50 protein-coding genes (1 of these 50 running past the window's edge) are annotated in these 57,671 nt (G+C 60.1%); 25 read left to right on the top strand and 25 right to left on the bottom strand.

All coding sequences use genetic code 11. The features are described from left to right. The 4 genes from pip to mdoH form a co-directional block, all read left to right on the top strand. A protein-coding gene (gene pip / locus ACWKV4_RS18645; protein WP_483833593.1) for a prolyl aminopeptidase crosses the window boundary here: on the top strand, positions 1-866 show its 3' portion. It extends 106 nt beyond the left edge of the window; 866 of the gene's 972 nt are visible here — the last part of the coding sequence; its start codon lies beyond the left edge, outside the window; the stop codon is at positions 864-866. Next, entirely contained in the window at positions 863-1,300 is a 438-nt protein-coding gene (gene dtd, locus ACWKV4_RS18640; RefSeq protein WP_483833592.1) for a D-aminoacyl-tRNA deacylase, read from the top strand. The genes pip and dtd overlap by 4 nt, the downstream gene beginning before the upstream one ends. Before the next feature lie 273 nt (positions 1,301-1,573). Continuing rightward, positions 1,574-3,313 (top strand): glucan biosynthesis protein G, encoded by a 1,740-nt coding sequence (locus ACWKV4_RS18635; protein WP_483833591.1) that lies wholly within the window; start codon positions 1,574-1,576, stop codon positions 3,311-3,313. Further along, the gene (gene mdoH / locus ACWKV4_RS18630) at positions 3,306-5,870 is read left to right on the top strand and encodes a glucans biosynthesis glucosyltransferase MdoH (RefSeq protein ID WP_483833590.1); all 2,565 of its coding nucleotides are present in this window, start codon (positions 3,306-3,308) and stop codon (positions 5,868-5,870) included. The genes ACWKV4_RS18635 and mdoH overlap by 8 nt, the downstream gene beginning before the upstream one ends. A gap of 88 nt (positions 5,871-5,958) precedes the next feature. On the opposite strand, the gene ACWKV4_RS18625 is transcribed toward mdoH, so the two are convergent. From ACWKV4_RS18625 to ubiE, 9 genes are read right to left on the bottom strand one after another with little or no spacing between them, the layout of a single operon-like run. Continuing rightward, positions 5,959-6,666, bottom strand: coding sequence for a 16S rRNA (uracil(1498)-N(3))-methyltransferase (locus ACWKV4_RS18625; protein ID WP_483833589.1), 708 nt, complete (start codon positions 6,664-6,666; stop codon positions 5,959-5,961). Continuing rightward, complete coding sequence (gene tatC / locus ACWKV4_RS18620) at positions 6,663-7,451, bottom strand: twin-arginine translocase subunit TatC (RefSeq protein ID WP_483833588.1); 789 nt, start codon at positions 7,449-7,451, stop codon at positions 6,663-6,665. Before tatC ends, ACWKV4_RS18625 begins: the two co-directional genes overlap by 4 nt. Then, complete coding sequence (gene tatB / locus ACWKV4_RS18615; protein ID WP_483833587.1) at positions 7,448-7,921, bottom strand: Sec-independent protein translocase protein TatB; 474 nt, start codon at positions 7,919-7,921, stop codon at positions 7,448-7,450. The genes tatC and tatB overlap by 4 nt, the downstream gene beginning before the upstream one ends. A 3-nt stretch (positions 7,922-7,924) precedes the next feature. Continuing rightward, the gene (locus ACWKV4_RS18610; protein WP_483833586.1) at positions 7,925-8,209 is read right to left on the bottom strand and encodes a twin-arginine translocase TatA/TatE family subunit; all 285 of its coding nucleotides are present in this window, start codon (positions 8,207-8,209) and stop codon (positions 7,925-7,927) included. Between the two features lie 25 nt (positions 8,210-8,234). Next, on the bottom strand, positions 8,235-8,570 hold the full coding sequence (locus ACWKV4_RS18605; RefSeq protein WP_483833585.1) for a phosphoribosyl-ATP diphosphatase: 336 nt from the start codon (positions 8,568-8,570) through the stop codon (positions 8,235-8,237). Next, complete coding sequence (gene hisI / locus ACWKV4_RS18600; RefSeq protein ID WP_483833584.1) at positions 8,563-8,961, bottom strand: phosphoribosyl-AMP cyclohydrolase; 399 nt, start codon at positions 8,959-8,961, stop codon at positions 8,563-8,565. Before hisI ends, ACWKV4_RS18605 begins: the two co-directional genes overlap by 8 nt. A 51-nt stretch (positions 8,962-9,012) precedes the next feature. After that, on the bottom strand, positions 9,013-10,623 hold the full coding sequence (gene ubiB / locus ACWKV4_RS18595; protein ID WP_483833583.1) for a ubiquinone biosynthesis regulatory protein kinase UbiB: 1,611 nt from the start codon (positions 10,621-10,623) through the stop codon (positions 9,013-9,015). Next, positions 10,620-11,243 carry a ubiquinone biosynthesis accessory factor UbiJ gene (locus tag ACWKV4_RS18590; RefSeq protein WP_483833582.1) on the bottom strand — a complete coding sequence of 208 codons (624 nt, stop codon included), beginning with the start codon at positions 11,241-11,243 and terminating at the stop codon, positions 10,620-10,622. The genes ubiB and ACWKV4_RS18590 overlap by 4 nt, the downstream gene beginning before the upstream one ends. After that, positions 11,243-12,013: a bifunctional demethylmenaquinone methyltransferase/2-methoxy-6-polyprenyl-1,4-benzoquinol methylase UbiE gene (gene ubiE / locus ACWKV4_RS18585; RefSeq protein WP_483833581.1), complete on the bottom strand. Its 771-nt coding sequence runs from the start codon at positions 12,011-12,013 to the stop codon at positions 11,243-11,245. Before ubiE ends, ACWKV4_RS18590 begins: the two co-directional genes overlap by 1 nt. Positions 12,014-12,133: 120 nt before the next feature. On the opposite strand from ubiE, the gene ACWKV4_RS18580 reads away from it, so the two are divergent. Continuing rightward, a complete protein-coding gene (locus ACWKV4_RS18580; RefSeq protein ID WP_483833580.1) occupies positions 12,134-12,409 on the top strand; it encodes a polyhydroxyalkanoic acid system family protein in 276 nt (91 codons plus the stop codon). 102 nt (positions 12,410-12,511) lie between these two features. Beyond that, positions 12,512-13,117, top strand: a complete 606-nt coding sequence (locus tag ACWKV4_RS18575; protein ID WP_483833579.1) for a phasin family protein — start codon at positions 12,512-12,514, stop codon at positions 13,115-13,117. A 78-nt stretch (positions 13,118-13,195) separates the two neighbouring features. Here ACWKV4_RS18575 and ACWKV4_RS18570 read toward each other — a convergent pair whose 3' ends face one another. From ACWKV4_RS18570 to ACWKV4_RS18545, 6 genes are all read right to left on the bottom strand, one after another. After that, on the bottom strand, positions 13,196-13,573 hold the full coding sequence (locus ACWKV4_RS18570; RefSeq protein ID WP_483833578.1) for a gamma-butyrobetaine hydroxylase family protein: 378 nt from the start codon (positions 13,571-13,573) through the stop codon (positions 13,196-13,198). A gap of 51 nt (positions 13,574-13,624) precedes the next feature. Beyond that, the gene (hslU, locus tag ACWKV4_RS18565) at positions 13,625-14,962 is read right to left on the bottom strand and encodes an ATP-dependent protease ATPase subunit HslU (protein WP_483833603.1); all 1,338 of its coding nucleotides are present in this window, start codon (positions 14,960-14,962) and stop codon (positions 13,625-13,627) included. A gap of 22 nt (positions 14,963-14,984) precedes the next feature. After that, a complete protein-coding gene (gene hslV / locus ACWKV4_RS18560) occupies positions 14,985-15,515 on the bottom strand; it encodes an ATP-dependent protease subunit HslV (RefSeq protein WP_483833577.1) in 531 nt (176 codons plus the stop codon). Between the two features lie 139 nt (positions 15,516-15,654). Then, positions 15,655-16,332, bottom strand: a complete 678-nt coding sequence (locus ACWKV4_RS18555; protein ID WP_483833576.1) for an SPOR domain-containing protein — start codon at positions 16,330-16,332, stop codon at positions 15,655-15,657. A gap of 1 nt (position 16,333) precedes the next feature. After that, complete coding sequence (gene argS, locus ACWKV4_RS18550) at positions 16,334-18,070, bottom strand: arginine--tRNA ligase (protein ID WP_483833575.1); 1,737 nt, start codon at positions 18,068-18,070, stop codon at positions 16,334-16,336. Between the two features lie 99 nt (positions 18,071-18,169). Continuing rightward, positions 18,170-20,389 (bottom strand): primosomal protein N', encoded by a 2,220-nt coding sequence (locus ACWKV4_RS18545; RefSeq protein WP_483833574.1) that lies wholly within the window; start codon positions 20,387-20,389, stop codon positions 18,170-18,172. 178 nt (positions 20,390-20,567) lie between these two features. On the opposite strand from ACWKV4_RS18545, the gene rpmE reads away from it, so the two are divergent. From rpmE to ACWKV4_RS18530, 3 genes are all read left to right on the top strand, one after another. Beyond that, entirely contained in the window at positions 20,568-20,789 is a 222-nt protein-coding gene (gene rpmE, locus ACWKV4_RS18540) for a 50S ribosomal protein L31 (RefSeq protein WP_483833573.1), read from the top strand. Positions 20,790-20,817: 28 nt separating this feature from the next. Beyond that, positions 20,818-21,642: a thermonuclease family protein gene (locus ACWKV4_RS18535; RefSeq protein WP_483833572.1), complete on the top strand. Its 825-nt coding sequence runs from the start codon at positions 20,818-20,820 to the stop codon at positions 21,640-21,642. A gap of 88 nt (positions 21,643-21,730) precedes the next feature. Continuing rightward, the gene (locus ACWKV4_RS18530) at positions 21,731-22,999 is read left to right on the top strand and encodes a malic enzyme-like NAD(P)-binding protein (RefSeq protein WP_483833571.1); all 1,269 of its coding nucleotides are present in this window, start codon (positions 21,731-21,733) and stop codon (positions 22,997-22,999) included. 172 nt (positions 23,000-23,171) lie between these two features. On the opposite strand, the gene ACWKV4_RS18525 is transcribed toward ACWKV4_RS18530, so the two are convergent. After that, entirely contained in the window at positions 23,172-25,610 is a 2,439-nt protein-coding gene (locus tag ACWKV4_RS18525) for a penicillin-binding protein 1A (RefSeq protein ID WP_483833602.1), read from the bottom strand. Positions 25,611-25,792: 182 nt separating this feature from the next. Between ACWKV4_RS18525 and ACWKV4_RS18520 the strand changes: the two genes are divergently transcribed. From ACWKV4_RS18520 to ACWKV4_RS18465, 12 genes are all read left to right on the top strand, one after another. Continuing rightward, on the top strand, positions 25,793-26,857 hold the full coding sequence (locus ACWKV4_RS18520; protein WP_483833570.1) for a pilus assembly protein PilM: 1,065 nt from the start codon (positions 25,793-25,795) through the stop codon (positions 26,855-26,857). Further along, positions 26,857-27,423, top strand: a complete 567-nt coding sequence (locus ACWKV4_RS18515) for a PilN domain-containing protein (protein WP_483833569.1) — start codon at positions 26,857-26,859, stop codon at positions 27,421-27,423. The genes ACWKV4_RS18520 and ACWKV4_RS18515 overlap by 1 nt, the downstream gene beginning before the upstream one ends. Beyond that, complete coding sequence (gene pilO / locus ACWKV4_RS18510) at positions 27,420-28,043, top strand: type 4a pilus biogenesis protein PilO (RefSeq protein ID WP_483833568.1); 624 nt, start codon at positions 27,420-27,422, stop codon at positions 28,041-28,043. Before ACWKV4_RS18515 ends, pilO begins: the two co-directional genes overlap by 4 nt. Beyond that, the gene (locus tag ACWKV4_RS18505; protein WP_483833567.1) at positions 28,040-28,567 is read left to right on the top strand and encodes a pilus assembly protein PilP; all 528 of its coding nucleotides are present in this window, start codon (positions 28,040-28,042) and stop codon (positions 28,565-28,567) included. The genes pilO and ACWKV4_RS18505 overlap by 4 nt, the downstream gene beginning before the upstream one ends. A gap of 34 nt (positions 28,568-28,601) precedes the next feature. Further along, positions 28,602-30,698, top strand: a complete 2,097-nt coding sequence (locus tag ACWKV4_RS18500; RefSeq protein WP_483833566.1) for a type IV pilus secretin PilQ — start codon at positions 28,602-28,604, stop codon at positions 30,696-30,698. 4 nt (positions 30,699-30,702) lie between these two features. Continuing rightward, on the top strand, positions 30,703-31,221 hold the full coding sequence (gene aroK / locus ACWKV4_RS18495) for a shikimate kinase AroK (protein WP_483833565.1): 519 nt from the start codon (positions 30,703-30,705) through the stop codon (positions 31,219-31,221). Positions 31,222-31,267: 46 nt separating this feature from the next. Beyond that, positions 31,268-32,371, top strand: coding sequence for a 3-dehydroquinate synthase (gene aroB / locus ACWKV4_RS18490; RefSeq protein WP_483833564.1), 1,104 nt, complete (start codon positions 31,268-31,270; stop codon positions 32,369-32,371). Between the two features lie 10 nt (positions 32,372-32,381). After that, entirely contained in the window at positions 32,382-33,980 is a 1,599-nt protein-coding gene (locus ACWKV4_RS18485; RefSeq protein WP_483833563.1) for an AAA family ATPase, read from the top strand. Positions 33,981-34,347: 367 nt separating this feature from the next. Next, positions 34,348-38,796 carry a glutamate synthase large subunit gene (gene gltB, locus ACWKV4_RS18480; protein ID WP_483833562.1) on the top strand — a complete coding sequence of 1,483 codons (4,449 nt, stop codon included), beginning with the start codon at positions 34,348-34,350 and terminating at the stop codon, positions 38,794-38,796. Positions 38,797-38,904: 108 nt separating this feature from the next. Beyond that, positions 38,905-40,326, top strand: coding sequence for an FAD-dependent oxidoreductase (locus ACWKV4_RS18475; RefSeq protein WP_483833561.1), 1,422 nt, complete (start codon positions 38,905-38,907; stop codon positions 40,324-40,326). Positions 40,327-40,437: 111 nt separating this feature from the next. Continuing rightward, entirely contained in the window at positions 40,438-41,508 is a 1,071-nt protein-coding gene (gene hemE / locus ACWKV4_RS18470; RefSeq protein WP_483833560.1) for a uroporphyrinogen decarboxylase, read from the top strand. A 62-nt stretch (positions 41,509-41,570) separates the two neighbouring features. Continuing rightward, on the top strand, positions 41,571-41,939 hold the full coding sequence (locus ACWKV4_RS18465; RefSeq protein WP_483833559.1) for a YgiW/YdeI family stress tolerance OB fold protein: 369 nt from the start codon (positions 41,571-41,573) through the stop codon (positions 41,937-41,939). A 115-nt stretch (positions 41,940-42,054) separates the two neighbouring features. Here ACWKV4_RS18465 and ACWKV4_RS18460 read toward each other — a convergent pair whose 3' ends face one another. Next, a complete protein-coding gene (locus ACWKV4_RS18460) occupies positions 42,055-43,323 on the bottom strand; it encodes an MFS transporter (RefSeq protein WP_483833558.1) in 1,269 nt (422 codons plus the stop codon). Between the two features lie 100 nt (positions 43,324-43,423). On the opposite strand from ACWKV4_RS18460, the gene ACWKV4_RS18455 reads away from it, so the two are divergent. Continuing rightward, a complete protein-coding gene (locus ACWKV4_RS18455) occupies positions 43,424-44,311 on the top strand; it encodes a LysR family transcriptional regulator (RefSeq protein WP_483833557.1) in 888 nt (295 codons plus the stop codon). Positions 44,312-44,534: 223 nt separating this feature from the next. Continuing rightward, the gene (locus ACWKV4_RS18450; protein WP_483833556.1) at positions 44,535-45,224 is read left to right on the top strand and encodes an NYN domain-containing protein; all 690 of its coding nucleotides are present in this window, start codon (positions 44,535-44,537) and stop codon (positions 45,222-45,224) included. A 41-nt stretch (positions 45,225-45,265) separates the two neighbouring features. On the opposite strand, the gene ACWKV4_RS18445 is transcribed toward ACWKV4_RS18450, so the two are convergent. From ACWKV4_RS18445 to ACWKV4_RS18410, 8 genes are all read right to left on the bottom strand, one after another. Next, positions 45,266-46,441, bottom strand: coding sequence for a BaiN/RdsA family NAD(P)/FAD-dependent oxidoreductase (locus ACWKV4_RS18445; protein WP_483833555.1), 1,176 nt, complete (start codon positions 46,439-46,441; stop codon positions 45,266-45,268). Continuing rightward, positions 46,438-47,817: an ATP-dependent RNA helicase DbpA gene (dbpA, locus tag ACWKV4_RS18440; RefSeq protein ID WP_483833554.1), complete on the bottom strand. Its 1,380-nt coding sequence runs from the start codon at positions 47,815-47,817 to the stop codon at positions 46,438-46,440. Before dbpA ends, ACWKV4_RS18445 begins: the two co-directional genes overlap by 4 nt. 56 nt (positions 47,818-47,873) lie before the next feature. Beyond that, complete coding sequence (gene mdtD, locus ACWKV4_RS18435) at positions 47,874-49,301, bottom strand: multidrug transporter subunit MdtD (RefSeq protein ID WP_483833553.1); 1,428 nt, start codon at positions 49,299-49,301, stop codon at positions 47,874-47,876. A 107-nt stretch (positions 49,302-49,408) separates the two neighbouring features. Next, positions 49,409-50,104: an RraA family protein gene (locus ACWKV4_RS18430; RefSeq protein WP_483833552.1), complete on the bottom strand. Its 696-nt coding sequence runs from the start codon at positions 50,102-50,104 to the stop codon at positions 49,409-49,411. A gap of 260 nt (positions 50,105-50,364) precedes the next feature. After that, a complete protein-coding gene (locus ACWKV4_RS18425) occupies positions 50,365-52,110 on the bottom strand; it encodes a molecular chaperone (protein WP_483833551.1) in 1,746 nt (581 codons plus the stop codon). A gap of 124 nt (positions 52,111-52,234) precedes the next feature. Continuing rightward, positions 52,235-53,101 carry an archaetidylserine decarboxylase gene (gene asd, locus ACWKV4_RS18420; protein ID WP_483833550.1) on the bottom strand — a complete coding sequence of 289 codons (867 nt, stop codon included), beginning with the start codon at positions 53,099-53,101 and terminating at the stop codon, positions 52,235-52,237. Positions 53,102-53,111: 10 nt separating this feature from the next. Beyond that, positions 53,112-53,927, bottom strand: coding sequence for a rhodanese-like domain-containing protein (locus tag ACWKV4_RS18415; RefSeq protein WP_483833549.1), 816 nt, complete (start codon positions 53,925-53,927; stop codon positions 53,112-53,114). A 45-nt stretch (positions 53,928-53,972) separates the two neighbouring features. Then, on the bottom strand, positions 53,973-55,493 hold the full coding sequence (locus tag ACWKV4_RS18410) for an HDOD domain-containing protein (RefSeq protein ID WP_483833548.1): 1,521 nt from the start codon (positions 55,491-55,493) through the stop codon (positions 53,973-53,975). Between the two features lie 132 nt (positions 55,494-55,625). Between ACWKV4_RS18410 and motA the strand changes: the two genes are divergently transcribed. Together motA and motB are read left to right on the top strand one after the other, a co-directional pair. Beyond that, positions 55,626-56,477, top strand: coding sequence for a flagellar motor stator protein MotA (motA, locus tag ACWKV4_RS18405; protein WP_483833547.1), 852 nt, complete (start codon positions 55,626-55,628; stop codon positions 56,475-56,477). 3 nt (positions 56,478-56,480) lie between these two features. After that, the gene (gene motB / locus ACWKV4_RS18400) at positions 56,481-57,533 is read left to right on the top strand and encodes a flagellar motor protein MotB (RefSeq protein WP_483833546.1); all 1,053 of its coding nucleotides are present in this window, start codon (positions 56,481-56,483) and stop codon (positions 57,531-57,533) included. Positions 57,534-57,671 lie beyond the last annotated feature (138 nt).

The following is a 57,671-nucleotide window of genomic DNA, read 5'->3' as shown; positions in this document are numbered from 1 at the left end:
CGGTGCTATTTATTCACGGTGGCCCTGGTTCAGGGTGCGACGCCGCCAGCCGCTGCTATTTCGACCCCAATCTCTACCGTATCGTGACCTTCGACCAGCGTGGCTGTGGCCGATCCACGCCTCACGCCAGCCTGGAGCGCAATACGACCTGGGACCTGGTGCAGGATATCGAGCGTATTCGCGAACACCTGGGGATCGATAAATGGGTGCTGTTCGGTGGCTCCTGGGGATCCACCCTGGCCCTGGCGTACGCGCAAACGCACCCCGACCGGGTGCATGGTTTGATTCTGCGGGGGATTTTCCTCTGCCGCCCGCAAGAGCTTCAGTGGTTCTATCAGAGCGGTGCGAATCGGATGTTCCCAGACTACTGGCAGGATTACCTGGCGCCCATTCCTGTTGAAGAGCGCGGCGACTTGCTCAAGGCTTTCCACAAACGCCTGATCGGTAGCGACCAGATCGCCCAGATGCATGCCGCCAAGGCCTGGTCAATTTGGGAGGGCCGCACGGCTACCTTAAGGCCCAATCCCTTGGTGGTGGACCGCTTCTCCGAGCCGCAACGGGCGTTGTCCATCGCCCGTATCGAAACCCATTACTTCGTTAATAATGCCTTCCTGGAGCCCAATCAGCTGGTCCGGGATGTGGACAAGATCGCCCATTTGCCCGCAGTGATCATCCATGGTCGCTATGACGTAATCTGCCCGCTGGACAACGCGTGGGAGCTGCATCAAGCCTGGCCAAACAGCGAGCTGCAAGTGATCCGCGACGCCGGGCACGCCAGTTCCGAGCCTGGCATCATCGACGCTCTGGTACGGGCTGCCGACCAAATGGCGCGTCGCCTGCTGGACCTGCCTCTCGAAGAAGCATGAGGGGGCTATTGCAGCGGGTCGCCAACGCCAGGGTAGAGGTAGCAGGGGAAGTGATCGGCGCCATCGATCAGGGTTTGCTGGTGCTGGTTGGCGTAGAGCCGGGTGATACCGCGGCGCATGCCGATAAACTTCTGCACAAGCTGCTCAATTACCGGGTGTTCAGCGATAGCGAAGGCCGCATGAACCGTTCCGTGCTGGAGGTGCAGGGAGGGTTACTGCTGGTCTCGCAGTTTACCTTGGCGGCGGATACCCGCAGCGGCATGCGCCCTGGCTTCTCCACCGCGGCACCGCCCGAGCAGGCTCGTGAGCTGTTCGATTACCTGCTTGATCGAGCCAGGGTGGCCCTGCCCACTGCCCAAAGCGGGCGCTTTGGCGCGGACATGCAGGTTCACCTGGTCAACGATGGCCCGGTGACCTTTATGCTCCAAGTATGAGCAATACGGGCGCTGACGGGCTTCAGTGCTGGATGAAAATGCTGCCTTGTAGCAGAAATTCTTCTTTCAACCTGATGCGTTGTGCCGCGCTGTGCTAGATAATCGCGCGCCGGGAGGGCTGTGTGCCCGATTCCCGGTTTTGTTCTAACTTGAGTATTAGACCGGCGGTCATTAGGGAATCATTAAGCCCTTTTGGAGTCGGAACAGTGCTCGCCAACCCGGCAACCGCAGCTGGCCGTTGGTTCAATGATTCTGTTACGGCGAGGGTAGCTCGTGATTGTAAGTCCGTGTAACACACCAGGAACAACCGGCAAACGCCTGCGCAAGGCGCTAGTGGCAGGCTCGGCGCTGTTCTGCCTGCTTGGCGCTGGGCAACTATGGGCGTTCAGTCTGGACGACGTTGCCGCCAAGGCGAAGGACCTTGCCGGACAAAAGTACGAAGCTCCAAAAAGCAACCTCCCACCGTTGTTCCGCGATATGAAGTTCGCGGATTACCAGAAGATCCAGTTCCGCGCCGACAAGGTCGAGTGGGCGGACGACAAAACCCCCTTCAAGTTGTCGTTCTATCACCAGGGCATGCACTTTGATACGCCGGTGAAGATCAACGAGGTCACCGCTACCACGGTAGAGGAAATCAAATACGACCCTTCCCGGTTCAATTTCGGGGACGTGCAATTTGACCCCAAGAGCACCGAGAACCTGGGCTGGGCGGGCTTGCGCGTGCTGTACCCGATCAACAAATCGGATAAGCAAGATGAAGTCATGACCCTGCTGGGCGCCAGTTACTTCCGGGTGATCGGCAAGGACCAGAACTACGGCCTGTCCGCGCGTGGCCTGGCCATCGACACCGCGCTGCCATCGGGTGAAGAGTTCCCACGCTTTACCGAGTTCTGGGTAGAGAAGCCAGAGCCACAAGACAAGCAGTTGGTCATCTATGCGCTGCTCGATTCCCCTCGGTCCACCGGTGCTTACCGCCTGGTGTTGCGCCCAGGTACCGACAGCGTGGTGGACGTTCAGTCCCGCGTATACATGCGTGACCGTGTGAGCCGCCTGGGCGTGGCGCCGCTGACCAGCATGTACCTGTTCGGTGCCAACCAGCCTTCACGCGTACTTAACTTCCGCCACGAGTTGCATGACTCCAACGGCCTGTCGATCCACGCCGGTAATGGCGAGTGGATCTGGCGCCCATTGAATAACCCCAAGCACTTGAGCACCAGCAGCTTCACCGTTGAGAACCCTAAAGGCTTTGGCTTGTTGCAGCGCGCTCGTGAGTTCAGCCGCTTCGAAGACCTGGACGACCGTTACGACCGTCGCCCGAGCGCCTGGATCGAACCCCGTGGCGATTGGGGCAAGGGCACCGTGGAATTGGTGGAAATCCCAACCGCTGATGAAACCAACGACAACATCGTTGCGTTCTGGAGCCCGGAGCAAATGCCTGAACCAGGGCAGCCGTTGGAACACAGTTATCGCATCCACTGGACCACTGACGAAGTCGGGCTGCACTCGCCCGACATCGCTTGGGTCAAGCAAACCCTACGTTCGACTGGCGACGTGAAGCAGTCGAACCTGGTTCGCCAGCCTGATGGCAGCCTGGCCTTCCTCATCGACTTCGAGGGGCCTAAGCTCAAATCGCTGCTGGACGATGCCGGCGTGCGTAGCCAAGTGAGCGTGAGCGATAACGCGGAGCTGGTCGAAAATAGCGTGCGCTACAACCCGATGACCCAGGGCTGGCGCTTGACGCTGCGCATCAAGGTCAAAGACGGCGCCAAGCCTGTGGAAATGCGTGCGGCACTGGTACAGGACATCGTGCCTGAAGACGTGCCCAAGCCTGTGGTCGAGGCCAAGGCTGAAGAGCCAAGCCACGGCCACAAGAAGAACGCCAAGCATGAAAAGGCTGCCGAGAAGGCCGCCGCGCCTGTGGAAGCGCAGCCAGCGCCGCAACCGGCTGAACCGGTCAAGACTGAAGAAGTGTTGACTGAAACCTGGAGCTATCAGTTGCCTGCCGATGAGTAAGCCAACCGAACGACCAGAAACGCTGGCAGAGTACTTGGCGCATTTGCCCTTGAACGACGCTCAGCGCGCGGAGCTGGCCCAAAGCGGCTCCTTTACCGAGCTGCACCAACGCCTTTCCCAGCCTCGCGCGGCTGGGGAGGGCGGCGAGGCAATGAACGCCCACCTGGCGCTGGATTCCGCCGCCGAGTTGGAAGAACACGAGCTGCTTGAGGTGGATGCCAATGGCCGTGTGCGGCTAAAGGCCACGCCACCTATCCGCCGTACCAAGATGGTTCCAGAGCCTTGGAAAACCAACGTCGTGGGGCGGGTATGGCATCGGCTGCAGGGCAAGGGCACGCCGCCGCAGCCAACTAGCGACAAACGTGATCTGCCCAAGGCACGCTGGCGCATGGTGGGGTCGATCCGCCGTTATATCCTGCTGATACTGATGTTGGGTCAGACCCTCGTGGCTGGCTACTACATGAAAGGCATCCTGCCGTATCAAGGCTGGGCAATGGTTGACCTTAACGAAGTCGCGCATCAGCCGCTGCTGCAAACGGCTCAACAAGTGCTGCCCTACGTTTTGCAAACCACCATTTTGATCCTCTTCGGCATTCTGTTCTGCTGGGTGTCCGCAGGCTTCTGGACAGCCCTTATGGGCTTCCTCGAGCTGTTGACCGGGCGGGATAAATACCGCATCTCCGGCGCCAGCGCGGGTAACGAGCCTATCGAAGCAGGCGCGCGCACTGCGTTGGTCATGCCTATCTGTAATGAGGACGTGCCACGGGTGTTCGCCGGCCTGCGCGCCACCTTTGAATCGGTAGCGGCCACTGGGGACCTGGATCGGTTCGACTTCTTTATCCTCAGCGATACGTACAACACCGACATCGCCGTGGCTGAGCAACAGGCCTGGCTGGACGTGTGCAGGGAAACCAAGGGCTTCGGCAGGATCTTCTACCGTCGCCGCCGCCGCCGTGTGAAGCGCAAGAGCGGTAACCTGGATGACTTCTGCCGCCGCTGGGGCAGCGATTACCGTTACATGGTGGTACTCGACGCAGACAGCGTAATGAGCGGCGAATGCCTGACTTCCCTGGTGCGGCTGATGGAAGCCACTCCGGATGCGGGTATCATTCAAACCGCGCCCAAGGCGTCTGGCATGGACACCCTGTATGCGCGCTTGCAACAGTTCGCTACCCGCGTGTACGGCCCACTGTTCACCGCGGGCCTGCATTTCTGGCAGTTGGGTGAATCCCACTATTGGGGGCACAACGCAATTATTCGCATGAAGCCCTTTATCGAGCACTGCGCCTTGGCGCCGTTGCCCGGCAAGGGTGCCTTCGCCGGTGCCATTTTGTCCCACGACTTCGTCGAAGCCGCGCTGATGCGCCGCGCTGGCTGGGGTGTGTGGATTGCCTATGACCTGCCGGGTAGCTATGAAGAGCTGCCGCCCAACCTGTTGGACGAGCTCAAGCGGGACCGCCGTTGGTGCCACGGCAACCTGATGAACTTCAGGCTGTTCCTGGTCAAGGGCATGCACCCGGTTCACCGCGCGGTGTTCCTGACCGGTGTGATGTCTTATCTGTCAGCACCCTTGTGGTTCTTCTTCCTGGTGCTCTCCACTGCGCTGCTGGCGGTTAACACGCTGATGGAGCCCACCTATTTCCTTGAGCCACGGCAGCTGTACCCGCTCTGGCCACAGTGGCACCCGGATAAAGCCATCGCGCTGTTCTCCACTACCATCGTGCTGCTGTTCTTGCCCAAGCTGCTTAGCATCATCCTGATCTGGGCCAAGGGCGCCAAGGAGTATGGCGGTCGTATTCGTGTAACCCTTTCCATGCTGCTGGAGATGTTCTTCTCCATGCTGCTGGCGCCGGTTCGGATGATCTTCCATACCCGCTTCGTACTGGCCGCGTTCCTGGGTTGGGCTGCGACCTGGAACTCTCCGCAGCGGGACGACGATTCCACGCCTTGGGGGGAAGCGGTACGTCGCCACGGCCCGCAAACCCTGTTGGGCCTGTGCTGGGCCGTGCTGGTGGCCTCGCTTAACCCAAGCTTCCTGTGGTGGCTGGCGCCTATTGTGGTGTCACTGATGCTGTCAATCCCGGTGTCGGTGATTTCCAGCCGCACCAACCTGGGCTTGCGCGCCAGGCAAGAGAAGATGTTCCTCATTCCAGAGGAATACAACACGCCTCAGGAACTGGTGTCGACCGATACATACACCCACGACAATCGCCAGAATGCGCTACATCAAGGCTTTGTCCGGGCCGTGGTAGATCCTCGTCAAAACGCGCTGGCTTGCGCCCTGGCCACCGCGCGCCATGGCCAGGCTCGGCCCGTAGAGGCGATGCGTGAAGTGATGGTCAGCAAAGCGTTGGTCGGTGGGCCACAAGCCCTGGATGGCAACGCCCGGTTGTACCTGCTGAGCGACCCAGTGGCCCTGAGCCGCCTGCACGAGCAAGTGTGGGAGCGTCACGATGAAGCGTGGCTGGGTGCCTGGCGAGCCCTTGTGGCCGCTGCCCCGCGCGTTACCAATTTGCCGTCACAGCCTATGGCTGGTGGTACCTTAGCTAGCATGTAACACGCTATCGCTCACTCCTACGTTAATGATGATGTAGGAGCGAGCGACAGCTCGCGAACAGGTATCATCGGCAAGGCAACCCCCCCCTTCAGAACAACCGCGAAAGCAGCGCCGTTACTGCGGTTTCTACTCTCAGAATGCGCTCGCCCACCTGTACTGGTGCAAAGCCGGCTAGCTGCAACAACTCCACCTCGTAAGGAATCCAGCCGCCCTCAGGGCCAATGGCCAGGGTTACGGGGCCGTTCACCGCGCGCGGGCAAGTCGGGTAGGGGCCGGGGTGTGCGATTAGGCCTTGGGTACCTTGCGCCAGTATTCCCAGGCGGTCCTCCACAAAAGGTTTGAAGCGCTTCTCGATGAGCACTTCCGGCAAGACGGTATCCCGGGCCTGTTCAAGACCAAGCACTAACTGCTCGCGGATCGCTTCTGGCGTAAGAAAGGGAGTTTGCCAAAAGCTTTTCTCTACTCGGTAGCTGTTGACCAGAATCAACTTCGACACGCCTAGGGTGGCAACGGTCTGGAACACCCTACGCAGCATCTTCGGCCGGGGCAGCGCCAGTACCAGCGTAAGGGGCAGCTTGGTGGGCGGAGGACGATCGAAGGCCACGCGTAGCTCGGCGTGGGTGTCGCTCAAGGCTTCGATATGCCCTTCGCCGATTAACCCACCCAGGCAGCCCACGCGCAAGCTATCGCCCACCTGCGCGCGGTGAACCTCCCGCATGTGAACCAGGCGGCGGCCAGTGAGGCTCACGCGACCCTCGCCGGTAAAGTCCCCGGCTTCCAGTAGCAACAGGTTCATGGGCGAGTCGCGGGCGGTTGATCGTTCTCTTCGGCAGCGTCCGCGGCTTCTTCGCTGCGTTTGCGAATCAAGGCACCAAAGAGCACACCTACCTCAAACAGCAGCCACATGGGAACGGCGAGCAGAGTTTGCGAGAAGATATCCGGTGGGGTAAGGATCATGCCCACCACGAAGCAGCCAATGATCACGTAAGGGCGAGCCTTTTTCAGGGCTTTTACATCCACTACCCCGATCCACACCAGCAGTACCACCGCCACGGGGATTTCGAAGGCCACGCCGAAAGCGAAAAACAGCGTCATCACAAAATCAAGGTAGCTGGTGATGTCCGTCATCATGGACACCCCATCCGGAGTGGCCGCGGCGAAAAACTTGAACATCAATGGAAATACTACGAAGTAGGCAAAGGCCATGCCCGCGTAGAACAGCAGGATGCTGGACACTAACAACGGAATGGCGATGCGCTTTTCATGCCGGTACAAGCCTGGTGCCACAAAACCCCACACCTGGTGCAGGATCATCGGGATTGCCAGGAACAATGACACCGTCATGGTGAGCTTGAAGGGCGTAAGAAATGGCGAAGCCACATCGGTGGCGATCATGGTCGCGCCCGGCGGCAGGTAGGCCCTCAACGGCGCGGATACCAGGGTGTAAATCTGCTGGGCAAACGAAAACAGCCCGGCAAACACCAGAAAGATCACCGCCACGCAGCGTAGTAGGCGGGTACGGAGTTCGGTCAGATGGGAGACCAGCGGCATCGGCTGGTCGTCTTCGGGGATCGTACTCATGGCGCGGGCGTGGAATCCTGATGCGTGCGCGGGTCACGCGCAACGGTTTCGGCGTCAGACGTAGGCGTAGGTGGTGCGTCGGGTGTGGCGGCAGGTGGGTTATTCCCTGGCACATAAGCCGAGCCAGGCGCGAGTGCTACCGGTGTACCCGCCGTAGGCTGGGTCGGGCCCGGCGGCGTAGGGGCATGAGGTGCATGAATCGACGGCGACGGCGTCTGGTGGCCATGGGGGTCAACCAGCTTGCGGGCTTCCTGCTCGAGGGACTGGATATGCTCGTTGTGCAGTTGACGGCGGATTTCGTCCGCACCCAGCTCCCGCTCTATTTCGGTTTTGATAGAGTTGAAACTACGCTTGAGCCGGCCGATCCACAGCCCGGCGGTGCGGGCCGCTCCAGGTAGCCGCTCTGGCCCAAGCACCAGCAGGGCTACCAGCCCTACCAGCAGCAACTCACTGAAACTGATCCCGAACATGACTCAATCCCTGGTGGGGTCTTTACGCAGAGGGTCATCCACGCGCGTGTGCTGGCCGTCCAGGGTCGTGGGCTGGGCAGGCTGTACAGGGGGCGTGATGGGCGAGGTGGCTTGAGGGTGCACCGGCTGTTGCGGTTCGCCGGGTTTGTCATCGTCGTTCATGGCCTTGCGAAAGCCCTTGATGGACTCACCCACATCAGTACCCAGGTTTTTCAGCTTCTTGGTGCCGAATACCAGCACTACCACGATAAGAATGACGATCCAGTGTTTCCAGTCAAAGATACCCATGAGCAGCTCCGTGAAAGAATAAGGTTCAGGCGGTCGGCTGGCGTGCCGCTTTTTCCGCGTGGCCCGAAAGCCCAAAGCGGCGCTCGAGTTCATCCAGCACCGCTTGCGGATGTTGGCCAAGCGCGGCGAGCATCACCAGGCTATGGAACCATAAATCGGCGGTCTCGTAGATAACATCGGCGCAATCGCCGCTGTGTTCGGCGTCCTTGGCGGCGATGATGGTCTCGACGGACTCTTCGCCGAGTTTTTCCAGAATCTTGTTCAAGCCCTTATGGTACAGGCTGGCAACGTAAGAACTATCCGCCGAGGCGCCCTTGCGGGCTTCCAGGACCTCTGCCACGCGGGCGAGGGTATCATTCATGGGTATGCCTCTGATAAATAGCGGTTGGGTCCTTCAGTACAGGTTCGGCGATATGCCAGGCGCCGTTCTCGTACACCCGATAGAAGCAGCTTTCCCGCCCGGTATGACAGGCGATGCCGCCCAGTTGCTCAACCATCAGGACGATCACATCGGCGTCGCAGTCCAGGCGCATTTCATGCAGTTTTTGCACATGGCCCGATTCCTCGCCCTTGCGCCATAACTTGCCACGAGCGCGCGACCAGTAGATGGCGCGCTGCTCCTGGGCGGTGAGGGCCAGGGCTTCACGGTTCATCCAAGCCATCATCAACACGCGCCCTGTGCGGTGATCCTGGGCAATGGCCGGTACCAGGCCATCGCTGTTCCAGTTGATCTCGTCCAGCCAGTTTTCCATCATTCGCTCCACTGCATATTGGCTTAGTGTGCCAGCCTCACTTGGCACTGGCTATCCGCGGACCACCAGATACACCCCGCACACCACCATTAACCAGGCGGGCCAGCCTTCGAGGCTGTTCACCGCGGCGCCCGTGGCGGCCATGAACACGCCACCGGTCAGCAGAATCCCGCCCACCACGCGCAAGGCAGCCTGTTCACTGCTGCGGCGCCATGGTGGAGGTGGGTCTTTGCGATGCGGCTGGGACATACGTTCCAGCAAGTCGCGGGTCATGTTGGCCATATGTGGCAACTGCTCCACCTGCGCGTACATGTTGCGCAGCATGGTGCGCGGGCTCATGCGCTCGCGCATCCACCGCTCCAGGAACGGTTGGGCAGTTGCCCAGAGGTCCAGATCCGGGTAGAGCTGGCGACCCAGGCCTTCGATGTTAAGCAAGGTTTTCTGCAGCAGCACCAGTTGCGGTTGCACTTCCATGTTGAAGCGCCGTGCGGTTTGGAACAGGCGCATCAACACCTGGCCGAAGGAAATATCCTTGAGTGGCTTTTCAAAAATGGGCTCGCACACTGTACGGATCGCAGCTTCGAACTCATTGAGCTTGGTTTCAGCCGGCACCCAGCCCGAGTCGATGTGCAACTGGGCCACTCGGCGATAATCGCGCTTGAAGAAGGCGAACAGGTTGCGAGCGAGATAATCCTGGTCTTCTGGCGTGAGGCTGCCGACGATGCCGCAGTCGATGGCGATATAGCGCGGGTCCCATGGCGTGACGGTACTGACGAAGATATTCCCTGGGTGCATGTCGGCATGGAAGAAACTGTCACGGAACACCTGAGTAAAGAAGATTTCCACACCACGTTCGGCCAGCAGCTTCATGTCGGTGCGCTGGTCGGCCAGGGTGGCCATGTCGTTCACCTGAACGCCATAGATGCGCTCCATCACCAGCACCTTCGGGCGGCACCAGTCCCAATAGATCTGGGGCACATACAGCAGGTTGGAGTCTTCGAAGTTGCGCCTGAGTTGGCTGGCGTTCGCAGCCTCACGCAACAGGTCGAGTTCGTCGTAGATGGTCTTCTCGTAGTCCGCGACTACGTCTACAGGGTGCAGTAGGCGGGCATCGGCCGATACACGCTCAGCCATGCGCGCCAGGATGAACAGCCAGGCGATATCCTGGCTGATGATCGGGCGCAGCCCAGGGCGCACCACCTTGACTACCACCTCTTCGCCGGTTTTGAGCCGGGCCGCGTGAACCTGCGCTACAGAAGCGGAGGCCATGGGCTCTACATCGAAGCGGCTGAACACGCTAGTGATCTTCATGCCCAGCTGGGATTCGATCAGTTGCATGGACTGCTTGGGGTCGAAGGGCGGAACCCGATCCTGCAGCAGCATCAGCTCATCGACAATGTCTTCAGGCAGCAAGTCTCGGCGGGTGGACAAGATCTGCCCGAACTTGATGAAAATCGGCCCCAGGTTTTGCAGCGCAAGCCGCAGGCACGCACCACGGCTAAGTTGCCGATTGCTGCGGGGGAACCAGCGCCAAGGCATGGCCAAGCGGAATATTCGCAGCCACCACGGCAAGGGCAGGGCGAGGATCAGGTCATCGAGGCGGAAACGAATGGCAACGCGCAAGATGCGGAACAGACGAAGTACGGCGGCGAGCAGCTTCATGCGTTATCGCTGGCTTCAAGGGTTCGGAGCAGGCGGTCGAAGCGCGCCTGCAGGCGGTCGGTCTGTAGCTTGAGTTCGTCCAGCTCTCGCAGGCGCGCTTCGGCTTCTCGCTTTCCGACCAGGGTTCGGGTTTCTTCGTTCAAGTAATCGGCAAGGGTAGTCAGCAGCCGATCGCCCCCACGGCGGGCCCAATTAGCACGCAAGCGTAGGTGGCCGCCCAACAGCGCGGTAGGCACGGGCCCTACCCAGCGGGCAAGTTCGTACTCCCAGTCAAGCTCCAGGCTTTGCAGGATCGAAGCCAGCTCCATCAGTGCCCCGCTTTCACCGCTGAGGGTCACCTCCGGCGCGTGCAGCACACGGGTTTTATCCTTGCGCACTGCCAGTTGCAGCAACAGCGACAAGGGTGCGCGCAGCGTGCAGTCGACTGGGGCATCCCAGCGCCGCGCGAGGGTCAACCCCTCCGAGCCTGGGATCAGGTACAGCTGCTGCCGTGGCTGCACGCAGTCCACCAGTATCACCTGGCCAGTCAGCCGCGCCAGGCGCGGAAGCGCAGTGCTGTCCAAACGTAGCGTGGCATTGAGCCCCGCCTCCACGGCGGCCAGCAAGGCGTCGGTGAGCATCAGGGCTTGATGCCCCGGTGCAGGGCAACGATGCCCGAGGTCATATTGTGGTAAGTCACGCGGTCGAAGCCGGCATCCACCATCATGGCCTTGAGGGTTTCCTGATCAGGGTGCATGCGGATGGATTCGGCCAGGTAGCGGTAGCTTTCCGAGTCGTTGGCGATGAGCTTGCCCATCATTGGCATGAACGCGAAGGAATAGGCATCGTAAGCCTTGGACATCATCTTGCTGGTGGGCTTGGAGAATTCCAGCACCAACAACCGGCCACCAGGCTTGAGCACGCGAAGCATGGAGCGCAACGCGTCTTCTTTGTGGGTCACGTTGCGCAGGCCAAAAGCGATGGTCACGCAATCAAAGTGGTTGTCCGGGAAGGGCAGCTTTTCGGCATCTGCCTGAACGAACTGCACATTGCCCGCCACGCCGAGATCCAGCAGGCGGTCACGGCCTACCTTGAGCATGGAGGCGTTGATGTCCGCCAGTACCACTTCGCCAGTAGGGCCTACCAGTTGAGAAAATTTGCGGGTCAGGTCGCCGGTACCGCCAGCGATGTCCAACACCCGGTTGCCCAGGCGAACACCCGACAGCTCGATGGTGAACCGCTTCCACAGCCGGTGCATGCCGCCTGACAGCAGGTCGTTCATTACGTCGTACTTGGCCGCGACCGAGTGGAACACGTCCGCGACCTTTTTCGCCTTCTGGCTTTCAGGAACGTTCTGGTAGCCGAAGTGAGTAGTGGGTTCGGCATCGCTGCCTTTGCGCTGATCGTTCATATCTGTCACCGGGAAAATTACGGGTCATTCTAATCGGCCCCGGTAGCTTTTGTCTTGGCGTATGGAACAGGCCGCCAACCGCGTTAAGATACCGGGCATTTTTCAGCATTCGAGGTGGTGATGAGTCAAATTCGGGTAGAGCGCAAACACCAGTTGGGTAAAGAAGTCGCCAAGCAAAAAGCCGAGCGCCTGGTGGACAAGCTGGTGAGCAAGTACGACATGACCGCCGAGTGGAACGGTGATGTGGTAGACCTTAAGCGCAGTGGGGTTACAGGCCAGGTAGCGGTGGGCGATGACAGTGTAGTGGTGGAGCTGAAACTGGGCATGATGCTGTCGATGATGGGGCCGATGATCGAATCGGAAATTGACCGCGCGCTGGATAAAGCCCTGGCCTGATACCGACAATGCTTTCTGCCAGTACGGAACAAACGTGCGTGAAATTCGACCAATGGCAGGCGCTGGTGGAATCCGCCGCCCGCGGCCAATGAGGAGCGCATCATGGCAGGTAAGAAGAAGGTAGAAAAAGACACCACTTCCTGGATGGGCAACGTGCAGAAGCACTCCCGTCAGATCTGGCTCGCCGGTTTAGGCGCCTACGTTCGCGCCAGTGCCGAGGGCACCAAGGCGTTCGATGCGCTGGTCAAGGAAGGCGAAAAAGCTGAGAAGCAAACACGGGGCGATGCGGCCAAGCTGGCCGAAACCGCGATATCCGCCAGCAAGGCCAAGGCCAGCCTGAGCAAAACCAAGATAAAGCCGGCCAACAGCCTGCCCACTGGGGGCGACAACCTGGACAGTCGTCTGCACACCGCCATCTCGCAACTGGGTGTGCCAAGCCGTGACGAAATCACCGCGCTGAACACCAAGGTGGACCAACTGACTCAGGCACTGGAGCGCTTGACCAGCAACGGTACCTCGGCCCAACCCGCCCCAGCGTCTCAGCCCAAGCCGGCGGTTTCCAGAAGCACTCCCACTCGGGCAACCAAGGCTAAGCCCTTGGCCGGTGCCGTGGAGCAAGCTGTAACAGAGAAAAAAACCAGGGTACGCAAAGCGCCAGTGGCGGCCGATGCCGCCCCGGTTGCCCAGGGTACCCTGCCTCAGGCCTGAACAATCCATTAAGCGACTGCCTGCCGCTCGTGCTCAAGCAGGGCGCAGGCATCAGCTTTCAGATTTACGCTTTGAAACCTAGGGCACGAACCTGACAACGGCTTCTTGTGGGTCTCGGCTTTTACCGGCCGCATACAGCGTATCTAGATACGCCTGCCATAAGGTGTCGTACCGGGTGGCCAATTCGTACAGGTAGTCCCAGGTATACAACCCGCTGTCATGGCCGTCATCAAACGTCAGCTTGAGCGCATATTGCCCGGCAGGCTCCAGGCCAACAAGGCCCACGTTCAATTTTCCGTACTGGAGCACAGGCTTGCCGTGCCCTTGTACCTCGGCAGAGGGTGAGTGCACCCGCAGAAACTCCGCGCTTAGCTCGTATACCTCGTTTAGCCCATAGGTAAGCTTAAGGGTTTTCGAGGCCTTGTGCAGGTTGATGGCGGTAGGGAAGCGGGTCATGTGCTGCTCGAAGGCGTAGGACAGCAAGGGCCCCGTAGGGCCCTGCCGTGGTCACAGAATATAACGTGAGAGGTCTTCGTTCTGCGCCAGCTCACCCAGGTGACTGTCGACATAGGCGGCATCGATCAGGATCGGCTCGCCGTTGCGAACGCCGGCCAGGTCGGCGGCACTAAACGATACTTCCTCAAGCAGCCGCTCCAGTAGCGTATGCAAGCGGCGGGCCCCGATGTTCTCGGTTTTCTCGTTTACCTGCCAGGCAATCTGCGCCAGGCGCTTGATGCCGTCGGGTTGGAACTCGACACCCAGGCCCTCGGTTTTCAACAGTTCACGGTATTGCTCGGTCAGGGACGCATGCGGTTCGCTGAGAATGCGCTCGAAGTCTTCTGGCGACAACGCCTTAAGTTCTACCCGAATAGGCAAACGCCCTTGTAGCTCAGGTACCAGGTCGCTGGGCTTGCTCAAGTGGAATGCCCCGGAGGCGATAAACAGGATATGGTCGGTTTTGACCATGCCCAGTTTTGTATTGACCGTACACCCCTCGATCAGCGGCAACAGGTCGCGCTGTACGCCTTCCCGTGAGACGTCGGCGCCGCCTACGTTACCGCGTTTGGCAACCTTGTCGATTTCATCGATGAACACGATGCCGTGCTGCTCGACGGCTTCAAGGGCCTGGGCCTTGAGCTCTTCTTCATTGACCAGGCGGCCAGCTTCTTCTTCGCGCACCAGCTTGAGCGCTTCCTTGACCTTGAGCTTACGGGCCTTGCGACGGCCCTTGCCCATGTTGGCAAAGAGGTTCTGCAACTGGCTGGTCATTTCTTCCATGCCAGGTGGAGCGGAGATATCAACTCCCACAGCCTCGGCAACTTCGATTTCGATTTCCTTATCGTCTAATTGGCCTTCGCGCAGGCGCTTACGGAACAACTGACGGGTATTGGAATCGCTGCTAGGGGCTGGGTCTTCGGTGAAGCCTGCGCGTGCTGGGGGCAACAGAGCATCAAGAATGCGGTCTTCGGCGGCGTCTTCAGCCCGATGCTGCACCTTGAGGACTTCTTGCTCGCGCAGCAGCTTGATGGCGGCATCTGCCAAGTCGCGAATGATGGATTCCACGTCCCGCCCTACATAGCCCACTTCAGTGAACTTGGTGGCTTCGACCTTGATAAAGGGGGCATTGGCCAGTTTAGCCAGGCGACGGGCGATTTCGGTCTTGCCCACGCCAGTGGGGCCGATCATAAGAATGTTCTTCGGGGTTACCTCGGCGCGTAGCTCCACGGGGAGCTGCATGCGGCGCCAACGGTTTCGCAGGGCGATAGCGACGGCGCGCTTGGCATCGTCCTGGCCAATAATATGGCGGTTGAGTTCGTGGACGATCTCGCGGGGGGTCATGGACATGGCGTTAACGGCCTCGGGCATGTCACTGCGCGAGGTCCTGCTCCTCGATGGTCAGGTTATGGTTGGTGAATACGCAGATGTCCGCGGCGATATTAAGAGCGGACTCGGCGATTTCCCGTGCCGACAGATCGGTCTTGTTCAGCAGAGCACGGGCGGCGGCTTGGGCGAAGGCGCCACCGGAGCCCATGGCGATCAGGCCATCTTCAGGCTCGACCACATCACCATTACCGGTGATGATCAGCGAGGCGTCTTTGTTGGCCACGGCCAGCATGGCTTCGAGCCGGCTCAGTGAACGGTCGGTGCGCCAGTCTTTGGCGAGCTCGACCGCGGCGCGAACCAAATGGCCCTGGTGTTTTTCCAGCTGGCTTTCAAAGCGTTCGAACAGAGTAAAGGCATCGGCGGTGGCCCCGGCGAAACCGGCGATTACCTGCCCGTGGTACAGGCGGCGCACCTTTTTGGCGTTGCCTTTCATCACGGTATTGCCGAGGGATACCTGGCCATCCCCGGCCATGACAACTTTGCCATGGCGGCGGACTGAAACGATGGTGGTCAAGGGAACGTCCTCACGCTGCGGGGCGAAACTGCCCAATGCACACAGATGTGGGGATGGCCCTGGGGGATTTCAACCGCATGGTGTAGCAGCCGAGCTTGCTCGTGACAGATGAGCGCGCAAGGCACCTCGCGGCCGAGGCCTACTGCCGGCTTTGGCGTTGCTGCAATAACAGGTTATTAAAGCCGCTACCGGACAGCATTTTCTGCGCGGCGGTGAGTTGTTCACGGTTGCTGAACGGCCCTACCAACACCCGATACCAGGTTTCTTCCTTGACCATGCCCGATTCCACTTGCACCGCTTGGCCTAGCAAGATGATCTGCGCGCGAACCTTATCGGCATCGGCCTGTTTGCGGAACGACCCGGCCTGCAAATAGAACTGGGTGGTCGCCGCCGGCTTGACCACGGGCGGTGGGGGCGGTACCTGCCCGGAAAGCGCGGCCTGGGCCCGGGCGGTGTCGATTTTCGCCGCCTCGGCAGGCGTAACTGGCTGTGCCGGCACAGGCGGGGTTTTTTCCGGTACCGCTTCAGGCGGCACTATCACTTCGGACTCTGGCAGTAGCGTATAGAAGTCGTACTTAGGCTTAATCTTCTCAGGGCTTGGCGGGGTTTTCTCCGCTTCTGCCACCTTGGCGGTTTTCTGATCTTCAGGCTTGACCCGTTTCACATCGTTGCGACCCGGCTCAAGCTTCATCAGAAACACAATGAAAGCGCCCACCGACAAGCCGATGGCCAGCCACAGCCAGCCAGGAATGGGCTTTTTGGCAGGTGCTTGATTGCGACTGGCGCCGCGCTTGGGTGCAGGTTTTTTTGCCGCCAACTTACATGCGCTCCAGGGTTTCCAGGCCTAACAACTCAAGGCCTTGCTTCAGGGTCAAACCGGTCAACGCTGCCAGGCGCAATCGGCTTTGTTGCTGTTCGGGGGTACTGGCGCCGAGGATCGGGCAGTTCTCATAGAAGCTGGAGAACAGACCGGCTACGTCGTACAGGTAAGCGCACAGCACATGGGGCGTGCCTTTTTCCGCGACGGTGTTGAGGGTTTCGCCAAACTGGGCCAGCCGGGCGGCAAGGTCTTGCTCATGGGGCGCTCCGAGCAGGATATGTCCCTCGGTTTCACCGTAGCTTTTACCCAGCTTGCGGAATACGCCAGCGACGCGCGTATAGGCGTACAACAGATACGGCGCGGTGTTGCCTTCAAAGTTGAGCATCAGCTCGAAATTGAAACTGTAATCACTGGTGCGGTGCTTGGACAGGTCGGCGTATTTCACCGCGCCGATGCCAACTACCCGGGCGATGTCGCGCAGGCGGCTTTCTTCCAGGTCAGGGTTCTTTTCCTTCACCAGGGCGTAGGCGCGCTGTTCAGCTTCGTCCAGCAGGTCGATCAGTTTGACCGTGCCGCCGTCGCGGGTTTTGAACGGGCGGCCATCGGCGCCGTTCATGGTGCCGAAGCCCATGTGTTCGGCCGCCATGCCATTGGTGATGAAGCCGGCGCGGCGAGCGACCTCGAACACCTGCTGGAAGTGCAGGGCCTGGCGCTGGTCCACGAAATACAGGGCCCGGTCGGCTTTGAGTACGCTGCTGCGGTAGCGCACCGCGGCGAGGTCTGTGGTGGCGTACAGATAGCCGCCGCCAGCCTTTTGTACGATCACGGGCAGCGGGTTGCCTTCGGCGTTCTTGAACTCGGGCAAGAACACGCACTGGGCGCCAGCGCTCTCCACAAGCAAACCCTTGGCGCGCAGGTCGGCCACCACGCTGGGCAGATCGTCGTTGTAAGCGCTTTCACCCATTACGTCGTTGGGGGTGAGATGCACGTTCAGGCGTTCGTAGGTTTTTTGGCAGTGCGATAGCGACACATGGTTGAAACGCCGCCACAGCGCCAGGCAGTCCGGGTCGCCTGCCTGGAGCTTGACTACCAGGCTGCGAGCCCGCTCGGCGAACTCTTCTGATTCGTCGAAGCGCTTTTTCGCCGCGCGGTAGAAGTTTTCCAAGTCCGAAAGCTGATCGCTGTCGGCCGGGTTTTCTTCCAGGTAAGCCAGCAGCATGCCGAACTGTGTGCCCCAGTCACCTACGTGGTTTTGGCGGATGACCGTATCGCCAAGGAACTCCAGTACATTGGCCACGGCGTCACCGATGATGGTGGAGCGCAGGTGCCCTACGTGCATTTCTTTAGCCAGGTTGGGCGCCGAGAGGTCCACCACCACCCGCTGGGTAGCACCTACCTTGCGCACACCGAGCTTGCGGTCGCCCAGGGCTTTATCCAGGCGGCTAGCCAGGGCCTGGGTGTTCTGGAAGAAGTTGATGAAGCCAGGGCCTGCGATCTGCGCCTTGCTCAGTTGCTCGTCGGCGGGCAGGGCGGCGATCAGCTGTTCTGCCAGGTCGCGGGGTTTTAGGCCTGCGGGCTTGGCCAGCATCATGGCGATGTTGCTGGCAAAGTCGCCATGGGCTTTGTCGCGGGTGTTTTCGACCTGGATCGCAGGCGTTAGCCCGGCGGGCAGCACACCGTCCTCCACTAGGCGGGCAAGGGCGTGTTGGATCAGCAGGCGAATGGTGTCTTTCATGATCGTCTCGTGTGCCGCAGGGCGGCGGCGCATGATGCGCGGGTGGAAAAGCTCGGCATTATCCGTTCATGAGCCGGGCTTGCCAACCTTCGCGGCCACTCAATAAAGATCGATGGGGTCTATGTCCAACGCCCAACGTACTTGGCGCCCGCCCGGCAGTTGCTCCAATTGCAATACCCACAGGCTCAGCAGGCGGTGCAGTGGTGCGCGGGCATTGGCTTGCAGCAACAGTTGCGCCCGGTAGCGACCGGCGCGGCGCTCCATGGGCGCCGGTACGGGGCCGAGCAGTTCCACGCCGGTTACGCCCAGTTGCTCGCGCAGTTGCTCTGCCTGGGCGCAAGCGTGATCGAGGAAGGCTTCTGCTTGCCCGGGTCTTTGTGCCTCGGCGCGTAGCAGGGCCAGGTGACAGAACGGCGGCAGGCCAGCGGCGCGGCGCTCGCTCAACGCCTGGGCGGAGAAAGCGAAATAGCCTTCTTCGGTCAGTTGAACCAACAGAGGGTGATCGGCCATATGGCTCTGGATAATGGTGCGCCCGGGCTCTTCTGCGCGCCCCGCACGACCGGCCACCTGCACGATAAGCTGGGCCATGCGCTCGGCGGCGCGAAAGTCCGCCGAGAACAGGCCGCCGTCGGCATCGAGGATGGCGACCAGGGTTACTCGAGGGAAGTGATGCCCCTTGGCCAGCATTTGCGTGCCCACCAGGATGCAGGGCTCGCCGCGCTGCACCTGGGCGAACAACTGCGCCATGGCGTCCTTGCGCGCGGTACTGTCGCGGTCCACCCGCAGCACTGGCACATTAGGGAACAAAGTGTTGAGGCGCTCCTCGGCGCGCTCTGTCCCAGCCCCTACTGGGCGCAGGTCCACCGATTGGCAGCTTGGGCACTGACGTGGGCGAGGCGCGGCGTGCCCACAGTGATGGCAACGCAACTCGCCCGAGCGCAGATGGACGGTCATGCGCGCATCACAGCGTGGGCATTCTGACAGCCAGCCGCAATCGTGGCACAGCAAAGTAGGGGCAAAGCCTCGCCGGTTGAGGAACACCAACACCTGCTGCCCAAGGGCCAGTACTTGGCCGATGGCCTGTTGCAGGGGCGGGCTCATGCCGCTGTCCAACGGCCGGCTTTTAACGTCCAGGCGCAGGTAGCGAGGGGGCTGGGCGCCGCCGGCCCGTTGCTCCATGCGCAATAGCCCATAGCGGCCGCTGTAGGCGTTGTGCAGGGTTTCCAACGAAGGCGTGGCCGAGCCCAGCACCACGGGAACGTTGTCCTGCCGCGCTCGCACCACCGCCAGGTCGCGAGCGTGATAGCGCAGCCCTTCCTGCTGTTTATAGGAGCTGTCGTGTTCTTCGTCGACGATGATCAGCCCAGGGTTACGCATGGGCGTAAACAGCGCAGAGCGGGTACCAATGATGATGTCTGCATCGCCATCGCGGGCTGCGATCCAAGTATCCAGGCGGTCCCGGTCGTTGACCGCTGAGTGCACCAAGGCAATACGTGCATTGAAGCGTTGTTCAAAGCGCAGCAGGGTTTGCGGCCCCAGGTTGATTTCAGGGATTAGCACCAGGGCCTGTTTGCCTGCTTCCAGCGCCCAGTGAATCAATTGCAGATACACTTCAGTCTTGCCGCTGCCTGTCACGCCCGCCAATAAAAAAGCATGGAAGTGGCCAAAGCCAGCCTTGATGGCCTCGAACGCGCTGCGTTGCTCGGGGTTAAGGGGGAGCTCTGGTTGCGCCAGCCAATGGGCATGCCGCTTGGCTGGGGCATGACCGCGTATTTCTATGGTAACCAGGCCCTTGGCTTCAAGTGCGTCCAGGGCATCCTTGGCCAAGCCCAGCCGTGGCAGTAGCGTGTGCGCCACGCCATGGGCATGCTGAGCCAGTACTGCGAAGGCCGCGCGTTGCCGGGGGGCTCTGGCCATTCGCGGGTCATCGGCGCGCGCCTGTGGGTGTACGCTCCAGAAGCGCTCCTGACGCGTTTCGGCAGGCTCTCCTTGGCGTAATAATGAAGGCAACGCCCAGGCCAGCGTATCGCCCAGGCTGTGCTGGTAATACTGGGCGGTCCACAGGCAAAGGCTGAACAGGCTTGCGGGGATGGGCGAAGTGTCATCCAGTAGGGCGGTGGCGGCCCTGAGCTTGTCCTTGGGCACGTCAGTGTGATCGGTTACCTCCACCAATACGCCGATGATTTCCCGCCGGCCGAACGGGACGCGCAGGCGCATCCCGGGCTTCAAAGCGGCGACCGGTGCCCCCACGGGTGCGCGGTAGTCGAACAGCCGGCGCAGCGGCGAAGGCAGGGCAAGGCGCAAAATGACATCGGGCACAGGGGCTTCCACGGCGGAGGGCAGAGCAGGCGATGAAGCCTATCATCTGGCCTGGGCAACGACCATCGGTAGCCCGCTGCGCTTGCGCTATGGCAGCGCTCTGGTAGTATGAGCAACCCAGTACGTGCGGTATCCGGCAATGGTGTCGGGTGGCGGCGCGACAACAGAGGAAATACCCATGAAGCCTGAAATCCATCCGAAATACGAGGCTATCGCGGCTACCTGCAGCTGCGGTAACGTCATCCAAACCCGTTCCACCTTGGCCAAGCCTTTGAGCCTCGACGTGTGCAACGAGTGCCACCCGTTCTATACCGGCAAGCAAAAAATGCTGGACACCGGTGGCCGTGTCGATCGCTTCAAGCAGCGCTTCGGCGTATTCGGCACCGCGAAAGCCAACTAAGGTTTTCGCTTTGGATAGCCGATTCGGCATGTCCAGGCTGATCAAGAAGGCGCCCCGAGTGGGCGCCTTTTTGTTGTCTGCGTTTTTCCTGGGTAGTGCTTGTGCCCAGTGCCCTTCGCCCCCACAGCTACCACCCGCCGCAATTGCCCGAGTGATAGATGGCGACACCCTGCGTTTGGCAGGCGGTAGAAGCATTCGGCTGATCGGGATCAATGCCCCAGAGGTCGCTAGCAAAGGTCGCCCTGCTCAGCCTTATGCCATGGCTGCAAAGCGCCGCCTGCAAGCGTTGATCGCCGCGGCCGGGGGCCATGTGATCCTTGTGCCTGGGGCGCAACCCACGGATCGCTATGGCCGATCGCTGGCCAATGCCTATACACCCAGTGGAGAAAACCTTGAAGCCCGGCTGCTGCAAGAGGGGCTGGCCTATCAAGTGGTGATACCACCCAATAACGCCTTGCGCCACTGCCATGCCCTTGCAGAACAAGGCGCGCGTTCAACGCAAGCTGGGCTGTGGAAAGGGTTCAAGGCCGCGCCTGCTGCTACGGTTAATCAGGCGGGTTTCCAGGTGATCAGTGGCACGCTATTAAAGGTAGAGGCTAACGGTGGTGGCGTGTGGCTGACCTTGCAGGGCGGGGTAGTGCTGCATGTGGCCAATGGTAGTCAACCTGAGTTCAGCGTCGAAGGCCTGAACAGGCTGCGCGGGCAGACGGTAGAAGCTCGGGGCTGGGTCGTGGACCGTAGCCGTCGGTCGGGCCGGCAAGCAGGTCGCGCCCGCTGGCTATTACCGCTCACGGCACCAGACATGCTACGGGTGGTGCCGTCTGAGGCCAAAGTCGTAGGTGCTACGCCTTGACAGGCGTGACTGGGTAGTCTTGTCGCGACTTTCCTTTCTGCGTATCCTCGGCGCTCCGAAAAGTTCAACAGTCAAGCGGAACGCCAACATGTCAGATCTGAAAACTGCCGCTCTCGAATACCATGCCCAACCGCGCCCTGGGAAACTGAGCGTCGAACTCACCAAGGCGACCGCTACCGCTCGCGACCTGTCGCTGGCCTACAGCCCAGGCGTTGCGGAGCCTGTACGGGAAATCGCGCGGGACGCCGAACTTGCCTACAAGTACACTGGCAAAGGCAACCTGGTAGCAGTGATCTCTGACGGCACCGCCATTCTTGGCCTGGGTAACCTTGGCCCCCTGGCATCCAAGCCCGTGATGGAAGGTAAGGGTGTACTGTTCAAGCGCTTTGCCGGCGTCGATGTATTCGACATCGAAGTAGACGCTGAAAGCCCCCAAGCCTTCATTGATACCGTCAAGCGTATTTCCATTACCTTCGGCGGCATCAACCTGGAAGACATCAAGGCACCAGAGTGCTTCGAGATCGAGCGCGCGCTGATCGAACAGTGTGACATCCCGGTGTTCCACGATGACCAGCACGGCACGGCGATCGTGACTGCCGCCGGCATGCTCAACGCGCTGGAAATCGCTGGCAAGCAGTTGGAAACCGCCAAGATCGTTTGCCTGGGTGCTGGCGCTGCCGCCATCTCCTGCATGAAGCTGCTGATCAGCATGGGTGCCAAGGTCGAGAACATCTATATGATCGACCGCACCGGCGTGATCCACTCCGGTCGTACCGACCTGAATCAGTACAAGTCTGTGTTCGCTCATGAAACCGACAAGCGCTCGCTGGCCGATGCGCTGGAAGGCGCCGACGTGTTTGTAGGCCTCTCCGGCCCGAACCTGCTGTCGGCGGAAGGCCTGAAAGCCATGGCCGCCAACCCGATCGTGTTCGCCTGCTCCAACCCGGACCCAGAAATCTCGCCAGAGCTGGCCCACGCTACCCGTAACGACGTGATCATGGCCACCGGCCGTTCGGACTACCCCAACCAGGTCAACAACGTGTTGGGTTTCCCGTTCATCTTCCGTGGTGCGTTGGACGTTCGCGCCAAGCGCATTAACGAAGAAATGAAGATTGCCGCCGCGTATGCGCTGCGTGACCTGGCCAAGCTGCCAGTGCCTCAGGACGTATGCGCAGCCTACGGTGTGGATAACTTGAGCTTTGGCCGCGAGTACATCATTCCAAAGCCATTGGACGCGCGCCTGCTTGACGTGGTCTCCGACGCCGTGGCCAAGGCCGCCATCGAAAGTGGTGTTGCAACCCTGCCGTACCCCGCCAACTACCCGCTCAAGAGCGTGGATGATGTGTTCAAGGGCTGATAGCTCTGAATAAAAAAACCGGCCCCCGCAAGGGCCGGTTTTTTATTGCCTCCTATCACCTGTAGGGGCGTGCGCCAGCTCGCGAAGATACGACACAGGCAACGAATGGCGGCTGTTCGCCAGCTTTGCTGGCTCCTACAGCAGGCGAAACCTCACCCTGTTATAGGAGCTGTTAGAAGAGGTCCATTGGCGCGGCTTCATCCGCTGGCAGCGGGCTGCCTGGCGCGGCACCGTTACCCAGCTCGTTGACCGAAGGCGGTGTGTCCTCGCTCTTGAACAGCTCGAAATACGCATTGGGCGTAGCGGGTGTAGCCGCGCGGCCGGTCACTGGGTCCACCCGCAGGCTGACGATCCCTTCGGGTTCCGCTTGCGTATGGGGCGGCTTGTCCTTCAGGGCCGCGCCCATGTAATCCATCCAGATAGGCAGCGATACGGTACCCCCGAACTCCTTATGGCCCAAGGTTTCAGGCTGATCGAAGCCGGTCCATACGGTGGTGATGTAGTCTGCGTTGTAACCGGAGAACCAGGCGTCCTTGGAATCGTTGGTGGTACCTGTTTTGCCCGCCAAATCTGGCCGGTTCAAAGCCAAGGCGCGGCGGCCGGTACCCTTCTTGATTACATCTTGCAGCATGCTGGTGAGGATGTAAGTTGTACGGCCATCGATGATCCGTTGCGCGAAAACCGGTGCGTTGGCAGCAGGCGCGGCGGTAGTGCCTGCCTGTACCTCATTGCCGGTAGCCGACGGAGCAACCGACGCTGGCGGCTCCGACGCTTCCTGCTCAGCGGTAGGCACCGTAGGCGCCGCTGCGGTGAACAGTACATCGCCATTACGGCTTTCGATTTTCTGAATCAGATAAGGCGCTACCTTGAAGCCACCATTGGCGAAGGCGCTCCAGCCTGTGGCGATCTCCATGGGCGTGAGCGTTGCCGTACCCAGTGCCAGGGACAGGTTGTGCGGAAGGTCCTGGCGGTTGAAGCCAAAGCGGGTGATGTAGTCGATGGTGTGCTGCACGCCCAGGCTTTGCAGTACACGGATGGACACCAGGTTGCGGGATTTATACAGCGCTTCACGCAGCCGGATAGGGCCCAGGAAGGTATTGGTGTCGTTCTTCGGGCGCCAGACCTTATCCACTGCTTCGTCCACGAACACGATAGGCGCGTCGTTGACCAGGCTGGCAGGGGTGTAGCCGCTGTCCAAGGCCGCACTATAAATGAAAGGCTTGAAGCTCGAGCCTGGCTGACGCTTGGCCTGCATGGCGCGGTTGTAGTTGCTTTGCTCAAAGGCAAAACCACCCACCAAGGCCTTGATGGCCCCATCGCGTGGGTCCAGCGACACCAGCGCGCTTTGGGCGGTGGGGACCTGACTGAATTTCAGGCTGCCGTCAGGCTGGCGCTGCACGCGCACCAGGTCGCCTACCTGAGCCACGTCTGCTGGTTGGCTCGGCGCTCGCCCTTGGCTGTTGGTATTAGTGAACGGCCTGGCCCATTTCATGGTGTCCCAAGGCACCAGCTCGGTTTTGTCGTCGCGGGTCAGTACGGTAAGCCCAGTTTTTTCCACGCGCGTAACGATCACAGGCTCCAAGGTATTAAACGGGCGCTGACGTTGCAATTCCGTTAGCCAGGCATCATGGGTTTTACCTGCAAGGCGCGATTCCGGTCCGCGGTAGCCGTGACGTTGATCGTAGGTCGTGAGCCCATCCAGTACGGCCTTATTGGCATGCTCCTGAAGCTGCGCAGGTACGGTGGTGGTCACCCGGAAGCCTTCGGTATACGCCTCGCTGCCATAACGCCCGACCATTTCGGCCCGGGCCATTTCCGCGATATAAGGCGCGTTCAGCTCAGGGGTAGGCACGTGGTAGCTGGCGTTGATCGGCTCGGCCAGGGCTGCCTGGTAGCTGGCTTCGTCAACCTTGCCGAGTTTGTACATGCGGCCAAGAATCCAGTCACGACGCTCCTTCGCTCTCGCCGGATTGGCCAGCGGGTTGAAGCGCGACGGTGCCTTGGGTAGGCCGGCGATCATTGCCATTTGGGCCAGGCTGCAGTCGCGAATGGATTTGCCGTAATACACCTGGGCCGCTGCTTCGATGCCGTAGGCACGGTTGCCCAAGTAGATTTTGTTTACATACAGCTCAAGGATTTCATCCTTGCTCAACTGCCGTTCGATTTGCAGCGCCAAGAGAATTTCATTGGTTTTGCGAGAGAAGCTGCGCTCGCTGCTGAGGAAGTAGTTCTTCGCTACCTGCATGGTGATGGTGCTGCCGCCGGTCTGGATATGGCCACTGCGCAGCAATTGGCTGGCGGCTCGTACCAGGCTGGATGGATCCACACCGTAGTGGTTTTCGAAATTATCGTCTTCAGCCGAAAGCAGCGCCTGGATGAAATGAGGCGGAATGTCGGAAAACTTGATAGGAGACCGGCGCATTTCGCCGAATTCTGCTATCAATTTGCCGTCGCTGCTGTAAACCCGCAAAGGAATTTGCAACTGAACGCTTTTGAGGGCCTCCACTGACGGCAGGCCAGGGCTAAGATAGAGATAGGCACCGCTCAGGCCGAGCAATAGCCCGCACACCACAGCGAGTATGGACCAGCAGAAAAACTTGAGCAGGCGGATCAAGGCTTTCGGATTTCCAGTAAGAATAAGGGCTTAGCCCCACAGGCGGGCTAAGGCAAAAAAGCGTTGGGCATTATAAGCATTTTGTAGTGGAGCGTCATTTGCGCTTCTGTCAAGACTGCTATTAAATGCCTTGTACCATAAACGGTCCGTAAGTCTCGGATAGTGCTAGGGAATCGGCAGTGCTAGGACTTTTCAGCAAGAAAGCGAACTCGCTTTTAGGGATCGACATCAGCTCCACTTCAGTCAAGCTACTGGAGCTGAGCCGCGCAGGCGACCGTTTCAAGGTAGAGTCGTACGCGGTGGAGCCCCTTCCGGCCAATGCCGTAGTGGAGAAAAACATCGCGGAGCTCGAAGGCGTAGGCAATGCCTTGTTACGAGTCGTGGCCAAGGCCAAGACCGCAACCCGTGGCGTCGCTCTGGCCGTATCCGGTTCAGCGGTGATCACCAAGTCCATTGAAATGGACGCTGGCATGACCGACGACGAGATGGAGAATCAGCTCAAGCTCGAAGCCGACCAGTACATTCCCTATCCTCTCGAAGAAGTGGCCATCGATTTCGAGGTCCAGGGCCCCTCCGCGCGCAACCCTGAGCGCGTGGAAGTGCTATTGGCGGCCTGCCGCAGGGAAAACGTCGAAGTGCGGGAGGCCGCGCTGGCGGTGGCCGGGCTCACTGCCCGGGTCGTGGATGTCGAGGCCTACGCCCTGGAAAGGGCATTTGGCCTGCTTGCCCCGCACATGACCAAGGGCGACCAGCCGCTCACGGTGGCCGTGGTCGACGTGGGCGCCACCATGACCACCCTTAGCGTTATTCACAACGGGCGCATCATTTATACCCGCGAACAGCTATTCGGTGGCCGCCAGCTTACCGAGGAAATTCAGCGTCGGTATGGCCTGAGCGTGGAAGAGGCGGGGCTGGCCAAGAAACAGGGCGGCCTTCCTGACGATTATGTGGCCGAGGTGCTTCAGCCGTTCCGCGAGGCAGTGGTGCAGCAGGTATCCCGGTCGTTGCAGTTCTTCTTTGCCGCCGGGCAATTCAACCAGGTCGATTACATCGTGCTCGCGGGTGGCACGGCGTCCTTGGCTGGGCTGGATCAGCTTATCCAGCAGCGCATCGGCACGCCAACCGTAGTCGCCAACCCTTTCGCCGACATGGCTCTGAACAGCAAGGTCAATGCCGGTGCGCTAGCCAGTGATGCTCCGGCGTTGATGATCGCGTGTGGGTTGGCGCTCAGGAGCTTTGATTAATGGCTCGGATCAACCTGCTGCCTTGGCGTGACCAGCAGCGCGAAGAACGCAAGAAGCAATTTCTGCTGCTGTTGGCGGCAGTGGTGCTGTTCTGTGGCGGTGTGATTTTCCTGGCCGATCAATACATCAAAGGCGAGATCAACCAACAGAACGCGCGCAATGCCTACCTGCAAACCCAGAACACCAACCTGGATCAACGTATCAAGGCCATCAGCGAACTGAAAACGCGGCGCAAACAATTGCTGGCAAGGATGCGTATCATCCAGGACCTGCAAGGCAACCGGCCCATCATTGGCCGGGTGTTCGACCAATTGGCCCGTACCCTGCCGGACGGCGTTTATTTTTCCGAAGTGAAAATGACCGGCAAGCAGATAGATATCACCGGGGCGGCCGAATCCAACAACCGGGTATCGGACCTGATGCGTAGCCTTGATGCCTCCCCCTGGCTCGAAGCGCCCACCTTGACCGAGGTCAAAGCCAAGACAGACGCCGAAACCGATCAGACCAACCTGTTCCAGTTGTCCGTGCGGCAAACCGCGCCTTCGGTGGAGGAGGACGATAAATGAACATGGCGGGATGGCTGGACAGCCTGCGCAAGGTTGAGCTGAGCGAGCTGGATTTCAACAACGTAGGCTCATGGCCCGCCGCGGCGAAAGGCGTGGCCGCTGTTGTGCTGGGGCTGGTGCTGCTCGGGTTGGGATATTACTTTCATATCCAAGACCTGGAAGACGACCTGAACGCCCAGGTCGCTCAAGAGCAAACCCTACGCGAGCAATACGCGACCAAGGCGTTCCAGGCAGCCAACCTGGAGGCCTACACGGCCCAAATGAAGGAAATGGAAACCTCGTTCGGGGCTATGCTTCGGCAACTGCCTAGCGACACCGAGGTGCCAGGCCTGCTTGAGGATATAACCCGTACCGGGCTTGGAGCGGGGCTGGAATTCGAAGAGATCAAGCTGCTGCCAGAAACCGCGCAACAGTTTTATATCGAGCTGCCGATTCAGATCACGGTCACGGGCAACTACCATGACCTGGCGACCTTCGTCAGTGGCGTGGCCAGTTTGCCGCGCATCGTTACCTTGCATGATTTCGACGTCAAACCCGCCAGTGAAGACAGCACCTCGGAGCTGCGCATGCAGATCCTGGCCAAAACCTATCGGTATAACGACAAGGGGCTGGCGCAATGAAGGCATGGCTTAACCCTGGCTTGTTGTTGGCGCTGCTGGCCCTGTCAGGTTGCGGTGGCTCGAATGACTACTCAGACATCGATGCCTTTTTGAAGGAGGTAAACGACAAGCCCAAGGGTACTATCGAGCCTATTCCCCGGTTCCAGGCCTACCAGGCATTCACCTACCAGGCTTCGGACCTTCGCAGCCCGTTCCAGCCACCCATCCGGGTCGAGCGCGCCGCGCGGGAGAAAGGCCGTAAAGACGTACACCCCGATCCGAATCGGGTGAAGCAGTTCCTCGAAGGCTTCAATATCGAGGATTTCGAAATGGTCGGCATCCTGGCCAACATGTCAGGCAAGTTCGCCTTGATGAAGGGCGGCGGTGGAGTTCATCGGGTTAAGGTAGGTGACTACATTGGCCAGAACGAAGGCAAGATCATTGCCATCAGCGACACAGAAGTCGATGTCGTGGAGCTGGTTCCGGACGGCGAGGGTGGATGGCTTGAACGGCCACGCGCTATCTTGCTGAAAGAACCCTCCTGACGGGTCGGTCAAGCATGCTCAGTGGAACCAAACAATGAACAGGATTTTCTCCGCCCTTGGCCTCGCGCTGGTCGCGTTGCTGGTGTCGCCGGCGCTACTGGCGGCAACGCTCAAATCCCTTGACGTAGCGGCGTTGCCGGGCGACCGCATCGAGCTCAAGCTGTCGTTCGATAGCCCCATGACCGCACCCAAGGGCTACACCACTGACGATCCGGCGCGCATTGCTTTGGATTTCCCGGGCGTTATCACCCAGGTGGCCAACCGCAACCGGGACTTGGGGGTGGGTAATGCTCGTAGCTTGGCATTGATTGAAGCCAAGGACCGTACTCGTCTGATCGTCAACCTCACCACGCTGGTGCCTTACAGCACTCGGGTGGAAGGCAACAACGTGTTCGTACTGGTAGGCCAGGGCGCCAATGCCGTTCAGGCATCAAGCCCCAGCCCGGCACCCGCGCCCCGCGCCCAGGCACCCACCGCACGTGCTCCGACCGCTGCGCGGCCCATGACGCCAGCTGGGCGGGCCATTCGTAATGTGGATTTCCAGCGCGGCCCCTTGGGTGAGGGCAATGTGGTCATTGAACTAAGCGATCCCTCGGTAAGCCCGGATGTAAAAGAGCAGGGCGGTCAGATCATCGTAACCTTCGCAAAAACCGCGCTACCAGATGCGTTACGTCTTCGCCTGGATGTGAAGGATTTCGCTACGCCTGTGCAATTCGTGAACTCCACGGTCTCGGGCGACGCCGCCACGGTGACCATCGAGCCCACAGGTGCCTTCGATTACTCGGCTTACCAGGCGGAGAATAAGCTCACCCTTAGCGTGCGCCCGCTTACCAACGAAGACCTGCAGCGGCGTAACGCTGACCGTAATGTGTATACCGGTGAAAAGCTTTCCCTGAATTTCCAAGACATCGACGTGCGCTCGGTACTACAGTTGATCGCAGACTTCACCAACCTCAACCTGGTGGCCAGCGATACGGTGCAGGGCGGTATCACCCTGCGCCTGCAAAATGTGCCCTGGGACCAGGCACTGGACCTGGTACTCAAAACCAAGGGCCTGGACAAACGCAAGGTAGGCAACGTGTTGCTGGTAGCCCCGGCCGATGAAATCGCCGCCCGCGAACGTCAGGAGCTGGAATCCCAGAAGCAGCTTCAAGAGTTGGCGCCACTACGCCGGGATTTGATCCAGGTGAACTACGCCAAGGCCGCGGACATCGCCAAGCTGTTCCAGTCGGTGACTGGCTCCAAGGATAATGCCGACGCCCGTGGCTCGATCACGGTGGACGACCGCACCAACAGCATTATCGCCTACCAGACCCAGGACAGCCTTGATGAGCTGCGGCGTATCGTGGCTCAGTTGGACATTCCCGTGCGCCAGGTCATGATCGAGGCGCGCATCGTGGAGGCCAACGTAGGCTATGACAAGGCCTTGGGCGTGCGCTGGGGCGGTACCTCCCGTGGCCATGGCAATACCACCATCTACGGGCTGGATAACAACGGTGACGAAGCAGGCAATACCGGCGCGGATGTGGGGACCAACGTGCCCTTCGTGGACCTGGGCGCCGCCGACGCCACCTCAGGTATTGGTCTGGGCTTCGTGACCAGCAATACCCTGATCGACCTTGAACTTAGCGCGATGGAAAGCACCGGCAACGGCGAGGTGGTGTCCCAGCCCAAGGTGGTCACCTCCGACAAGGAAACCGCCAAGATCCTCAAAGGCACGGAGATCCCCTATCAGGAATCCAGCTCCAGCGGCGCGACGACCGTGTCCTTCAAGGAGGCCGCGCTGTCCTTGGAAGTGACCCCACAGATTACGCCAGACAATCGCATTATCATGGAAGTGAAGGTCAACAAGGACGAACCCAACTATCTCAATGAAGTGTTGGGTGTACCGCCGATCGACAAGAACGAAGTCAATGCCAAGGTCTTGGTCAACGATGGTGAAACCATCGTGATCGGCGGCGTGTTTTCCAACAACCAGACCAAAACCACCAGCAAGGTGCCGTTTTTGGGTGACGTGCCCTATGTGGGCCGCCTGTTCCGCCGCGATGTGGTCGCTGAAAGCAAATCCGAGCTGCTGGTCTTCCTGACTCCGCGTATCATGAACAACCAGGCGACTGCTGTGAGTCATTGATTCTGTGCGAAATCTGATACTCGTTGGGCCGATGGGCGCTGGCAAAAGCACCATCGGCCGTTTGCTGGCTAAAGAGTTGCGTTTACCCTTCCGGGATTCCGACAAGGAAATCGAAACACGCTGCGGCGCTAACATTCCATGGATCTTCGATCGCGAAGGCGAGTTGGGTTTCCGTGAGCGTGAGCAAGCCATGCTGGCGGAGCTTTGCGCCTGCGATGGGTTGGTACTGGCCACTGGTGGTGGCGCGGTAATGCGCGAAGCCAACCGGCGGATCCTCCACGCCGGTGGCAGGGTGGTGTATCTTCATGCCTCCGTGGAGCAGCAAGTGGGGCGCACCGCGCGTGACCGCAACCGGCCGCTGTTGCGCACCGCCAACCCGGAGGCCACCTTGCGCGCCTTGCTTGAGGTACGTGACCCGCTGTATCGAGAGATCGCAGACCTGGTGGTCAGGACGGACGAGCGGCCGCCGCGCATGGTAGTAATGGACATCCTCGACCGGCTAAGGCACCTGCCACCCCGGTAAACTTCGGCAATTTGACCAACGGCCCTGTGCCTGGACTGGCGAAACCATGCAAACACTCAAGGTCGAACTGGCTGAACGCAGCTATCCGATCCATATTGGCGAAAACCTGCTCAGCGACCCCCGGCTGCTGCAGCCCTACCTGGCGGGCCGTCAGGTAGCAGTGGTCACTAACGAAACCGTCGCGCCGCTGTATCTGGAGCAACTGAGTCAGGCCCTGGAAGGGCGTTCAGTGCTGCCTATAGTACTGCCCGACGGCGAAGCCCATAAAAACTGGGAAACCCTCCAGCTGATTTTCGATGCGCTGTTGGAAGCCAGGCATGACCGCCGTACCACGGTGATCGCCCTGGGCGGGGGCGTGGTAGGTGACATGGCCGGGTTTGCCGCTGCCTGTTATCAGCGCGGGGTGGACTTTATCCAAGTGCCTACTACCTTGCTGTCCCAGGTGGACTCTTCCGTGGGTGGAAAAACCGGCATCAATCATCCTCTGGGTAAGAACATGGTGGGGGCGTTCTACCAGCCCAAGGCCGTGCTGATCGATACCGCTACCTTACGCACCCTCCCTCAGCGAGAGTTGTCCGCGGGCATGGCTGAGGTCATCAAATATGGGCTGATCTGTGATGAGCCCTTCCTGACCTGGCTTGAGGCCAATATGGAAGCGCTCATGGCGCTGGAGCAAACGGCCTTGACCGAGGCCATCCGCCGCTCTTGCGCCGCCAAGGCGGTGGTAGTCAACGCAGATGAGCGTGAAGCCGGCGTGCGCGCCACGCTGAACCTGGGGCATACCTTCGGTCACGCCATCGAAACCCAGATGGGGTATGGTGTGTGGCTGCATGGCGAGGCCGTGGCGGCGGGCACGGCCATGGCACTGGAAATGTCCAGGCGCCTGGGCTGGCTCGACAGCGCCCAGCGTGACCGTGGTATCAGCCTTATGCTGCGGGCAGGCTTACCCGTGGTACCGCCCGCTGAGATGGGCCCGGGTGACTTTCTGCGGCACATGGCCGTCGACAAAAAAGTCGTTGATGGCCGCATGCGCTTGGTATTGCTGCGCCAGCTAGGCGAAGCCGTGGTTACCGATGACTACGCCCCCCAGACACTCCAGGCCACGCTAACGGCGGATTACCGCGGTATCGTGGATCAGCTTCGAGGTTAACGAGAGTTCGATGACAAGTCTGCATGCCGACGAGGCCTTCCTCGGCCACTACCAGTTGGAACACGACCCTTTCGCCGCTCGGGTGCCGGGGTTCAAGTTTTTCCCCGCCCAGCGCAAGCCGGTCCTTGGTCAACTACACCATATGGCCCGTTACAGCCAGCTGATGCTGGTAGTCACGGGCCCTAATGGAAGTGGTAAAACCCTGCTGCGCCAGGCGTTGGTCGCCAGTACCAACAAACAGTCGGTGATGAGCGTAGTGGTATCGGCGCGTGGAGCAGGCGAGGCCGCCAGTGTGCTGGGTCAAGTCACCCAGGGCGTGAGCGCCAACGAGGCCTCCATTGGCAGCATCCTGTCGCGCGTAGTGCAGTTAGGCCTGACCGGTCAGGAAGTCTACCTGCTGGTGGATGACGCGGAACAACTCGACGAATCGGCGCTCGAAGCCCTACTGGAACTGGCCGCGGGGCTGTCCGAAGGGCGGCCGCATGTTTTCCTGTTCGGCGAGCCATCACTGATCGCAGGCCTCGATCAGCTGGAAGTTGGTCCCGAGCGTTACCACATCATCGAGTTGCAGCCGTACACACTCGAAGAAACTCGCGAATACCTGGCACAGCGCCTGGAAGGCGCTGGCAAGGGCATCGCATTGTTCAGTAACGAGCAAATCGCGGACATTCATGAGTCTTCCGCTGGCTGGCCTGGGCCTATCAACCAGGTCGCGCGGGATTCCATGATCGAGGCAATGATCGCCAGTCGCTCCGCTGGTAAGCGCCCTTCCATAGGATTGAAAATGCCTAAGAAATACCTGCTGGCCCTCTCCGCCGTAGTGGCGATAGTAGTGGCCGCCGCCGGCTTGCTGTCGGGCCATAACAAGGCCCCGAGCCCTGCCAGCGAACAAGCCCAATTGCCCTTGGGTGAAGGCCAGCCTGGCGGCGCTCAGCCGAACCAGGACGGTAACCCTGCCATTGAGTTCGCCGGTAACTCCAAACCCTTGCCCATGAATGGCCAGCCTGTGGAGCGTGAGCCCCTGGCCTCCGCCGCTGGCGGCGAGGACGACGATGGCGCGCCATCGGTTGGCGAAAATACCGGGGCTGGCCAGCCGCCCATGGTCACCACCAGTGCGCCACCAGCCGGTGCTGCCCCTGGCCCAGCCGTGACTCCCGTACCTGTTCCTACACCCGCGCCCCAACCCAGCGAGCCAGTTGCCGCCAGTAAGCCTGCGCCAGCCAAACCTGCTCCGTCGCAGCAATTGGCCTTGGCCAACAAGCCGCCTGCGCCTGCAAAGCCGGTCGAAAAGCCTTTGGATAAACCCACCTCGGGCAAGCTGGGTGCCAGCTGGTACACCGCCCAGGCACCAGGCAATTATGTGGTGCAGATCTTCGGCACCAGTTCCGAGAGCGCGGCGCAGTCCTATGTGCGGGAGCAGGGCGGCGAGTACCGTTACTTCAAAAAAAACCTGCAAGGCAAGCCGCTGTTCGTCGTGACCTACGGTAGTTTTGCCAACCGCGCCGCTGCGGTAGCCGCGATCAAGAACTTGCCAGCGAAGGTCCAGGCTGGTAAACCTTGGCCTAGAACTGTCGCCAGCGTCCAACAAGAGCTAGCCTCAGCCCACTGAGGGCCCGGTGGCGATACCCTCGCCACGCCTGATGTTCCCCGAGTCGATTGCACTAGCCCGCGGCGTACCACGCAGCGGGCTTTCGTGCCCCCGCCAAAGAGCTCGCAGGCCACAAGCCCCTGTCGCGTGCCAACAATTCATTGACTCGTATAGCCTGGCTACATCATAAAGGCTTCTTATTTCCTCCATAATCGCGACATCAAAATATATTTGTTCGTCATCTGCGTTTGTGGCACACGGTACCGCTGTGTACAATGACTGCCCTTTTGCCGCCGCAAAGCTGACGTTCGTTCGGCGTGGATGGTAAGCGGTTGAATTAAAAAGAGCATTTGCCTCTGTGAGAGGCAAGCCTGGTGAGAAAGTGTCTATGAAAACAGGTCTGTACCAACCCGACGAATTCAAGGACAACTGCGGCTTTGGCCTGATTGCCCATATGGCGGGCGAGCCTAGCCACAACCTGTTGCAAACGGCCATCGAGGCCCTAACCTGCATGACCCACCGGGGCGGCATCAACGCCGACGGTAAAACCGGTGACGGCTGCGGCTTGCTGATGCAGAAGCCTGATCAGTTCCTGCGTGCTGTTGCCAAAGCCGAGTTTGGCGCGGACTTGCCCCGGCAATACGCCGTGGGCATGGTGTTCCTGAACCAGAACGACGCCCGCGCTGATGCAGCCCGCGAACACATGAACCGTGAGATTCTCGCGGCGGGCCTGCAATTGGTCGGCTGGCGCCAAGTGCCTGTCAACACCAGCGTACTGGGCCGCCTGGCCTTGGAGCGGCTGCCGAAAATCGAGCAAGTGTTCGTGGGTGGCGAAGGCTTGAGCGACCAGGAATTCGCCATCAAGCTGTTCAGCGCCCGCCGCCGTTCTTCGGTGGCCAACGCGGAAGACACCGACCACTACATCTGCAGCTTTTCCCAGAAGACCATCATCTATAAAGGCCTGATGATGCCCGCGGACCTCGCGGCCTTCTTCCCAGACCTGAGTGACGAGCGCCTGCAAACCGCCATTTGCGTTTTCCACCAGCGCTTCTCTACCAATACCCTACCCAAGTGGCCGCTGGCTCAGCCATTCCGGTTCCTGGCCCACAACGGCGAAATCAACACCATCACGGGTAACCGCAACTGGGCCCAGGCCCGCCGCGCCAAGTTCGCCAACGAGCTGATTCCTGATTTGGATGAGTTAGGCCCTTTGGTAAACCGGGTAGGCTCGGACTCTTCCAGCATGGACAACATGCTCGAACTGATGGTGACCGGTGGCATCGACCTGTTCCGGGGCGTGCGTATGCTGATCCCGCCAGCCTGGCAGAACGTCGAAACCATGGACCCGGATCTACGTGCGTTCTACGAATTCAACTCTATGCACATGGAGCCCTGGGATGGCCCTGCCGGCGTAGTGATGACCGAAGGCCGCCACGCGGTGTGCCTGCTGGACCGCAACGGCCTGCGCCCGGCACGCTGGGTAACTACCCGCAATGGTTACATCACGTTGGCCTCGGAAATCGGCGTGTGGAATTACAAGCCAGAGGACGTAATCGCCAAGGGCCGCGTAGGGCCAGGGCAGATCTTCGCCGTGGACACCGAAACCGGGCAGATTCTCGATACCAACGCCATTGATGACCGTCTCAAGTCTCGCCACCCGTATAAGCAGTGGCTGCGCAAGCACGCGCTGCGTATTCAGGCGAAAATGGACGACCACGACCACGGTTCGGATTTCTACGACAGTGACCACCTCAAGCAGTACATGAAAATGTACCAGGTCACTTTCGAAGAGCGTGACCAGGTACTGCGCCCCTTGGGCGAGCAGGGCTACGAGGCTGTGGGTTCCATGGGTGATGACACGCCCATGGCCGTGCTGTCTCAGCGCGTGCGCACGCCTTACGATTACTTCCGCCAGCAATTCGCCCAGGTGACCAACCCGCCGATCGATCCGCTGCGCGAAGCCATCGTGATGTCCCTGGAAATCTGCCTGGGCGCCGAGCGCAACATCTTCCAAGAGTCGCCCGAGCATGCCTCGCGGGTGATTCTTAGCTCGCCGGTCATCTCGCCCGCCAAATGGCGCGCCTTGATGAACCTGGATCGCCCTGGGTTCGAGCGACAGCTGATCGACCTTAACTACGACGAAAGCCTGGGGCTGGAAGCGGCCATCCAGAACATCGCCGATCAGGCAGAAGAGGCCGTGCGCGGCGGCAAGACCCTGATCGTACTCAGTGATCGCGCCATCGCGCCAGGCAAGTTGCCGGCCCATGCCGCCATGGCCGTGGGGGCGGTACACCACCGTCTGGTAGAAAAAGGCCTGCGCTGCGACAGCAACATCCTGGTAGAAACCGCGACAGCGCGCGACCCCCATCACTTTGCCGTATTGATTGGCTTCGGTGCTTCGGCGGTATATCCCTTCCTGGCCTATGAAGTACTAGGGGATCTGATCCGCACCGGTGAGGTGCTGGGCGACCTGTTCGAGGTGTTCAAGAACTACCGCAAGGGCATCACCAAGGGGCTGTTGAAGATCCTCTCGAAAATGGGCATTTCCACCATTGCTTCCTACCGTGGCGCGCAGTTGTTCGAAGCCATTGGCCTGGCCGATGACGTGACCGCGCTGTGCTTCCGTGGTGTGGCCAGCCGCATCAAGGGTGCCCGCTTCAGTGACCTGGAGGCCGAACAGAAGGCCCTGGCCGCCGAGGCGTGGAGCCCGCGCAAGGCCATTCAGCAAGGCGGGCTGCTGAAGTTCGTGTACGGCGGTGAATATCACGCCTACAACCCGGACGTGGTCAATTCGTTACAGGCCGCGGTGCAACAGGGCGACTTTGCCAAGTTCAAGGAATACACCGCCATCGTGGATAACCGCCCGGTGTCCATGCTGCGTGACCTGCTAAAAGTGCGCGAAGCCGAGCAGCCGCTGGCGCTGAGTGAAGTAGAGCCACTGCAGGCAATTCTCAGCCGCTTCGACTCGGCGGGTATTTCCCTTGGCGCGCTTTCTCCAGAAGCGCACGAAGCCCTGGCCGAAGCCATGAACCGCCTGGGCGCGCGCTCCAACTCCGGCGAAGGCGGTGAAGACCCGGCTCGCTACGGTACCGTTCGCAGCTCCAAGATCAAGCAAGTGGCCACGGGCCGCTTTGGCGTGACGCCTGAATACCTGGTAAACGCTGAGGTGTTGCAGATCAAGGTTGCCCAAGGCGCCAAGCCCGGCGAAGGCGGCCAGCTGCCAGGGGGCAAGGTTAACGGCCTGATCGCCAAGCTGCGTTACGCGGTGCCTGGAGTGACGCTGATTTCCCCACCGCCACACCATGACATCTACTCCATCGAGGACTTGTCGCAGCTGATCTTCGACCTCAAGCAGGTTAACCCCGCCGCCCTGGTGTCGGTCAAGCTGGTGTCCGAAGCCGGGGTGGGCACTATTGCCGCCGGCGTGGCCAAGGCCTATGCGGACCTGATCACGATCTCCGGTTATGACGGCGGCACCGGCGCCTCGCCACTTACGTCTATTAAATACGCGGGCAGCCCTTGGGAGCTGGGCCTGGCTGAAACCCACCAGACCCTGCGTGGCAATGACCTGCGCGGCAAGGTGCGGGTGCAAACCGACGGCGGCCTTAAAACTGGACTGGACGTCATCAAGGCCGCGATCCTTGGCGCCGAAAGCTTTGGCTTCGGTACTGCGCCCATGATCGCCCTTGGCTGCAAATACCTGCGCATCTGCCACTTGAACAACTGCGCCACCGGCGTGGCCACCCAGAACGCAAAACTGCGCAAGGACCACTACATCGGTACCGTGGACATGGTGGTGAATTTCTTCACCTTCGTGGCCGAGGAAACCCGCGAGTGGCTGGCGCGGCTTGGGGTACGCAGCCTGGGTGAGTTGATCGGGCGCACCGATCTGCTGGACGTACTGCCTGGCGAAACCGCCAAGCAGGCCCATTTGGACCTTACGCCCTTGTTGGGCAGTGATCAGGTGCCTGCAGACAAGCCGCAATTCTGCGAAGCCGAGCGCAACCTGCCCTTCGACAAGGGCCTGCTGGCGGAGAAAATGGTGGACCTGGCCCTGGCTGGGCTCGAAGCCCGCACCGGTGGCGAGTTCGCCATGGACCTGTGCAACTGTGACCGCTCCATCGGTGCCCGGGTGTCTGGTGAAATCGCCAAGCGCTACGGCAACCAAGGCATGAGCGACGCGCCCGTGACCTTCCGCTTCAACGGTACGGCGGGGCAAAGCTTCGGGGTATGGAACGCCGGTGGCTTGAACATGTACCTCGAAGGCGATGCCAACGACTACGTGGGCAAAGGCATGACAGGCGGCAAGCTGGTCATCGTTCCGCCCAGGGGTAGCCCGTTCAAGACCCAGGACAGCGCCATTATCGGCAACACCTGCCTGTACGGTGCCACTGGCGGCAAGCTATTCGCTACTGGCACCGCGGGCGAGCGTTTCGCCGTGCGCAACTCCGGCGCCCATACCGTGGTAGAAGGCACGGGCGACCATTGCTGCGAATACATGACCGGCGGCTTTGTGTGTGTGCTCGGCAAAACCGGGTACAACTTCGGCTCTGGCATGACCGGTGGCTTTGCCTACGTGCTTGACCAGGACAACACCTTCGTTGACCGGGTAAACCACGAGCTGGTGGAGATCCAGCGCATCAGCGGGGAAGCCATGGAGGCCTACCGTAGCCATCTGGAAGGCGTGCTAGCTGAATATGTAGCAGAAACCGACAGCGAGTGGGGCCGCAACCTGTGGGAGAACCTGGACGATTATTTGCGGCGCTTCTGGCTGGTCAAGCCAAAGGCGGCCAGCTTGAAGTCGCTGTTGTCCAGCACCATTGCCAGCCCGCAATAAGAGCCCTGGCGGGCAAGCTTCAAGCGATAAGCTTTAAGCTGCCCGCGGTAACCGAGAATTTGCTTGCAGCTTGAAGTTTGCGCTTGAAGCTGCGCCGAGAGGCGCCACATGTCCGAACGCTTGAGTAACGACTTTCAGTTCATTGATGTAGGCCGTAAAGACCCGAAGAAGAAAACCCTGCGCCTGCGCAAAAAGGGTTTCGTGGAAATTTACGAACCGCTTAAGCCGCAACAGGCGGGGGAGCAATCCCACCGTTGCCTGGGGTGCGGTAACCCCTATTGTGAATGGAAGTGCCCTGTGCACAACTACATCCCCAACTGGCTCAAACTGGTGTCCGAGGGCAACATCCTGGCGGCCGCCGAGCTGGCTCACCAGACCAACACGCTGCCGGAAGTGTGCGGCCGTGTGTGCCCTCAAGATCGCCTGTGCGAAGGCGCCTGTACCCTTAACGATGGCTTTGGCGCCGTGACCATTGGCTCGGTCGAGAAATACATCGCTGACACCGCGTTCGCCATGGGTTGGCGCCCGGACATGTCCAAGGTCAAACCCACCGGCAAGCGGGTCGCGATCATTGGTGCAGGCCCGGCTGGCCTAGGTTGCGCGGACGTATTGGTACGCGGTGGGGTAACGCCAGTGGTGTTCGACCGCAACCCTGAAATTGGCGGCTTGCTGACGTTCGGCATTCCGGAGTTCAAGCTGGAAAAAAGCGTGCTGAGTAATCGCCGGGAGATTTTCACCGGCATGGGGATCGAGTTCCGCCTCAATACCGAAGTGGGCACCCACATCACCATGGAGCAGCTGCTGGCCGAGTACGACGCCGTATTCATGGGTATGGGAACCTACACCTATATGAAGGGCGGCTTCCCTGGCGAAGACCTGCCGGGTGTACACGACGCGCTGGATTTCCTGATCGCTAACGTCAACCGTAACCTGGGTTTTGAAAAGGCCCCGGAAGACTTTATCGACATGAAAGGCAAGCGGGTGGTGGTGTTGGGCGGCGGCGATACCGCCATGGACTGCAACCGCACCTCCATTCGCCAGGGGGCGCAATCGGTCACCTGCGCCTACCGCCGCGATGAAGCCAACATGCCCGGTTCGCGCCGCGAAGTGAAAAACGCCAAAGAGGAGGGGGTGAAGTTTCTGTATAACCGCCAGCCTATCGCCATCGTGGGCGAAGACAAGGTCGAAGGCGTGAAGGTGGTGGAAACCCGTCTGGGTGAACCTGACGCCCGAGGCCGGCGCAGCCCTGAGCCCATCCCCGGCTCCGAGCAGATCCTGCCCGCCGACGCGGTGGTCATTGCGTTTGGTTTCCGCCCGAGCCCGGCCGAGTGGTTCGAGGATCACAGCATCGAGCTTGATAGCCAGGGGCGCGTGGTGGCGCCCGAGCAAGGTGGCCTATTCCGCCATCAGACCAGCCATCCGAAGATCTTTGCTGGCGGCGACATGGTGCGCGGTTCGGATTTGGTGGTAACGGCTATCTACGAGGGCCGCACCGCCGCCGAAGGCATCATGGATTATCTGCAGCTGTAACCTCCGCCTCAGCTCGCCAAATCAAGGCGATAGATAAAAGGCACGGTGCTACGCCGTGCCTTTTATCTTGGTGTCTGAGAAAATGCCCCCACTCTTTTCCCGGATGCTCCCATGACTGCCCTGAAGAACGACCGTTTCCTGCGTGCCCTGCTCAAGCAGCCGGTAGACGTAACGCCCGTGTGGATGATGCGTCAGGCTGGCCGCTACTTACCTGAGTACCGTGCCAGCCGCGCCAAGGCCGGTGACTTTATGAGCCTGTGCAAGAACCCGGCGTTCGCCTGCGAAGTCACCCTGCAACCTTTAGAGCGTTACCCGCTGGATGCGGCCATTTTGTTTTCGGACATCCTCACCATTCCCGATGCCATGGGCCAGGGCCTGTACTTTGAAACCGGCGAAGGCCCGCGTTTTCGCAAGGTCATTAATACGGTAGCGGATATCGATGCGTTGCCGATCCCGGACCCCCATCAGGACCTGGGTTATGTAATGGATGCGGTGAGCACCATACGTTCTGCGTTGAATGGCCGGGTGCCCCTGATCGGCTTCTCGGGCAGCCCTTGGACGCTGGCCACCTATATGGTTGAAGGCGGCTCGTCGAAGGACTTCCGTAAAACCAAGGCCATGCTCTACGACCAGCCCGAGGCCATGCACCGGCTGCTCGACAAGCTCGCCCAGGCCGTCACGGCCTACTTGAACGGGCAAATCAAGGCCGGTGCCCAAGCGGTACAGATCTTCGATACCTGGGGCGGCAACCTGTCCGCGGCGGCATACCAGACCTTCTCGCTGGCGTATATGAAGCAGATCGTTAACGGCCTGATTCGCGAGCACGAAGGGCAGAAGGTACCGGTAATTCTGTTCACCAAGAACGGTGGCCAGTGGCTGGAATCCATTGCTGAGGCGGGTGCTGATGCCTTGGGCCTGGACTGGACCTGTGACATTGGCCAGGCGCGCCAGCGCGTAGGCGGCCAGGTTGCCCTGCAAGGGAACATGGACCCTTCCGTGCTCTATGCCAAGCCTGCGGCCATCCGTGAGGAAGTGGGGCGTATCTTGGCCAGCTACGGCCATGGCACCGGGCATGTATTCAACCTGGGTCATGGGATCACCCCGGAAGTAGACCCTGCCCACGCCGGGGCCTTTATCGAAGCGGTGCATGAGCTATCGGCCCAATACCATCGCCAGGCTTAAGCTTGGCTTCAGCCGTGGGCGTTAGGCTGGTTGCATTCGATAAGCCAACAGGAGAAACGCCCATGAAAGCCTTGATCACTGCCGCTTGCCTTGTTTCGTTGATGTCCGCCAGCGCCTTCGCCGCTTATACCGGCCCAAACGCGGGCCCAGCGCAGGGCGGGGCGCCTCAGCAGGTCGAAACCGTGAAAGCCGCGCTCAGCGCTGCCGATGACGCGCCTGTCACCCTTGAAGGGCAAATCACCAAGCGGATCGAGAAAGACAACTACGAGTTCACTGACGGCAAGGACACCATTCGTGTGGAGATCGACCACGACAAATGGCCTGCCGGTGTTGAAGTGAGCGACAAGCAGCGTGTGCGTCTCATGGGCGAAGTCGACCGCGATTCCAATGGCGTGGAGGTGGACGTAGACCGAATCCAAGTACTCAAGTAAACACCAAGCCCGGTTACGGGTAGGAGTGAGCGCAGCTCGCGAAAACGGTGGAACGGCTAATAAACTGTCCACCTATTCGCCAGCTTCGCTGGCTCCTACAGTGCCAGGCGCTGCTTTACGTAGGCTTTTTGTTTCCGGGCAATACTGGCAGCCGTGCGAGCTTTACGGCAACAGCCAAGGCAATGATCAGCAAGGTGCCGATAAACGCACCGATGCCGTTCCAGCCCCCGTAGTGCCACGCCACTCCACCTAGAGTCCCCGCCAGGCTTGAGCCCAAGTAATAGCTGAACAGATACAGCGACGATGCCTGGCCTTTGGCATAGGTTGCCCGGCGGCCGATCCAACTACTGGCCACCGAATGCGCCCCGAAAAACCCGAAGGTAAAGACCAGCATTCCGAACAGGATCAGGCCCAGCGGCGGCAGCAGAGTCAATACCAGGCCTACCAGCATCACAGCAATCGCCACCCAGAACATCTTGCGTCGGCCGTATTTATCCGCCAATGCACCCACCTGCGCCGAGCTGTAAATGCCTGCGAGGTAAACCACCGAGAGCAAGCCCACTAGGGCTTGGCTCAAGTGGTAAGGGTCTGCCAACAGGCGGTAGCCAATGTAATTGAAGAGCGTAACAAACCCGCCCATTAGCAGAAAGGCTTCCAGAAACAGCCAAGGCAACCCGGCATCCTTGAAGTGAACAGTGAACCCGTCCAGCAAGCTGCGGGGGTTAAGGGTGCGGCTGCTGAAATTGCGCGAAGGCGGAAGCACTTTCAAAAAGATGACTGCCGCCCCCAATGCCAGCACACCTATTACCAGGGTTGCCGTATGCCAGCTTACATAATCGATCAGTACCCCAAGGATCAACCGCCCCGACATCCCGCCAATGGCATTGCCGCCAATGTATAGCCCCATGGCCAAGCCAATATGTTCAGGGTGGATCTCCTCACTGAGGTAGGTCATTGCCACGGCGGCAACGCCGCTCAGCGATAGCCCTAAGAACGCGCGCATTAGTAAAATGGCAGGCCAGTTAGGCATTAAAGCGCTTGCGAGAGTGAAAAATGCCGCGCTGAACAACGCTGTGACCATCACCGGCTTACGGCCAACCCGGTCTGAGATGGGCCCGGTAATCAGTAGCCCAATAGCCAGCATCGCCGTGGATACCGACAGAACAAGGCTGCTTTGTGCCGCGTTGATGGAAAATTCCGCCGATAATAGCGGCATCATCGGCTGAACACAGTAGAGCAGGGCGAACGTAGCGAAGCCGCCACAGAACAGCGCCAGCACCGTACGCATGAACAATGGCGTGCCCTTTTCGATCCAGCGCGGCGCCTCACTGTTTTGAGCAAGAGTAGGTGCTGCCTGGCCGGGTATTGCGGCGGCGATCTTCAAGGGACGTCTCAAGATAGGGTAGGTAGGAAAAAGCATATAGCGCCCTAAACATGACTTCCAATATATTATTCGACCCATTTGATAGCCTGTGAGTATCGTTATGGAACTGCGGCATCTTCGCTATTTCATTGCTGTGGCGGAAAGCCTTCATTTTGGTCGGGCTGCGGAGGTGCTAGGCATTAGCCAGCCGCCGTTAAGCCAGCAGATTCAAGCGTTGGAACAGGAAGTGGGTGCTCGCTTGTTCGACCGCACCAACCGCCGCGTGGCCTTAAGCGAGGCCGGGCGATTGTTTCTGGAGGAGGCGCGCCAGGTATTGGCCCAAGTAGATAAAGCCGCCGACGTTGCACGACGCGCTCAGCTCGGTGAGCTAGGCGAGCTGAAAATCGGCTTTACCTCCTCGGCACCTTTTAATGCCAGCATTTCGTCCGCGATCCATGCGTTTCGCCGCGCCTTCCCCGCGGTGCACTTGCACTTGCGAGAGATGAGCAGCCAGGAAGTCGCCGATGCCTTACAGGAAAAAACTCTGGAAGTGGGTTTTATGCGACCGCTCCCCTTGGCGGATACGTTGCATGCCGTGGAGCTGTCCCGAGAGCCACTGGTGGCGGTGCTCAATGCCAGCCATCCGTTAGCCACCATCGTTGCCGGCGGCGTGCACTTGGCACAGCTGGCCGAGGAGCCCTTTGTATTCTTCCCGCGCAGCTACGGTAGCGGCCTTTACGCGCAACTGCTGGCGCTGGCCCAGGCTGCAGGGTTCAGCCCGCATTTTGCCCAAGAGGCCAGCGAACCCATGACCATCATCGGCTTGGTATCGGCGGGGCTGGGGGTATCCGTGTTGCCCGCCTCCTACCGCTCTATTCGCATCGCTGGCGTGGTTTACGTACCACTATTGGACGAGGCCGCCGAATCCGCCGTGTGGCTGGTGCGCCGCAGGGGGCCCAGTTCAGCCATGGCGCAGGCCTTCGCTGAGTTACTTTTGGGGCATCGTTAGCAACCTTGTTGTAGTTGCCGAGCCGAGTCACTTTGAGTTGGGGTGATGTGCTTGCAAAGCATATCTGGGCACAATCATGCTGCGAGGAAGCGTTGACGTGAAGTTTTTTGACGGTAGAATTTGTTCCACAACTCAGCCTCGTACGCAGCGATTTAATTCGCTGGCCGTTGAGGTGAGAAAACCGGCCTAGCGCCGGTTTTTTCGTTTTTAGGGGTTGGAGTCCGTGCGAACTGCTTTCTTTGTAGATGGCTACAATTTGTTTTATGGGCTCGTGGCTCATACATCCTACAAATGGTTGGACCTACCTTCGCTACTTGGCAAGGTTTTGCGCATCGAGCAGCCAAACAGTGAGGTTGCTTCCATCACTTTCTTTACTTCTGGCGTGAAGCCGGATCTTGCATCGAGGGGTGTTACGTCCAAGCAGGCCCAAGATACCTATATAAGGGCTCTGACTGCCAAAGGTGTTGAAGTCGTTTATGGTAGACACCGTCTTGAGCCTGCGAGGGCACCTCGTTATGTAAGCAGATCGGTGCCTGCCTCGCGTTTGGACCAAGTCGACATTTGGCGCCTGGAAGAAAAGGAAACGGACGTCAACATTGCTTTGGGCATGTATAGACTGGCTTCCCGGCAGTCTGGCTCAACACCGGAAGCGCGTATTGCGCAAATCGTCCTCGTATCGGCTGATACTGACATGGCTCCTGCCTTGAAAGCTTTGCGAGAAGATTTCCCTGAAATGCGTATTGGCGTCATCCTCCCTCACCGGGAAGGGATAAAGCGTGAACCGCCAGGATCGTTACGAAACTACGCCCACTGGATACGTCGTGTCATCACCGTGCAGGAGCTTGCGGCCAGCCAGCTACCTGACCGTGTTCCTACTCGTAAGCGGCCCGCAATCAAGCCTGATTATTGGTAGGGCACAAGCGGCTTGTAGGTAGTTATTGGCCTGCCCGGCCCTCAACACACCTGCCCCGCCACATACCCCGAGGCCCATGCCCACTGGAAGTTGAACCCACCCAGATGGCCGGTCACGTCCAGCACTTCGCCAATAAAATACAGGCCAGGGCTTTTCAAGGATTCCATGGTTTTGGACGACACCTCTCTAGTGTCCACGCCACCCAGGGTTACTTCTGCGGTGCGGTAGCCTTCGGTACCCGCAGGTATCAGTTGCCATTCACTCAATTGATTGGCAATGGCCTGTAGCTGCCCAGGCGTGTACTGCTTCATCGGGCGGCTCTCGAACCACTGGTCGCACAGCAATTGAGCCATTTTGCGGGTAAACAGGTCGCCCAATACCGTGCGCAACTCTGCGTTTGGCCGTTCACCTTGCTGGCTTTGTAGCCAGGCCACCGGATTATGCTCAGGTAGCAGGTTGAGCGTTATGGTGTCACCGGGCGCCCAGAATGATGACACCTGCAAGATGGCTGGGCCGCTTAGCCCGCGGTGGGTGAACAGCAGGTTTTCGCGAAAGCTTTGCCCATTGCAACTGGCGATGCAGTCCACCGAGGTACCCGACAGTTCAGTGCATAAAAGCTTGAGTTGGTCGGTGATGGTGAAGGGCACCAGGCCCGCACGGGTGGGGAGCAATGTGTGGCCAAATTGTTTGGCTAGTTGATAGCCGAAACCAGTGGCACCCAGCGTAGGAATGGATAGCCCCCCAGTGGCTACTACCAGAGAGCGGCAGGCGAACGTACCGCCGCTGGTAAACAAGCGGTAGCCCTCGGGCAGAGGCGTTACTTCTTCAATGCTGGTATTTAAACGTATTTCAGCACCCGTGCGCTCGCACTCGGCCAGCAACAGCCCAAGGATGTCACTGGCCTTGTTATCGCAGAACAACTGCCCAAGCTTTTTCTCGTGATAGGGCACGCCATAGCTGGCCACCAGGCCGATGAAATCCCACTGGGTGTAACGCGCCAGGGCGGACTTACAAAAGTGCGGGTTTTGCGAGAGAAAGTTGGCCGGCTCTGTGTACATATTGGTGAAGTTACAGCGGCCGCCACCGGACATCAGGATCTTCTTGCCGGCTTTGTTGGCGTGGTCCAGCACCAGAACCTTGCGTCCACGGGCTGCCGCGATGGCCGCGCACATCAGCCCCGCGGCGCCTGCGCCGATGATGATAACGTCTGGGTTCACAGCAGGCGCACCCTCAACGAGCGGCCCTTGATCTTGCCCTTGTTGAGCCGATCCAACGCTTGTTTGGCCACGCCGCGTTCAACGGCCACGAACGCTTGGTAATCGAAGATTGCGATCTTGCCTACGTGCGCGCCGGGAATGCCAGCGTCGCCGGTCAAGGCCCCCAAGATATCCCCAGGGCGCACTTTGTCCTTACGGCCACCGGCGATACACAGTGTGACCATTGGAGGGACCAGCGGGCCTTCGCCACGGTGGGTCAGTTCGTCCAGGGGGCGCCAGTTAACCTGAGCCTTCTGCAAGGTTTCAATGGCTTGGGCACGGTGAGCCTCGGCAGGTGCTACCAGGCTTACGGCCAGGCCATTCTCGCCAGCACGCCCCGTGCGACCAATGCGGTGGATGTGGATTTCCGCGTCCCGCGCCAGCTCCACATTAATCACCAGGTCCAGGGCCTCGATGTCGATCCCCCGCGCGGCTACGTCGGTAGCCACCATCACGGTGGTCGAGCGGTTGGCGAACACGGCCAGCACCTGGTCCCGGTCCCGTTGCTCCATGTCACCATGCAAAGCGCTGGCGCTGATGCCTTTGCTAATCAACAGGTCAGTCAGTTCCTGGCATTGCTGGCGTGTAAAGCAAAAGGCTACGCAGCTTTGCGGGCGAAAATGCCCTAGCACCTTAAGTACCGCGCTCATGCGGTGTTCCGCGTCCACTTCATAGAAGCGTTGTTCGATCTTCACGTCACTGTGCAGCGCGGCGACTTTGACCGTGCGCGGGTTGCGCATAAAACGCGAGGCCAGGGCTTCGATGCCTTTAGGGTAGGTTGCCGAAAACAGCAGGGTTTGGCGGCGGCTCGGGGTTTGCTCGATGATGGCGGCGATAGCGTCCACGAAGCCCATGTCCAGCATGCGGTCAGCCTCGTCCAGTACCAGGGTATTAAGGCCGCTGAGTACCAGTGTGCCTTTGTCCAGGTGCTGCTGCACCCGGCCTGGGGTGCCGACGATGATATGCGCGCCGTGCTCCAGCGAGCCTACTTGGGGCCCAAAAGGTACGCCGCCGCAGAGCGTTAGCACCTTGATGTTGTCTTCGGCGCGGGCCAGCCGGCGGATTTCCTTAGCCACCTGGTCGGCCAGCTCGCGGGTTGGGCACAACACCAGGGCTTGGCAGCCGAAGTAACGGGGGTTGATAGGGTTGAGCAGACCCACCCCGAAGGCGGCGGTTTTGCCGCTACCTGTGCTGGCCTGGGCGATCAGGTCCGAGCCCTCGAGGATCACCGGCAGGCTTTGGGCCTGGATTGGCGTCATTTGCGCGTAGCCCAGCGATGCCAGGTTGGTGAGCATCGCTGGCGACAGCGGCAAGGTTTCGAAGGCGGTGGCGGTCACGGCAGGGTCCTGCGCAAAAAAATGTTGCGCAGTTTAGCAGCCCGAGGCCGATCTCCCTATGCGTCTGGCCCAGGCGGCGGACGAACTGCGCGCCGGCCTACTTCAGGTGAAAGTTGCACGAAGATGGTGGCGGCGAACATTGCCATCAGGCCAATGGTAAGGAAGGTCAGTTGGAAGGCTGCCAATACGCTCTCGATGCCGTCCTTGCCAATGGCAGCCTCGAAACCACCCAGCAAGGCCCCTGCGCAGGCAACCCCGAGGCTCATGGACAATTGCGCCACCACTGAAAGCAGGCTATTGCCACTGCTGGCCTCATGGTCGCTCAAGTCGATCAAGGTGACCGTGTTCATGGCCGTGAACTGCATGGAGTTGATCGCCCCTAGCAGCGCCAAGTGGGCCAGTAGCAAAGGGTAGGGCGTGTCTGCGCTGACCAGGCCCAGGCTGGCCAGCATCACCCCTAATGCCAGGGTGTTGCCGGTGAGCAGCTTACGGTAGCCGAAGCGCTCGATAAGCGGCCGCGCCAGAGATTTAGCCAACATGGCCGCAGCCGCCAGCGGAATCATGCTCATACCCGCGAGGGAAGGCGAATAGCCCATGCCCACTTGTAGTAGCAGAGGCACCAAGAAGGGCAGCGCGCCAGAGCCAAGGCGGGCGAAGAGGTTGCCCAGGATGCCCACCGCAAAGCTTCGGGTTTTGAACAGGCTGGCGGCAAATAGCGGCGCCTCCATGTGAACTGCCCGCAGCCAGTAGGCCGCCAGGCATGCCATGCCTGCGAACAACAGCAGCATGACCCGCAGATGGGGCAGGTTGAGCTCGCCCAAGCCTTCCATGGCGACTGTGATCAATACCATGGCTGCGCCAAACAACCCGAAGCCCAAGCCATCAAAGCGCGTACGCTCGCCGCTTGGTAGCTCCGGCAACAGCCGACGCACCGCCACGCAGCCTAGAACTCCTACTGGCAGGTTGATCAAAAAGATCCAGTGCCAGCTAAGGTATTCCACCATCCAGCCGCCCATCGTAGGCCCAAGCAGCGGCCCCAGCAGGCCTGGCACGGTGATGAAACTGAGGATGCGCACTAGCTCGGAGCGAGGATAAGCCCGCAACACCACCAACCGGCCTACGGGCAGTAGCAGTGCGCCTCCAAGGCCTTGGAGAATCCGCGCCGCCACCAGCATGGGCAGGCTAAAAGACACCGCGCACAGCAGCGACCCGAAGGTAAACAAGCCTATGGCGTACATAAACACCCGCTTGATTCCGAAGCGATCAGCTACCCAGCCGGACGCGGGGATCAATAAGGCAACCGTGAGCATGTAGGCAATGACCACCGACTGCATGCGCAGCGGGTCTTCAGCCAAGTCGCGGGCCATGGCAGGCAGAGCAGTGTTGAGGATGGTCCCGTCGAGGGACTGCATGAAGAAAGCAATGGCGACCACCCAAGGAATCCAGCGGGCAGTGGCGGGGTCGAGATTGGCGTGACTAACCATAGCGTCCCTTATTTTGAAGGTTCAAGCCGCGGTTATAAAAACCTGATAGCGCGTGGCCCGACCGTGTGACCATCCTTGGCCAAGAAAGTCGCAACAGATACCCTCGATCAGACCGGGCAGCCTTTAGCACGCAAAATGGCGTCGAAGCGCTTCGGGTCTAGGGTACCGTTGGCAATCCCTTCTAAAGTGGCGCGCTCGCGGGCAAGCAGGTCATTGCAGCGCTGGACCAGTTCTGGCAGCTCCGCCCGCGCTGCGGCAACCACGCCATCGCCATCGCCAATCATCAGATCGCCAGGCATCACCAGCATGCCTGCGCAGGAAATAGGGACGTTGATTTCGCCGCCGCCGTCAGTGCTAGGGCCACGATGTACAGCACCGATGGCATATACCGGCAGTTCACCGGTCTGCCATTCGTCGACGTCACGCAAAGCACCGTTGATGACAACACCGGCGATGCCCGCCTTCAGCGCCATGGCGCGCATGATGCCGCCAAATACCGCGCGAGTGAGGTCAGCGCTGCCATCGATGACCAGCACATCGCCTGGGCGGGCCATTTGCATGGCCTTGAGGATCATCAGGTTGTCGCCAGGGCGTACCCGCACGGTCAAGGCACTGCCCAGCATGGGTTTGTTGCCGTGGAAGGCCTTGAGCCCCAGGCCCCCGACGTTGCGCCCCAGGCAGTCACTCACGGCAGCGGCGGGGATCTTGCTGAATTCCGTTAGCCACTTCGGATCGAGCGGCTCCACATTAGGGTTGATCATGTAGCCAGCGGGCCATTTGCTCGAAGAGACGACGTCAAACATAGATAAACCTCGGCATTGACGCCTGCGGCGCCACGGGGAAAATATTCTCTTGGGTAAGCAAGCTTAGGCCCGAGGTCTGACACCCCGCAAGCCCAACGCAAAGGCTGGCTTAATGGCAGCTGAACCGTTATAGCCGCTTGGCATTCGAATGAATGCTATATACCTTCCACGCGTAAGCCCCGTCGCTGGCAAGCCAGGCTGCTACAGTGTGGCCTGTATGTTCCCGTAGCAGCCGAGCGTGCTCGCGACCAGATTCAACACTACAAATCCCGCCATAGGGAATCGAAGTCTTCCTCGCGCCCTGTGGCTTCCGGGGCCGCGGGCGTGGCTTGAGGCGGGGGCTGATCGGCCAGGCGGTACTCGAACTGATTGAAACTCCCGGTATTGGCCAACCGCTTCAACAGCTGCGCCCGGTGTTCATCGCCGTTGTTGTTGAGCACCAGCTTGTGGCCTTCCTGAAAAGGCAGCCGGGGCGCCAACAGGGTCGCGGGAATATCAATGGCACGGATTTCAGGCAGCATCAGCCCGCGCAGGTATTCGCTATGAGGGTCATCGCCTCGCACCAGCTGTAGGCCGCAAGGTCGGGCGTGGGGCGCGATCAGCTCGATACCCATCTGCGTGCCACCGTCGCGCACCTGGCGTATCCAGCGCACCACCGCCACGCTCCAGCCATGGGAAGGCGCATCCTGAATGCCCACCAGCTCTCCGGCCTGCAACTGCGAAGGCACTTCTTTGCGCCAAGCCAGACAATAGCCACCGGGGCTGTGATTGACGATGTGCAGGCTGTAGGTAGGAAACTCCCGAGCCTGCCCAGGATTAGCCGAGCCCGGTTGGTATTCGATCTCTTCCAGGGCTGGGATTTCTAGCACCGGGCCCCACACGCCCTGCCTGCCCAAGGCGCTGAATTGGGCCGAGGTGCTGCTGCCCGGCAGTCCCAATTGCTCACCGAAAGTTCGTTCGCCACCCAGGTAGTAATGCATGGCACTCATGCCGATGCATACCGTGAGGTTACCCTGCCCAAGCGTGCGATTGAATGTGCGCTCGGCCACGTCACCCCAGGCCGCGCCCACATGTTGCAGCAGGTCGGTACTGAAACCCGCCGGTACTGGCAGACGCGCTTGGGGGCGCTGCTCCACGGGCATTGCCAGGTACTCCCGGATGCTGTGGGCGAGCAGGGTGGTATCTAGCCCGAGCAGGTCTGGAAGTTCAGCGTCCTCGAACAACGTCTTGTAACGGGGTGGGCCATCTACGGCAGGCGCTACCGCGAAGAGGCTGCCAGCCGCCAGGGCAGGTTGTATACGGGCTAGATAGCTCCAGCTTTCGAGCATCTCCGCCAAACGCATGATAGCGCTTTGGCGCATCTGATTGCAGCGTGAACTGCCCATCAGCAAGGCCGCTACATAGGCGTGCTCTGAGGTCAAAGCCTTTACATTGTGTGCCAAGCCGTCGGCCACGGACGTGTGTTGAACCTTGTGCTCACACGCGACCAGATACAGATTGTGCAGTTCCAGCCACAGCCGCTCGGGCACCGGGCAGTAGAGTAGGCTGGCCCTTACCAGTGAGCCGTACAGGCAATGGATAGCCCGTTGAGTCGCAATGGCCAGGGCCGTGGAATGTTCGCGGCTGGCCGCTGCTACCCGCACCACGATGATCTTGTAGCCCGCGGCCAAATGGTTTTGCAACGCCTGGCACAGGTTGGCTACTTTGCGCGCGCGCTCATCCAGCACAATGGCCTGGTTGAGAAAGTGCCGCTCCAGCTGCTTGCACACGTAATACACTTCTGGCCGTAACAGCTCCAGCAGTTGCAGCCGGTTTTCGGTAGGGGTGACCAGTTGGTTCAGTTCGGCCATGCCTTGGTAGAGCAGGCGCGCGGTTTCACCAATGTTCGCTTTGGGCAGTGCCGAAATCCAACGCTTGAGGTCACGCGGGTTCGCCTCGCAGAACGTTAGCGTGTTCTGAGACGGGGTGGGAGCGCGTAACGACAAGTGAGGGCTAGGGCGAGGCATCCGGTGCTTCCTGGTCATCGTCCGAAGCACGCGCAACGTTGACCGAAGCGCGCATGGCCGTGGGGCCGTTGTTCATTGGACTTTACCAGCATCACAATTACGTCGCACCCCAGCGGAAAATAGATCAGGAGGGCGTCGCCGGCATGCCCAGGGCCTGACCCATCCGTACAGGAGAGACCGCGGCCAGGGTATGGCCCCAGGTGACCTGGTCCGGCCCGAACAGCATGATTACGGTCGAACCCAGCTTGAACCGGCCCATTTCAGCGCCTTTTTCCAAGTGGATAGGCGCACGCGCCGTTTCGTCGTAGCGCCAGGTTTTAAGCGTGCGTTTCGGTGGAGTGACCAGGCCGGCCCAAACGGTTTCGATGGAGGCCACGATCATTGCACCTACCAGCACCATGGCCATGGGGCCACGCTCGGTATCGAACAGGCACACCACCCGCTCATTGCGAGCGAACAGTTCAGGCACGTTTTCGGCGGTGGTTTTATTCACCGAGAAGATCCGCCCGGGAACATAGATCATCTCTCGCAAAGTGCCTGCCAAGGGCATATGTACCCGATGATAGTCCCGAGGCGACAGGTACACGGTGGAGAACTGCCCACCCATGAAAGGCGCTGCCAGGGCAGGATCGCCACCCAACAGTTCCAGCACGCTGAAGCTGTGCCCTTTAGCCTGGAAAACCCGGCCATGCTCGATTGGGCCCATCTGGCTAATGGCACCGTCGGCTGGGCAGAGGATGGCGCCTGGGGTTGGGTCCAGCGGGCGTGCATCTGGCTTCAAGGCGCGGGTGAAGAAGGCGTTGAAGTGTTCGTAAGCCGTATGGTCTTCGACTTGGGCCTCGCTCATGTCCACGTTGAAGTGACGCACGAACCAGGTAGTGAAGGCGTTTTTCAACCAGCGGGCGCGGCACTCGGCCACGCAGCCAGCCAGCCGCGACAGCAAATGGTGAGGCAGCAGATACTGAGAGAGGATGAACAAGCGATCTTTCATGGATAGCCCTTTAGACTTCGACAGGGGTGTCGGGTGAATTGCCCCACTCACCCCAAGACCCGGCATAGGCTTTGACCCGCGGGTAGCCCAGCGCCTTGGCGGCCAGATAAGTGAAGCCAGACCGGTGGTGGGTCTGGCAGTGAGTGATAATTTCTTTATCGGGGGTAATCCCTAGCGCTTCAAGCACTTGCGGGAGGTCCTGGCGCAAGCGCAACGCGCGCGAGGGGTCCATGCCTGCTGTCCATTCGAAGTTAACCGCCCCGGGAATGTGCCCGCCACGTGCCGCCACGCGTTTCTCCCCGGAGTATTCCAAGGGCCCCCGGGCATCCCAGATGGCCAGGTCTGGCGCGCCCAGGCGCTCGCGCAGGTAATCGAGGGTAGCGGTTGGGCCTTCGTGCAGAGTAATGGACGCCTCCCCCGACAACGGCGCGGGCACATCGGTACTCAATTCAAGACCCTCGGCCTGCCAGGCCAACAGGCCGCCATTGAGGTAGTGATAGCGGCTGTGGCCGATAACGTCCAGCAGCCAGATAAATCGACCGGCCCAGCCACCACCTTCGTCGTCGTACACCACGTAGGTCACGTTCGGGCCATGGCCCAGTTCGCCGAACAGCTCACGCAGCGCTTGGATATCGGGCAGCAGGCCAGGCGCTGGCGGGGTACCTAGTTGAGTGCGGGCCGGTGCAACGAAACGGGCGCCGGGTATATGCCCAGCGCTATAACGTGCCTGGCTGGTGAGGTCGACCACCACCACACCCGGCGCGTGCAGCCTAGGCACTAGGTCGGAGGGTTCGATGACCAGCCCAAGGCCGGAGAAATCAGCCATGAGTACGCTCCACGGTTTGATCAAAGCAAGATTGTAACGCAACCACTACTGCCTGCGGTTACTGAAGGCCACGAGCGCACGCTCGATGCACTGCGAAGTTTTGGTAAAGGCTTGCACGCTGGTCTCGGCCATGGGCAAGCCGCCTTGGTCAGCCAGCAACAGCATCAACACTCGATTTTGGCTGGCAATGGAGCGCAGCAGCAAATGCTCGCCGCGAAACATTACCCGCAGGCTGGCTGGGATCAGCCGTGACAGCGAAGCGTTGTTCTGTGGCGTCAAACGCAATTGACCTGGGCGCTCCACCAAACGCTGCAGCAACGGTGCGTGAGCCAGGGCCATGCTTAGCTCGGAGGCGACCTTCGGTAGCCCGGCGATCTGATGCACGCGCAGATTGGCCTGAGCTTTATCGACCATTAGCAAGGCAATACGGCGCATGCCGCAGGCCTGCAGGGCTTCAACGGCTACGCCGGTAAGGTGCAAAGCGTTGTTGAACGCACTGGGCTCGGCCAGCAGTGTGGCGCAGTGCCGCCGCCATAGCGCCAGGGCTTGAGGGCTAGGGCCAGGCATAGGTAGCAACCCGGCGTGCAGTCGCCGCTCTCCGGCCGGCCAGGGCAAGGCGACCGCCGGGTGCCATAGCTCCGGATCGGCATGAGCATGGGCGCTTTGGACCGCCAGGGTGTGGGTCTGCTGCTGAACCTGTTCCAGCGGCGCCTGAGTATAAAGGGCCAGCAGCTGTTGCCAGCGCAGCACATGGGGGGTGTACCAGCCCTGTTCGCACGCCAGGGCCAGCCCATTGGCCAACAGCACGGTCATGGCCGGCTGGCTCAGCCAGCGGTACAGGTCGGGGTTGGCGTCGAGCTGGCGCTGCTGGTCAAGGGGATCTTGGTCGTGCCGGGCGATCAGCAAGCTCCTGGCCAAGGCGCGGCGCTCCAGTGTAAGGGCGCGGTAACCCTGCAGCACCCAGGCCGGCAGCCGCCAGTACTCGGCCAGCGCCATGCACAGGTCCAGTATGCGCACTCCAAATAGCTCGCGCTCCACCTGGGCGGGGTTCTCGCCTTTATGCAGCACCCGCAGGTCCCACTCTTCGAACAACTTCGGCTCGGTCATCGCCAGCGGCCACAGCGGGGCGAGGAACAGCAGGCTGCCCCAATGGATTTCCTGCCATAGCCTGGCCAGACGGGCGGCGAAAAAGCCGCTGGCTTGTTGGGTCGCGTGCTGGCTCACTAATTGCAGTTGGCGCAACGGCAACGGGATCGCGGCAGGCTCAAGGGCCGGTACACGTGCCAATAGTTCGCCAATGCGCTTGAGGCCCAAGCGGTTCAGTGCTATCTCCAAGCTTTCGGCGGGTTCCACGAGGGCGTTGCTGGCTTGCAGGTTGGCTTCACGTATCACGTTAAGCACCAACGCCGGACTGCCTTGCATGCATTCAGCAATGTCTCGCAGCGAACTACGGCTATCGTTGAGTACGGCGCATACGCGTTCGTGGCTCGCCCTTGGCACCGGAATACGTACGTTACCCAATGACTTAACCCATGCCTCGATGTTCTGCTGCCTGACTACTGACATAAGGAAGCGCGCTCGCTCAACTAGTTTTTAACGAATGGTCACTATAGTCTGGCGCGGGTCTGCCGATAGGTAGAAGCAGAGATTGAAACGGCCCCGCGCCAGTTTTTCCACGTTTCGAAGTGTTCCTGACCTATGGCTAAAATTATCGGCATCATCGTCGTATTCGCGAGTGTTCTCGGCGGGTACGTCCTTTCCCACGGGAAAATCGCGGCCTTGATCCAGCCTTACGAGGTGTTGATCATCGGGGGCGCTTGCCTTGGCGCGTTCTTGCAGGCCAACCCAGGCTACATGACCATGCACGTCCTCAAGAAATCCTTGAAGATGTTCAAGTCTCGGTTTACCCACGCCTTCTACCTTGAAGTGCTGGGGTTGATCTATGAAATCCTCAACAAGAGCCGCCGTGAAGGCATGATGGCCATTGAAGGCGATATCGAAGATGCCGCCGCCAGCCCGATTTTCGCCAAGTACCCTGCGGTGCTCAATGATGCCCGCATGACTGCATTCATTTGCGATTACTTGCGTATCATGTCTTCAGGCAACATGGCACCCCATGAGCTTGAAGGCCTGTTCGACATGGAATTGCTGAGCATGAAAGAAGAGCTTGAGCACCCTTCCCATGCCGTGCAGGGCATCGCCGACGGCTTACCAGGTTTCGGTATCGTGGCCGCGGTATTGGGTATCGTAGTGACGATGGCTTCCCTTGGTGACGGCGATAAGGCAGCCATCGGTGGTCACGTGGGCGCGGCCCTGGTCGGTACCTTCTTCGGTATTCTCGCCGCTTATGGGTTCTTCGGCCCGCTGTCCACTACCTTGGGCCACGACGCCAAGGAAGAAATGAACGTATTCGAGGCTATCAAGGCTTCGCTGGTGGCCTCGGCTTCCGGCATGCCGCCTACCCTGGCGGTAGAGTTCGGGCGCAAGGTGCTGTACCCAGCACACCGCCCTAGCTTCGCCGAGCTTGAACAAGCAGTGCGCGGTCGCTAAGCCATGGAAAATAATCAGCCGATCATCGTCAAGCGCGTAAAGCGCTTTGGCGGCGGGCACCATGGGGGTGCCTGGAAAATTGCCTTCGCCGACTTCGCTACCGCGATGATGGCGTTCTTCCTGGTGCTGTGGCTGTTGTCTGAAGCCACCCCCGAGCAGAAGCTGGCTATTGCCGGCTATTTCAAGGACCCGATCGGCTTTACTGAAAGCGGCTCACCTTATGTGATCGACCTGGGCGGCTCGCCACAGCTGGCGCCGGACCACACCCTCAATCCGGAAACAAAGGACGCCCCGCCCAGGCCCGAGGCTGAAAGCCAGGTCACCCCGAACGAGGCGGAGAATATTGCGGAGAAGATCGAGAAAGACCGCCTCGAGCTGCTGTTGCAAGAGTTGCAGAACAAGGTCGACGAGAACCCGCAGCTGCAGAAATTCAAGGACCAGATCCTGTTCGAGATCACTCAGGACGGCCTGCGTATCCAGATCATGGACGCCGAGAACCGGCCAATGTTCGACCTGGGCAGCGCGCGGCTCAAGTCGTACTTCGAAGACATACTGTTAGCCATGGCTGACACCATCAAGGAAGTACCCAACAAAGTCAGCATCAGTGGCCACACCGATGCCAAGCCGTACGCGGCCAGCGCGGATTTTGGCAACTGGGAGCTGTCTGCCAACCGTGCCAACGCGGCTCGGCGCGCCTTGGTGACCGGCAGCTATCCTGAGGGGCAAATCGCCCGGGTGGTGGGTTATGGCTCGTCGTCGCTATTCGACCGCAAGAATCCGTTGAACCCGGTGAACCGGCGGATTGACATCATCGTGTTGACCAAGAAGGCCCAGCGCGATATCGAAGGAGAACAGCCGCCGCCGAGCGACGCCACGCCGCCTGCGGCGCCCACGGCCCCTGCGCCATCTGGCGCCGCCGCACCCGCTTCCCAACCCACGGCTACACCTGTAGCAGAGCAAAACCCTACAGTGCAGCCACGGGAGTTGCGGGAAAAGCTCAACATCTTCGACAGCGGCGCGCTGAAGATGGAAACACCGGCAGGTAAGCAGCTGTAGTAGCGGCGCAGCTCGCGAATAGGCGTTGAACCGTTCGCTAGCTATCGCTAGCTCCTACGGGTTGAACTGCGCCCCAAATGTTGGACACCTATCCAACCTTATGGGGCGTTTTTCATGGGTAAGTACTCAAAAGACTTC

The organism is Pseudomonas artemisiae (assembly GCF_057128685.1).
This window is presented reverse-complemented; position numbering and strand designations above follow the sequence as displayed.

What these genes read in the sequence shown, in the direction of transcription:
- dtd (WP_483833592.1), top strand. Translation starts at nt 863, where the DNA reads ATGAGGGGGCTATTGCAGCGGGTCGCCAACGCCAGGGTAGAGGTAGCA.
- mdoH (WP_483833590.1), top strand. Translation starts at nt 3,306, where the DNA reads ATGAGTAAGCCAACCGAACGACCAGAAACGCTGGCAGAGTACTTGGCG.
- ACWKV4_RS18625 (WP_483833589.1), bottom strand. Translation starts at nt 6,666, where the DNA reads ATGAACCTGTTGCTACTGGAAGCCGGGGACTTTACCGGCGAGGGTCGC.
- tatC (WP_483833588.1), bottom strand. Translation starts at nt 7,451, where the DNA reads ATGAGTACGATCCCCGAAGACGACCAGCCGATGCCGCTGGTCTCCCAT.
- tatB (WP_483833587.1), bottom strand. Translation starts at nt 7,921, where the DNA reads ATGTTCGGGATCAGTTTCAGTGAGTTGCTGCTGGTAGGGCTGGTAGCC.
- ACWKV4_RS18610 (WP_483833586.1), bottom strand. Translation starts at nt 8,209, where the DNA reads ATGGGTATCTTTGACTGGAAACACTGGATCGTCATTCTTATCGTGGTA.
- ACWKV4_RS18605 (WP_483833585.1), bottom strand. Translation starts at nt 8,570, where the DNA reads ATGAATGATACCCTCGCCCGCGTGGCAGAGGTCCTGGAAGCCCGCAAG.
- hisI (WP_483833584.1), bottom strand. Translation starts at nt 8,961, where the DNA reads ATGGAAAACTGGCTGGACGAGATCAACTGGAACAGCGATGGCCTGGTA.
- ubiB (WP_483833583.1), bottom strand. Translation starts at nt 10,623, where the DNA reads ATGAAGCTGCTCGCCGCCGTACTTCGTCTGTTCCGCATCTTGCGCGTT.
- ACWKV4_RS18590 (WP_483833582.1), bottom strand. Translation starts at nt 11,243, where the DNA reads ATGCTCACCGACGCCTTGCTGGCCGCCGTGGAGGCGGGGCTCAATGCC.
- ubiE (WP_483833581.1), bottom strand. Translation starts at nt 12,013, where the DNA reads ATGAACGATCAGCGCAAAGGCAGCGATGCCGAACCCACTACTCACTTC.
- ACWKV4_RS18580 (WP_483833580.1), top strand. Translation starts at nt 12,134, where the DNA reads ATGAGTCAAATTCGGGTAGAGCGCAAACACCAGTTGGGTAAAGAAGTC.
- ACWKV4_RS18575 (WP_483833579.1), top strand. Translation starts at nt 12,512, where the DNA reads ATGGCAGGTAAGAAGAAGGTAGAAAAAGACACCACTTCCTGGATGGGC.
- ACWKV4_RS18570 (WP_483833578.1), bottom strand. Translation starts at nt 13,573, where the DNA reads ATGACCCGCTTCCCTACCGCCATCAACCTGCACAAGGCCTCGAAAACC.
- hslU (WP_483833603.1), bottom strand. Translation starts at nt 14,962, where the DNA reads ATGTCCATGACCCCCCGCGAGATCGTCCACGAACTCAACCGCCATATT.
- argS (WP_483833575.1), bottom strand. Translation starts at nt 18,070, where the DNA reads ATGAAAGACACCATTCGCCTGCTGATCCAACACGCCCTTGCCCGCCTA.
- rpmE (WP_483833573.1), top strand. Translation starts at nt 20,568, where the DNA reads ATGAAGCCTGAAATCCATCCGAAATACGAGGCTATCGCGGCTACCTGC.
- ACWKV4_RS18535 (WP_483833572.1), top strand. Translation starts at nt 20,818, where the DNA reads ATGTCCAGGCTGATCAAGAAGGCGCCCCGAGTGGGCGCCTTTTTGTTG.
- ACWKV4_RS18530 (WP_483833571.1), top strand. Translation starts at nt 21,731, where the DNA reads ATGTCAGATCTGAAAACTGCCGCTCTCGAATACCATGCCCAACCGCGC.
- ACWKV4_RS18515 (WP_483833569.1), top strand. Translation starts at nt 26,857, where the DNA reads ATGGCTCGGATCAACCTGCTGCCTTGGCGTGACCAGCAGCGCGAAGAA.
- pilO (WP_483833568.1), top strand. Translation starts at nt 27,420, where the DNA reads ATGAACATGGCGGGATGGCTGGACAGCCTGCGCAAGGTTGAGCTGAGC.
- ACWKV4_RS18505 (WP_483833567.1), top strand. Translation starts at nt 28,040, where the DNA reads ATGAAGGCATGGCTTAACCCTGGCTTGTTGTTGGCGCTGCTGGCCCTG.
- ACWKV4_RS18500 (WP_483833566.1), top strand. Translation starts at nt 28,602, where the DNA reads ATGAACAGGATTTTCTCCGCCCTTGGCCTCGCGCTGGTCGCGTTGCTG.
- aroB (WP_483833564.1), top strand. Translation starts at nt 31,268, where the DNA reads ATGCAAACACTCAAGGTCGAACTGGCTGAACGCAGCTATCCGATCCAT.
- ACWKV4_RS18485 (WP_483833563.1), top strand. Translation starts at nt 32,382, where the DNA reads ATGACAAGTCTGCATGCCGACGAGGCCTTCCTCGGCCACTACCAGTTG.
- gltB (WP_483833562.1), top strand. Translation starts at nt 34,348, where the DNA reads ATGAAAACAGGTCTGTACCAACCCGACGAATTCAAGGACAACTGCGGC.
- ACWKV4_RS18475 (WP_483833561.1), top strand. Translation starts at nt 38,905, where the DNA reads ATGTCCGAACGCTTGAGTAACGACTTTCAGTTCATTGATGTAGGCCGT.
- hemE (WP_483833560.1), top strand. Translation starts at nt 40,438, where the DNA reads ATGACTGCCCTGAAGAACGACCGTTTCCTGCGTGCCCTGCTCAAGCAG.
- ACWKV4_RS18465 (WP_483833559.1), top strand. Translation starts at nt 41,571, where the DNA reads ATGAAAGCCTTGATCACTGCCGCTTGCCTTGTTTCGTTGATGTCCGCC.
- ACWKV4_RS18455 (WP_483833557.1), top strand. Translation starts at nt 43,424, where the DNA reads ATGGAACTGCGGCATCTTCGCTATTTCATTGCTGTGGCGGAAAGCCTT.
- mdtD (WP_483833553.1), bottom strand. Translation starts at nt 49,301, where the DNA reads ATGGTTAGTCACGCCAATCTCGACCCCGCCACTGCCCGCTGGATTCCT.
- ACWKV4_RS18430 (WP_483833552.1), bottom strand. Translation starts at nt 50,104, where the DNA reads ATGTTTGACGTCGTCTCTTCGAGCAAATGGCCCGCTGGCTACATGATC.
- ACWKV4_RS18425 (WP_483833551.1), bottom strand. Translation starts at nt 52,110, where the DNA reads ATGCCTCGCCCTAGCCCTCACTTGTCGTTACGCGCTCCCACCCCGTCT.
- asd (WP_483833550.1), bottom strand. Translation starts at nt 53,101, where the DNA reads ATGAAAGATCGCTTGTTCATCCTCTCTCAGTATCTGCTGCCTCACCAT.
- ACWKV4_RS18415 (WP_483833549.1), bottom strand. Translation starts at nt 53,927, where the DNA reads ATGGCTGATTTCTCCGGCCTTGGGCTGGTCATCGAACCCTCCGACCTA.
- ACWKV4_RS18410 (WP_483833548.1), bottom strand. Translation starts at nt 55,493, where the DNA reads ATGTCAGTAGTCAGGCAGCAGAACATCGAGGCATGGGTTAAGTCATTG.
- motA (WP_483833547.1), top strand. Translation starts at nt 55,626, where the DNA reads ATGGCTAAAATTATCGGCATCATCGTCGTATTCGCGAGTGTTCTCGGC.
- motB (WP_483833546.1), top strand. Translation starts at nt 56,481, where the DNA reads ATGGAAAATAATCAGCCGATCATCGTCAAGCGCGTAAAGCGCTTTGGC.